Raw genomic sequence first — 53,745 nt, forward strand, 5'->3', positions numbered from 1 at the left:
TACTTCCGCCAGAATCCGCTGCAAGGCTATTGCGCCTTCGTGGTGGCGCCCAAGGTGGCAAAGTTCCGCAAGGTCTTCGCCGACAAGGCCAGGTAGGTTCAGGGCAAAGCAGGTTCAGGCATACATGTAGCGGCGCGAGCGCGGCAGCACCTCGGCCGGACGGCCCGCCTTTGTGCACAACACCTGGTAGATCGATACCCAGTCATTGTCGAAGGCGTAGGCGCAGCCGGCCAGGTAGACGCGCCAGATGCGGAACTGGCGCTCGTCAATCGTCGCATGGATGCGTTCTGCATTCGCCTCGAAACTGGCGGCCCAGATGTCGCATGTCCTGGCATAGTGCCGGCGCAGGTTTTCCACATCGAGCGCTTCCATCCCGCTCTCCTGCATGCTCTTCAATACCAGGCCGATATGCGGCAATTCGCCGTGCGGGAAAACGTATTTTTCAATGAATTCGCCGCCGCCATAGGCCGTCTCGCCACTGTCGGCATCGGTGCTGGTAATGCCATGGTTCAACGCCATGCCATCGTCGGCCAGCAGCAGGCGCATGGAGGCAAAGTATTCCTCAAGGTGGCGCAAGCCGACATGTTCGAACATGCCCACGCTGGTAATGCGGTCGAAGCTGCCGGAAACGTCGCGGTAATCCTGCAGGCGGATCTCGATGCGGTCGGAGAGTCCGGCGTTTCTGACCCGTTCGCTCGCCAGTGCATGCTGGTTTTCCGACAGGGTAATGCCGACGCAGCGGGCGCCGAATTTTTGTGCCGCCCGCATGACCAGCGCACCCCAGCCGCAGCCGATGTCCAGCAGGGTTTGCCCGGGCCGGAGCTGGATCTTGGTCAGGATATGGTCGATTTTCTTCAGTTGCGCCTGGGCCAGCGTCTCGTCGCCGTTTTCGAAATAGGCGCAGGAGTACACCATGTTTTCATCCAGCCAGAGCCGGTAAAAGTCGTTGGAGACGTCGTAGTGGTAGCGGATCGCCTCGGCATCCACTTTGCGGGTATGGTGGAAGTGGCGCGCGAAGCGGCCCAGCTTGCCGATGGGCTGCAGCGTGCGTCGCGCAAGGGCCGAGCCGACGTCGATGATCTGGCTGGCGCTGCCTTCGATGTCGAGCTTGCCTTCGACATAGGCAGTGCCCAGGTTGGAGAGTGACGGGCGCAACAGGTAAGCCAGTGACGAGGCTTGCGGCACCCTGATGGTGACTTGCGGCGATTGCGAGAAATCGAAGCGCCTGCCATTCCATAATTCCAGCCGCAGCGGCAGGGCGGCTTGATCGCGCACCTGGTTGACCCAGTGGTCGAGCCTGTTTTCCCAGAACATGGTGCCTCCTTGCTTGAGAAAACGGCCACTGCCTGCGCAATGCGCTTTACGGCTGCAGCCGCTGTATCCGCCACGCGCCGCCGGCATCGCGGGTATACAGCACCCGGTCATGCAGGCGCGAGCTGCGGCCCTGCCAGAATTCGATCGCTTCCGGGACCAGCCGGTAGCCGCCCCAGTGTGCCGGGCGGGCCGGATGGTCGCCGTACTGCTCTTTCACGTCGGCGAAGCGTTTTTCCAGAGTGCCGCGGCTGTCCACCGGACGGCTTTGCTCGGAGGCGATCGCTCCCAGGCGGCTTAACAGCGGCCGGCTGTCGTAATAAACATCGCTTTCTTCGGCTGCTACTTTTTCTACCCGGCCTTCAATTCGTACCTGGCGCTCCAGTTCGATCCAGTGGAACAGCAATGCTGCGTGCGGATTGGCTTCCAGTTCCTGTCCCTTGCGGCTGGCGTAATTGGTAAACCATACGAAGCCGCGGACGTCGAATTCCTTGATCAGCAGGATGCGCGAGGATGGCTTGCCATCGGCACCGACGGTCGCGACACTCATGGCATTGGCTTCCGGCACATGCGCCTTGAGCGCTTCATCGAACCACTTGCCGAACTGCTTGATCGGATCATGGTCAACATCGTATTCCGACAGGCTGGCGTGGCTGTAATCCTTGCGAAGTCCGGCAATCGACATCTTGTTTCCTTTTCATGTATTGGAAATTCCGCGGCGCGCGCGCATGGCGTCGCCCAACTGGTGCATTTGCGCTTCACTGAAGAGACGCTTTGCCATCGGGGCAATCACGCTTTCTTCCAGTGCCATATGCGCTTCATACAAGCTGGCAAAGCGCGCAACCCCGTCCGGGGATAATTGCGCGGATTGCCCACTTGCAATTGTACTCAGTTCACGGTCAAGCGCCAGCCACAGGCTTGCCATTTCCCGGTGCTCCTCCAGTATCCTCGGCAGGAGGGTCTGCAATTGACTGGCATCGTCGCCGCTGGCGCTCGTTTCCAATTGCGGCATCAGATCCTCTTCCTCGTCTTCATGATGAAGTGGTGCCGCATCGTTAAAATAACGCAGCACGGCATGGGCAGCTTGTTGCGCCTCAACATCTGCGCCATGCTGCGGCAAGTGCGCCAGCAATTTATCCAGCGTGACAAGCTGCTTGCGAATGCGCGTATGGCAATGCCGCAGTACTGCCAGCGGTTCATCGAAGCCGGGAGCCGTATCAAATAGGGAATTTCCCATCATTTCATCCTTGTCATTTTCAAGTTGGCATCAGTCCGCAAAAATTCATTGTAGAAGAAAATTTCGGCTTTCCGTCCGGTAAAATGGCGGAATGTCTGCTTTACTCCAATTATCTCCCTCTGCGCTCGCTGCAACTGGCGACGGCATTGATCATGAGCGCCGCTTCGGCGGCATCGCCCGTCTTTATGGCGCTGCAGCCCTCGAACGTTTCCGCACTTCGCACGTCTGCGTGATCGGCGTGGGCGGTGTCGGCTCCTGGATCGTCGAGGCGCTGGCGCGTTCTGCAATTGGCCGCATCACCATGATCGACCTGGATAACCTGGCCGAATCCAACGTCAACCGCCAGATCCACGCCTTGACCGATACGCTTGGCAAAGCCAAGGTAACGGCGCTCGCCGAGCGTATCGCGCAAATCAATCCCTACTGCCGTGTCACTGAAATCGAGGATTTCATCACCCCCGACAACCTCGATGAAATGATTGGCGCCGGCAACTACGATTACATCATCGACGCGATCGACAATGTCCGCGCCAAGACCGCGCTGATCGCCTATTGCCGCGAACACGGCCTCAAGCTGATCACCATCGGCGGCGCCGGCGGCCAGATCGATCCGACTAAAATCGAAGTGCGCGACCTTTGCCGCACCGAGCAGGAACCCTTGCTCTCCAAGGTGCGCAAGCGCTTGCGCCAGCAATATGGTTTCCCGCGCGGCACCAAGAACAAGTTCGGTATCGACGCGGTGTTTTCCACTGAGCCGCTGCGCTTTCCGGAAAGCGCGCAGGCTTGCGAAATCAGCGGGCAAGGTGAATCAGACGATGCGGACGATGCCGGCATTACTGGCCTGAATTGCGCCGGCTTCGGTTCTGCCATGGTGGTGACGGCATCCTTCGGTCTTGTGGCAGCTGCACAGGTGTTGAAGAATCTGGCGCAGGCCGCGACAGCCGCCAAGACAACTTAAGTCGCCGCATCAAGGCGGCGCGAGGACAGCACCCGGTATGCCAGGCGGCTGCCTTCCTGCAGCGATTGCACCAGGGCGACCTGGTTGACTTGCCAGGTGAATGGCTCGAAGGGCAGGTCCGGCGGCGCATCCGCATCGCGCGCCAGCGTAATGTGCGCCTTGAAATCTTTCTTATTATCAAAATTGATGTGGTGCCTCCCCAGCGCCTCTGACAGCGAGGCCTGCAGCACAGTGAGCGCTGCCGGCGCCATATGACTGCCGGCCCAGGCGATGCGGTTTTTCCTGAAATATCCCAACCGGTCGATCTGCAGTGCAAAGGCATTGCGCGGCAACTCTGCGAGCAGGTTTTCCAGGAGCGGCAAGTGCCTTGCGGGCTGGTTGCCGAGAAACGCCAGTGTTGCATGCAGGCTGCCTGGCTGGATATGCCGCCCATGCACGCGGGCTTGCAGTGCTTGCAATGCTTCCCGCACGCCTTCATCCGGCCATAGGGCATAGAACAGGCGCAGCGGCGTGTCGCGGCCGCTACCGGTCGCTGTCATGGACGGGTGAATATCAATCCTTGATGTGCGTAAAAAACAGGTAGCACGCCAGCAGGATGGCGATGACGACGCAGGCAAAGGAAAATGCAATGCCACTGCTGACGCAAAACAGGGCGGCGCAAAAATAGGCTGCGGTGCCTTCCATGGCCTGCGCCAGCATGCCGGAATAAATTTGCAGCAGCATCAGCATGGACACGGCGATGCCCAGCCATTTCAGCGTATAGGCAGGCAGCAGGGCGCGCTGGGCACGGTTATAGCGATAATTGGCGCTGCGCTGTTCAGGGGTGCCCATGTTCGCGTCGCGAAAGCGCCAAAAGGGTGTGGCCCAGCGCCAGCAGATAATCCCCAGGAGGCGGAGCAATTGCAGGCACTGAACGAAGCGGGATGGAGTATCTGTTTGCATCAGGGACGCCTCCTAGGACACCAGGATTCCAGGATGTTAGGCATCATGCGGCGGATCAGGTTCACCAGGAGCGATTGCCGATATTACGCCTGCCGAAAGTTTTCTTCCTCGGTGCGGTAATCTTCCGCGCATTCCTTGTTGCAAAACCGCCGGACATTATCGAGCGGCGCATTGCAATACCAGCAGGCGCCTTTGGGCTTCAACGCGGCCCGGCCCGACTCTTGCGCAGCGACAAGCGCTTGCACGGCTGGATGCGTTTCGTTCGCGATACCGTCGGCGTCATTCATGAAGCACCTGTCAGGAAGCAAAACCGGGTCAAGGCCATTCGCGCATGCATCGGGCAACACAACGCTGCTTTTGCGCACGTTTCTACCTTACCGCCATGCTCCGCGCAGATCAAGCCCACACCGGCGCTTACCGTGGCAAATTGGTCCCCGTTTGGTATTGAAATTTTCTATCCAAAAACCTTTGGTCATTAGTTTGCATCGCAGATTGCTCTCGGAATGGCATAATTTTACTTTGGGTAGTATTTTTAAATTTACTGATAGTGTTTATCGGCTGGCTTGCATATTGTTTCCAGGCACTATCCGAACAGGGAGTGGATTGCTTTATAGAAAAACTTTAAAGTGGACTCACTCGTAAGCCGCTGGAACGCCGCACCGACGGAAATTGACCGGGAGCTGACGACAAATGCCGCCTTAACCATAAAAAACACCAGAGGCGGCTGGTTATCACAACAAGAGGAGACATCATGACATCAGCATTCTCGCTTTCCCGCTTGCTCGCCGCCGCTGCCCTGGCAGTTTCCAGCTTCGCCGCCCAGGCCGCCTGCCTCGACAATGTCGTGCTGGTCCACGGCAATACGGCGTCGCCGTCGAGCTGGAACAATACGGTCAGCACCCTGAAGAGCCGCGGTTACCTCGATTCGCAACTGTACCGTCCGAACTGGGGTTCCAAGACCAATGCCGGCAGCAATAGCCATGACAGTACCAATACCGGCGTCGTCAAGAGTTCCCTGCAAGCGGCACTGGCGGCTTCTTGCACCGGCAAGATCGATGTCATCGGCCATTCCATGGGCGTGACGCTGGCCATGAAGGCGATCAACGAGCTGGGCTATTCGTCCAAGGTGAATAGCTTCATCGGCGTGGCCGGTGCCCAGCACGGCTTGAATTCGTGCGGCGTCTATCCCTTTAACGTGTTGTCCGCGACCTGCGGTTCGGCCGGCCTGTCGATCGACAGCCCACTGATTAATTCGGTCAAGAACAAGCGTTACGGCGCCAAGATGTATTCGATCAAGAGCTGGATGGATGAAATCGTTTGCATGGGCAGTTGCTATGTCTGGGGTGCGCATACCAGCAACATCGACATGCAGAATGCCAGCTACGACTACGCGCTGGGACACTTCGGCCTGCAAACTTTAACGACCACCAAACAAGCCGACCTGATCATGAATTGACGGGTGTGCGATGGGGCGGCTGGGCCGCCCGATGAAAAAAGCCCTGCGATTTTCGCAGGGCTTTTTTATTTCGTTTAATGCAGCTGCAGTCAGGCATTCGCCAGCGCAATCGTGCTCCAGTGCCCGCAGGGGACGGGCTTGCCAATGCCATAGCCTTGCCCGAAGTCCACCCGCAAATCTTTCAGTCGCGCCAGGATGGCGTCGTTTTCAACGAATTCGGCGATGGTGCGCAAGCCCATGGTGTGGCCGATATGGTTAATGGCTTCCACCATGGCCGCATCGGCCGCGTCAGTCAGCATGTCCTTGACGAAGCTGCCGTCGATTTTCAGGTAGTCCACCGGCAGCTGCTTGAGATAGGTAAAGGACGACATGCCGCTGCCGAAGTCATCGAGTGCAAACTTGCAGCCGACCGCGCGCAACCGGTTGATCAGAGTGGTTGCCTGCGTCAGGTTGGCGATTGCCACCGTTTCAGTGATTTCGAAGCAGACCTTGTGAGTCGGGATCTTGTACAGCTCGAGTTCGCGCAAAATGAAGTCAAGAAATTCCGGATCCGAAACCGACGCGCCGGACAGGTTGATGGCGCACATTTCCAGCGCCTCTCCAGCAACGGGATTCAATTGCTCGAAATTGGCGAAGGCGCTGGAAATGACCCAACGGTCGATGGCCGGCATCAGGCCGAAACGCTCGGCTGCCGGCAGGAAGGCGCCTGGCGGAACCAGCCGGCCCTCCTCGTCGCGCAGCCGAAGCAGCAACTCGAAATGCGCTCCCGCGCTGCCTGCGGCCGCATCCAGGGGCACGATTTTCTGGCAATACAATTGCAGGCGTTCTTCCTGCAGCGCCAGGCGCAGCCGGCTGACCCATTGCATTTCGCTCTGGCGGATGGTGATGTCGTGGTCTTCGCGGTGGCCGACGTGGACGCGGTTGCGGCCATTTTCCTTAGCGAGATAACAGGCGGTATCGGCAGCGGCCAGAATATCCGACTCGCTCATGTCGTTGCCGGTGAAACTGACCACGCCGATCGACAGGCTGACATTGAAGCTGTTGCCTTGCCAGATGAAGCGGAAGTCGCTGACGGTGTCGCGCAGGCTTTCGGCAATTGCCGCTGCCGGCTGGGGCGGGCAGTTTTCCAGCAGGATGCCGAATTCGTCGCCCCCCAGCCGTGCCAGCGTATCGCTGGCACGCAACTTGTTTTGCAGCAGGCCCGCGACAGTGCGCAGCAATTCATCGCCGGCGCAGTGGCCGGAAGTATCATTGACGATCTTGAACTGGTCCAGGTCGATGTAAATGAAGGCATGCTGGCGGTTATCCGCAGCGGCGCTCTTGACGGCCTGTTTCAGGCGGAATTCGAATTCGCGGCGGTTGACCAGGCCAGTCAGGTCGTCATGGGTGGCCTGGTACGACAGCTGCGCGGCGATCTGGCGCGAGCGGCTGACGTCATGGAAAGCCAGCACCACGCCACTGACATGGCCGTTGATGTCGCGGATGGGCGCCGCCGTTTCCTCGATGGCAAACTCCTTGCCATGCTTGCCGATCAGTACGGCATTGTCATGCGGGCTGACTGCAATGCCGGCGGCAAGCACTTGCTGCACCGGGTCGGGCAGGGGGGTGTGACTGCCTTCTTCAACAATGTGAAAAATTTCGGAGAGTAAATGCCCGTGGGCTTCGGCGCTGCTCCACCCGGTCAGCTGCTCGGCAACCGGATTGAGATAGTCCACCCTGCCGTCGACATCGGTCGTGATGACGCCATCGGCGATCGATTGCAGGGTGACCGTGGCGCGTTCCTTTTCCGCCATGAGCGCAGCGGTGCGTTTGACGATGCGCTGTTCCAGGATGTGGTTGGCGCGCTCAAGCAGCGCCTGGGCTTCATCGCGCTCGCGGCGCATGCGGATGACGGCGATGCCGTGCGCCAGGTCGCTGGCGACTTCGCTCAGCAGGGCGACTTCTTCGGTATCGAAGCGGTCGGATTCCGAGGAATAAAAACCGATTGCGCCGATGATTCTGCCCTCGACTACCAGCGGCAATCCCAGCACCGAATTGTAGTTGTAAATACGCGTTGCATCGCTCCAGGCCGCCATGAAGGTAAGGGAATTGCGGGCGTCGCGAACAATGGCAGGCTGCCCGCTGCGGATCGAGCGGCCGAATACGCCCTGGCCCTGGGGCCGGTCCGCCGACCAGGATACGTCGTCGATGCCGAGATTGTTTTCCAAAAAGCCGACCTTCGCCATCGGCTTGACCGTCATGCGTTCGTCATCGAGGGCGTAGCCGACCCAGGAATGCGTGTAGCCACCCGCCGTCACCATCGTGCGGCAGATTTCATCGAGCAGTGCCTGCTCATCGGTCGCACGAATGACAACGCGGCTGCAGGCGCTCAAGGTGCGCAGCACGCGCACGTAACGCGCACCGAATTCCTGCTTTGTCTCCTCGCCGATTCTGTTTATAAGACTCTTGTCCATTTTTCATGTTTCTATGCGGCGTGACCCAGAGTAGTACAAAACCGCAAGAATGAAAAGGGGCCGAAAGTCCGGTTGTGTGCGTGGTTGCAACAATGTTTTTTTTGCAAAAATCGCGCAATCCCGTCGTTTGCGCGATTGCCCTGTGTGGCACGTTGGGCGCATGGGATAATGATCTTTAACTTCCATTATTGACCCGTTTATTGTTATTTCATGCTTATGGGCTTCCGTCGTCAGGCAGGTGCTTGGATCTTCATGTGCGCAGTACTGCTTGCTACGCCATGGGCAAGGGCACAGCCATTGCCGGCGCCCGTCATCGAGGCACTGCAGCGTGCCGGCATACCGGGCCATGCAGTCGGCGCCTGGGTGCAGGAAGCAGGCGCTGACCGGGTGCTGGTCGCGGTTAACCCGGCTACGCCGTTCAATCCGGCTTCCACCATGAAATTGCTGACCACCGGCGCCGCCCTGGACCTGCTGGGTCCGGCGACCACGTGGAAGACCGAAGTGTATGCCACAGGTGTGCTGGCAGGCGACGTCCTGCAAGGCGACCTTGTGATCAAGGGCGGCGGCGACCCGCGCCTGGTGGTGGAAAATCTCTGGCAATTCCTGCGCGAGATACGCGCGCGCGGCATACGTGAAATCCGCGGCAACCTGGTGCTCGACCGCAGCCTGTTTGCGCCCGATAACCACGATCCGGCGCAATTCGACGGGGATCCGGGACGCCCCTACAACGCCGGCGCTGACGCGCTGCTGTTCAACTTTAAGTCCTTCACCGTGCGCTTCCTTCCCGACCCGGCACAAGGGCGGGTCGGGCTGGCCGTCGAGCCGCCGCTGGCGACATTCCAAGTGATCGGGCCGGCGCTGGGCGCGGGCGAATGCGGCGAATGGCGGCAAAAGCTGTTGATGACGCAGGATGCCCGCGTGCTCCAGTTCGGTGGCGCCTATCCCGCCGCCTGCGGCGAAAAAACCCTGCACGTGCTGGCCTGGAACATGAGTTCGGCGCGTTATTTCGAGATCGTGTTCCGGCGCCTGTGGGCTGATCTTGGCGGCGTCCTTGCGGGCGCCGTGACCGAGGGCGCCACGCCGGCCGATGCCTGGCTGGTGGCGCAGCGGGAATCGTCGAGCCTGGCAGAAGTGGTTCGCGACATTAACAAGTTCAGCAACAACGTGATGGCGCGCCAGCTCTTGCTGAACATGGCGGCGCGCTTTACCGGCCAACCGGCCACGGTTGCCGGCGGCGCTGAAGTGGTCAAGACCTGGGTCGTAGCGCGCCGGCTCGAGATGCCCGAACTGGTCATCGACAATGGCTCAGGCCTGTCGCGCGATGGCCGCATTGCCGCCGGCAGCATGGCGCGGCTGTTGCAGGCCGCCTTTCGTGCGCCAACCATGCCCGAATTCATGGCGTCGCTGCCGCTGGCCGGGCAGGATGGCACCATGCGCAAGCGCCTGAACGGCCATGCCGTGGCCGGCATGGCCCACATCAAAACCGGTTATCTGCGCGACGTGCGGGCGATTGCCGGGTATGTCCTGGCCGCGTCCGGCAAACGCTATGTGGTGGTATTCCTCATCAATCATGCCAATGCTGCCGGCGCTGCCGACGCCCAGGACCTGCTGCTCAAATGGGTCCATGAGCATGGCTGAAACGGGCGCGCCGATGTGCCGTTACAACACATTGCCTTCCAGATTGCTGCGCTCCGAGAAAACATTGATAATCTGCCAAGCGTGACACGGCCCTGACACGAAAGAAGGGCAGCTGCCAGAAGGCGGCGCACGCACTTCCGGAGACAGCATGACAGATGCGAGCACGCTAAGACTCGAAGAAATGCCGGCACCGCCCCCGGCCGGCAACCCCGCTGCGGCTGCACCGGGTCATGCGCAACCGGCGGCTGCCAGCAGGCAGCAAGCGGCAATCCCCGTGGCCACTACGGAAGCCCGGCGTTTTGAATTCACCGGCAGCGGCGGCGAGTACTTCCGCATCTGGGTCGTCAACCTTTTGCTGTCGGTCGTGACTCTTGGCGTGTATTCAGCCTGGGCCAAGGTGCGCCGCCTGCAATATTTTTACCGCAATACCTGCGTTGCCGGCGATATCTTCGATTACCACGGCAACCCCAAGGCGATCCTGAAAGGGCGCCTGCTTGCACTCGGCTTGCTGGTGGCATACAAGATCGCCTCCGAGCTGTCGACATTTGCCGGCTTGGCAGTTGTCCTGGTTTTAGTCGCCATCATGCCCTGGCTGCTGTCGCGGGCATTCCGCTTCAAGCTGGCCAATTCCAGCTACCGCGGCTTGCGTTTCCGCTTCCAGGGCACGGTCGCCCAGGCCTACCGCATGCTGATCCTGTTCCCGGTGATCCTTGCCTTCACCGGCCTGTTTGCCTGGAGCGTGTTCGCCTCATTCAACACCCGGCCGCGTATCGGCCTGCTGGTGATGGCAGTGGTGGCGTTGTTTGCCGTGTTGATGGCGACGGTGCCGCTCGCCCATTACCTGCTCAAGCGCTACCAGCATGACAATGCCTATTACGGCCAGTCGCCGTTTTTCTTCCATGCCGGCCCCGCGGCGTTTTTCAAGGTCTATGCCAAATCGATGGCAGTGGCCTCGCTTGGCGGCATTCCCGTGACCATTTTCGGCTTTCTGACGGGCGACCTGTTCGCGTATCTTTCGACCACGACATTCGGCTGGCTGTTCAAGATCCTGTACGGCATGGCCAGCGGCTACGCGTCGTATCTCGTGCTACGTTCCTACCTGGAAAGCCGCATCCAGAACCTGGTCTGGAACCACACGGAACTGGCAGATGTGTCCTTTGAAAGCACGGCCAGTGCGCGCAAACTGTTCTGGATCCATGCTTCCAACCTGGGGCTGATCATGCTGACGCTGGGCCTGTACAAACCGTTTGCGACCGTGCGCCTGGTGCGCTACCGCCTGGAGAACCTTGCAGTGGTGCCGCACGGCGACCTGGAAGAATTTTTCTCCGACCAGGCAGTGGACGGCGCCGGCGCCGCCGGCGAGGAGGCCGGCGAATTTTTCGATATCGATATCGCGCTATGATTGACGCCATTTACTTCGACGGTCAAAGCAGCCGCCGCCAGCCTGTGACGGTGGTCATGCACAAGCGCGTGGTGGCAATGCGCGGCGACGGCATCAAGCTGAGTCACCGGCTCTCCAGGTTGCGCGTGTCCGAGCGCCTCGACCATGCGCCGCGCATCCTTTATCTGCCAGATGGCAGCAGGCTCCACATCAGCGACCGCCGTGTCGACAAGCTGCTGGCCGCCAATGGCTACCGCGAACCTCGCGTCGTGCGATGGCAGCGAAACTGGATTCTGTCATTGCTGGCGCTGGTGAGCGTTTTGGCCTTGCTGCTGTCCGGCTACCAGTGGGGCTTGCCCTGGGCTGCCGACAAGGCGGCCAGGCATTTGCCGGCGTCGCTGGAGCAGCAAATCGGCGAGGGTCAACTCAAGCTGATCGACTCTCAATTCATGTCGCCCAGTAAGCTTGACCCGGTCGTGCAGGCGCGCCTGCAGCGGCTGTTTAGCCAGATGAAGCAGCCGCGCGGCGAGAAAACGCCCTATCGCCTCGAATTCCGGCACAGCCATATCGGGCCGAATGCCTTCGCCTTGCCCAATGGCGTCATCATCATGACCGATGAACTGGTGAACCTGGCCGAAAGCGACGAGGCCGTGCTGGGCGTGTTGGGCCATGAACTGGGGCACCTGCAGCATCGCCATTCCGTGCGCCGGCTGTTTCAGGCCCTTGGGGTCGGCGTGCTGGTGAACCTGTGGATCGGCGATGTCTCCAGCGTTTTGACATCGGTGCCGGTGCTTTTGCTCGACCAGAAATATTCCCGCGATTTCGAGCGTGAATCCGACCAGTACGCCATCGACATGATGCAGACCAACGGTTTGCCGTTGACGCCGATGGCGGTCCTGTTCGATAAAATGGGCAAGTCCGCTGCGCCGGACGATGGCGAGCATCGGCATGATGGCAAGCGCGCGGAGCGCCGGCGCGGCAGGGAGGAAGATGACGAGGCTGCCGAAGAGGAGGCTGAACCGCTGGAATACTTCAGTTCGCACCCCAGCGACGCCGAGCGTATTGCCCGCCTGCTGGCGGCGGACCGCAGCCGGAAATAGGGGAATGGCCAGCCGGCGCAAGACCAACCCGCGGCCGGCTGGCTCAGACGATCAGCGGCCGGTCCGATAATTCATTGGTACTGGCGCCCTGGCCGGGAAAGTGCCGGTGCAGCAGGTCATTGAGTTTTTCCAGGGCCGCCAGCACGCTTTGCGCATAGATGCCATTGGCAAAGCCCTCCGTCATGGTCTGGCACACGCTCTTCCAGTCTGCCGGTGTCAGCGCCCGGCCGCTGGCGCGGTCGGCAATGATTTCCACCTTGTGGTCCGCCAGGTTGATATACACCAGCACGCCGCAGTTTTCTTCGGTATCCCACACGCGGTAGAGCGAAAACAGTTCGCGCGCGCGGGCGCGTGAATGCGTGCCCTGGATCAGGTCGCCAAAGGGCAGGGCGGGCTCGATGATCAGCCGCACTTCTGCCCGGTGCTGCTTTTCTCCTGCGGCCACGCTTGCCTGGATGGCTTGCAGCGCCTGGGCGGGAAAAGCCTTGCGGGCGGCAGCGCTGCTTGTAAACAGGTGGCGGCAAAAACGCGAAATTTTATTCATCACCAGTCCCCCGAAGCGCCGCCGCCGTCGAAGCCGCCACCGCCGCCCGAAAAGCCGTCGCCGCCGCCGAATCCGCCACCGCCACCGCCAAGCCCGCCGCCGAAGCCACCCCGGCCGATATGGCTGCCGAGGATCACGCCGGCAGCCTCGCCCCAGCCATTGCGGCTGAAGCGCCGCCGTGCCGAGCGCGCGCGCGACATCATCACGAATACCATGAAGGCAAAAAACAGCAGCGGCATCCAGCCGATGCCATCATCCCCTGCGGTTGCGCTCTCGCCCGGGCGCGCTTGCGGCGCAGGAAATTTTTCCTGGGCCAGCAGGCTGGTGATGGCCGACACGCCCGCCGCCAGGCCGCCGTAGAAATCATTCTGGCGGAAATGCGGCGCAATCACGTCCTGCAGGATGCGCTTGGATTGCGCGTCCGTCAGCACGCCTTGCACGCCGCGTCCCGCCTCGATGCGCAGGCGGCGCAGCGACGAGGGGTTGTCCTTGGCCACCAGCAGGATGACGCCATCGTCAACGCCCTTGCGGCCGATCTTCCAGGCATCGGCCACGCGGATGCCGTATTGCTCGATGGCTTCCGGCTCGGTCTTGCTGACCAGGACAATGGCGATCTGGCTGCCGGTGCGCGTTTCATATTCCTGCAGCACGCTTTCCAGCGACTGGCGCTGCGCCGGCGTCAGCATGCCGGCGCTGTCGGTGACATGCGCCGTCAGCGCCGGCACCGGCACGAAGCCTTGCGCCCACGCCGCCTGTGCCAGGCAAAGGAGCAGCAGCGCTGCCAGATGGCGCAATTGCGTCATGCTCGTCGTCTCCGCGGGCTTGCCGCTTATTTGCCGAAATTGACCGCGGGCGCCGTCGAAATGGCCTTTTCATTTGCGACCGTGAAGGAGGGCTTGACTTCGTAATTGAACACCATCGCCGTCAGGTTGGTCGGAAAGCGGCGCGCCAGGATGTTGTAATCCTGGACCGCGACAATGTAACGCTGGCGGGCGACGGTAATGCGGTTTTCAGTGCCTTCCAGCTGCGACTGCAGGTCGCGGAACAAGCCGTCGGCCTTGAGTTGCGGATAGTTTTCCGCAACCGCCATCAGGCGCGACAGCGCCGACGACAGCTCGCCCTGCACTTGCTGGAACTTGTTGAAGGCTTCCGGGTTGTTCAGCACTTCCGGCGTGATCTGGAAGCTGGTCGCAGCTGCCCGGGCTCGCGTCACTGCCTCCAGGGTTTCCCTTTCATGCGAGGCGTAGCCCTTGACGGTATTGACCAGGTTGGGGATCAGGTCGGAGCGGCGCTGGTACTGGTTGACCACTTCGCCCCAGGCTGCCTTGACCGCTTCATCCTTGGACTGGAATTCGTTATAGCCGCAGGCCGACAGCAACGAAACCAGCAGCGCGATGGTGAAGTATTTCGTCCAGCGTTTCATATTGATTTCCCCTAAGAAAAAATGACCGTAATATATAGACTAAATTACCATGCTTTTCCCGGCTTGGGCGCACCTGCATCGGAATCGCTGAAAGGAAAGCATGACGCGTTACAATGCTTCTATTCGTTTCATTTCTACCGGATTGCCACCGTGACCGCCTTTACCGACAAACTTGCCGCCGCCTGGTCGGCCAATGATTCCCTGCTGTGCGTGGGGCTCGATCCCGACATGGAAAAGCTGCCCGAGCAGTTGCAATGGGAGCCGAATGCCATCTATACCTTTTGCAAGGGCATCATCGACGCCACCGCCGACCTTGCCTGCGCCTTCAAGCCACAGATCGCCTATTTCGCCGCCCTGCGCGCGGAGGAACAGCTCGAAGCCATCTGCAACTACCTGCGCGAGTATTATCCGCACATCCCCATCGTGCTCGACGCCAAGCGCGGCGACATCGGCGCCACTGCCGAGCAATATGCCCGCGAAGCGTTTGAGCGCTACCGCGCCGATGCCGTCACGGTCAATCCCTACATGGGTTTCGATTCGGTGGCGCCATACCTGGAATGGAAAGACCGCAGCGCCATCGTCCTGTGCCGCACGTCGAATCCCGGCGGCTCGGACCTGCAATTTCTCAACATCGACGGCCAGCCCCTGTACCAGCATGTGGCGCGCATGGTGGCGGAAAAATGGAACACGAATGGCCAGTGCGGCCTGGTGGTAGGCGCCACTTTCCCGAAAGAGCTTGAGCAGGTGCGCGCGATTGTCGGCGACATGCCGCTGCTGGTGCCGGGCATTGGCGCCCAGGGCGGCGATATTCCCGCCACCGTGACCGCTGGAAGAACGGCGGCCGGCGCCGGCATGATGATCAATTCCTCGCGCGCCATCCTGTATGCCAAACCGGCAGCAGGCGAGGAATACGCCCAGGCAGCCCGGCGCGTGGCGCTGGAAACGCGCGACGCCATCAATCGCGCGCGCGCCGCCTGACCTTGATATTACCGCAGGAACTTCAGCAAGCCCGTTAGCGCATGCGCTACCGTCTGGGTGCGCACGGCCTGGCGGTCGCCCTGGAAGACCAGCCGTTCGGTATGCGTGGCGCCATCCCTGGACCAGGCAAAGCAGACCGTGCCCACCGGCTTGCCCGGTACCGCGCCGCCCGGCCCGGCAATGCCGGTGGTGGCGATTGCCACATGGGCATTGCTGTTGGCCAGCGCCCCTTCGGCCATGGCGGCGGCAATTTCCTCGCTCACCGTGCCATGCAGGGCGATCGCCGCTGCCGAGACATCCAGCATGTCCGTCTTGGAGGCGTTGGAATAGGTGACGAAGCCGCAGTCGAACCATTCGGAGGAGCCGGCAATCTCCGTGATTGCCTGGGCCACGCCGCCGCCGGTGCAGGATTCGGCCGTGGTCAGCAGCAGGTTGCGGGCTTTCAGGGTGTCGCCCACCCGTGCCGCCAGATCGATGATGTCTTCCATGTGCTTGTCTCCTTGGCTGTTTTAATGGATGCCTCTGGTGCTTACAGCGAGCGCCATACCGCAAATACCAGCAGGGTATAGAACGCCGCCACGATATCGTCCCACATGACGCCGAAGCCGCCCTTGAGGCGGCGGTCGAAATAGCCGATCGGTGGTGGTTTCACCATATCAAAGAAACGGAACCAGAGGAAGGCCCAGACTTGCGTGGCCGTGTCGGCCGGCGTAATCAGCAACAGCACCAGCCAGAAAGCGATGATTTCATCCCAGACCATGCTGCCATGGTCGGCAATGCCCATGTCGCGCCCGGTACGCTCGCACGCCCAGATGCCGACCACGAAGCCGGCGGCAATGATGACGGCCCAGTTGAATGGCGTGAAGAAGCCGGGCCAGCGCGACGACAGCACGGCGAAGCTGAGCCAGGCCAGCAGGGTGCCCATGGTGCCGGGCATGACGGGCGACAGGCCGCTGCCGAAACCCTGCGCCAGCAGGTGCGCGGGATGCGCCAGCATGAAACCGGCGCGGGGCTTCTCGATATAGGGGCGCGGAACTGGGGGCGGAGTGGTCATGGGGAGGCGAAATGGTCGAAGGATGTCTGGGCGATTCTGGTCGGGCGGCCGGCGCCATCGGTCAGTCGCAGGCCAGGCGTGGCCTGGATGGCGCCGATGCGGGTAACCGGCGTGGCAGCGGCGCGCGCCGCGTCAAGCACGGCGTCGCGCCTGGCAGGGTCCGCGGTAAAGCATAATTCGTAATCGTCGCCGCCGGCCAGGCCATACTCGCGCTGCAGCACAGGCGGTTCGCTGGCCAGCATCGGCCCGGCTGGCAAGGCATCGACATCGATCACGGCGCCAACACCGGATTGTCGCAGGATGTGGCCGAGGTCGCCGGCCAAGCCGTCGGAAACATCGATTGCGGCGCTGGCGAGGCCGCGCAAAGCCAGCCCCAGGTCCAGGCGTGGTGTTGGCGCATGCAGGCGCGGCGCGGCCTCGTCAAGGCGTGCCGCATCCAGGATGCGTTCGCCGCGCAGGCCTGCCAGGGCCAGGCGCGCATCGCCCAGCGACCCCGAAACCCAGATGTCGTCGCCAGGCCTGGCGCCCGAGCGCCGCAGCGCCTGGTCTTGGGGAACTTCGCCAAATACCGTGATGCTGATGGTCAGCGGCCCTTTGGTGGTGTCGCCGCCGATCAGCTCGCAGCCATGCCGGTCGGCCAGCGCCAGCAAGCCCTGCGCAAAGGGCGCAAGCCATGCCTCATCCGGCGCCGGCAGGGCCAGCGCCAGGGTGAATGCGAGGGGTGTCGCGCCCATGGCCGCCAGGTCCGAGAGATTGACCGCAAGGCATTTGTGCCCCAACTGGAACGGATCGGCGCCGGCGAAGAAGTGCCTGCCTTCCACCAGCATGTCGGTGGAAATGGCCAGGTGCATGCCGGGCGACGGCGCCAGGAGGGCGCAGTCGTCGCCCACGCCCAGTGCGGCGGGGCTGCCGGGGCGCAGCGGTCGGGTGAAGTAACGGGCAATCAGGTCGAATTCGGAGAGCATGGAAGGATTGTACCGAAGGATGCTGCGCGCGTTGCGTCCCTGATAATTTTCCTTGAGGTAGCTCTGGCGGGAAGCTGGTTGTTAATTTGTAAATAATGGTTCGCCGATGGTTTGTCCATGAGCGTTGTCGGCCTGTCTGCTAAAATCGCTTTTTTAGCAAGCATGGAAAAGGCCGTTCGATGGATTCCGAAAAAAGCCGCAAGGAACAGGTACGCCAGCAATTGCGCGAGTCTGCGCTCTACTACCACCAGTTTCCCACCCCCGGCAAGATCAGCGTTACTCCCACCAAGCAACTGACCAACCAGCGCGACATGGCGATGGCGTATTCGCCGGGCGTGGCGGCCCCCTGCGAGGAAATCGTCGCGGACCCGAACAATGCCTTCAAGTACACTGCGCGCGGCAACCTCGTCGCCGTGATCACCAACGGCACCGCCGTGCTGGGCCTGGGCAATATCGGCCCGCTGGCGTCCAAGCCGGTCATGGAAGGCAAGGGCGTGTTGTTCAAGAAGTTTGCCGGCGTGGATGTGTTCGATATCGAAATCAACGAAAACGATCCCGACAAGCTGGTCGACATCATCGCGTCGCTGGAGCCGACCTTCGGCGGCATCAACCTGGAAGACATCAAGGCGCCGGAATGCTTCTATATCGAACGCAAGCTGCGCGAGCGCATGAAGATTCCGGTTTTCCACGATGACCAGCACGGCACGGCCATCATCGTCGGCGCCGCCATCCTGAATGGCCTGAAGGTGGTCGGCAAGGATATCCGGGAATGCAAGCTGGTGGTGTCCGGCGCAGGTGCCGCCGCGCTGGCCTGCCTGGACCTGATTGTCGACCTCGGTTTCCCGATCGAAAATATCTATGTCTCCGATCTCGCCGGTGTGGTCTATGAGGGCCGTACCGAGCTGATGGATCCGGACAAGGCGCGTTTTGCGCAAAAGACGTCCGCGCGCACCCTCGGGGACATCATTGCCGGCGCCGACATCTTCCTCGGCCTGTCGGCCGGCGGCGTGCTCAAGCCAGAAATGGTCAAGGCCATGGCGCCGCGCCCGCTGGTGCTGGCGCTGGCCAATCCGAACCCGGAAATCCTGCCCGAAGATGTGATGGCGGTGCGCGATGACGCCGTGATTGCCACCGGCCGCTCGGACTATCCGAACCAGGTCAACAATGTGCTGTGCTTCCCGTACATCTTCCGCGGCGCGCTGGATTGCGGCGCCACCACCATCAGCCGCCCGATGGAAATCGCGGTGGTACGCGCGATCGCCGACCTGGCGCAGGCCGAGCAATCCGACATCGTCGCCGCCGCCTATGGCGACAGCAACCTCGCGTTTGGTCCGCAATACCTGATTCCCAAGCCATTCGATCCGCGCCTGATGATCAAGATTGCGCCGGCCGTGGCCAAGGCTGCCGAAGAGTCGGGTGTTGCTCTGCGGCCGATCGCCGACATGGAGGCTTACGCTGACCGCCTGCAGCAATTCGTCTACCACAGCGGCACCTTCATGAAGCCGATTTTTGCCATGGCCAAGTCGGCGCCGGCCGAGAAGAAGCGCATCGTGTTTGCCGAAGGCGAAGACGAGCGCGTGCTGCGCGCGGTGCAGATCGTCGTCGACGAGAACCTGGCCAAGCCGATCCTCGTCGGCCGTCCGGCCATCCTGGCCAAGCGCATCGAGCGCTTCGGCCTGCGCCTGCGCCCCGGCGTCGATTTCGAGGTGATCAACACGGAATACGATGAACGCTATCGCGACTTCTGGCAGACCTTCCTTGCCATGTCGATGCGCAAGGGCATCACCGAGCCGTATGCCAAGCTGGAGATGCGCCGTCGTCACACCCTGATCGGTTCGATGATGATCCACAAGGGCTATGCCGACGGCATGATCTGCGGCACTTTCGGCAATATTCCGCTGCACCTGCATTATGTCGACCATATCCTGGGCAAGCGCGAAGGGGCGAATGTCTATGGCGCGATGAATATCCTCATCCTGCCGGACCGCCAGGTTGCGCTCGTCGATACCCACGTCAATGAAAATCCGACAGCGGAACAAATCGCCGAGCTGACCCTGATGGCGGCGGAAGAAATGCGCCGCTTTGGCTTGTATCCGCGCGTAGCGCTGCTGTCGCATTCCAACTTTGGCACCAGCAACAGCGAATCGGCGCTGAAGATGCGTGCTGCGCTGGCGATCCTGCAGGAAAAAGCGCCGGACCTGGAAGTGGATGGCGAAATGCATGGCGACACGGCGCTGGACTCGGCGCTGCTGAAAAAATCCATGCCGGATACGCGGCTCAAGGGCGCTGCCAACCTGCTGGTCCTGCCGAACCTGGATGCCGCCAACATCTCCTACAACCTGCTGAAGAACGCCGCGGGCAACGGTATCGCGATCGGCCCCGTGCTGCTGGGATGCGCCAAGCCGGTGCATATCCTGACGCCATCGGCCACGGTGCGGCGCATCGTCAACCTGACGGCATTGTGCGTGGTGGATGCGCTCTCGCAACGCTAGGCTTTTCGCTTGCAGGAACAAAAAACCGCCCGGTGCACGCCGGGCGGTTTTTTTCTGGGCAATTTTTAAGCTTGCTTGCGCATGCCCTTGAACAGGCGACCGGCCACGCTGACGACGCCGAGCACGATGGCGCCGGCAATGATGCCGGCAATGGCGCTCAGCAGTGTGGGCAGCAGCGCTGCCAGGATGCCGCCGACACCGCCGATGCCGGCGACGCTTGCGGCGGCGTCTTCAATGAAGTGATGCAGCGCGGGGATGCCATGGGTGAGGATGCCGCCACCCACCATGAACATTGCTGCGGTGCCGACGACTGACAGCGTTTTCATCAGCCAGGGGGCTGCTGCCAGCAAGCCCTTGCCGATGGCGCTGCGCACCCCGCCTTTCTTGCTCAGGTAAAGACCGGCGTCATCCAGTTTGACGATGCCGGCCACCAGGCCATAGACGCCAACGGTCATCAGCACGGCCACGCCGACCAGGACCGCCACGCGGGCGCCGAATGAGGCTGCCGCCACCGTGCCCAGTGCGATCACGATGATTTCGGCCGACAGGATGAAGTCGGTGCGCACCGCCCCCTTGATCTTTTCGTTTTCAAACGCGACCATGTCGACCTTGGGATCGTTCAGCGCATGCACCAGCGAGTCATGATGGGCCTGATCTTCAGCATTGCTGTGCAAAAACTTGTGCGCCAGCTTTTCCACGCCTTCGAAACAGAGGTAAGCGCCGCCCAGCATCAGCAGCGGTGTCACCAGCCACGGTGCCAGGGCACTGATGGCCAGGGCTGCCGGCACCAGGATCACCTTGTTTTTCATGGATCCCTTGGCAACTGCCCATACCACCGGCAATTCACGCTCGGCATGGACGCCAGAGACTTGCTGGGCATTCAGCGCCAGGTCGTCGCCCAGCACGCCACTGGTTTTTTTTGCCGCGACCTTGGTCATGGTGGCGACATCGTCGAGGATGGTCGAAATATCGTCGAGCAGGGCTAACAGACTGGATCCGGCCACAGGGGCGCTCCTTTGCAAAAAATTAAAAGATTGGCGATGCGCGATTAAAGCATACTCGGGCGTAGCGGGCTACTGCCGGCCGCCGGAGAAGCGCATCGCACTATAGCAAGGGGAGGTTTTCCGGTTTGGGAGAGGCTTTGCGCAGGGGAACCTTGGGCGCGGGGGTCGGATGAAGTTTCTCAGCAGGGTAGGCAGCAAATAAATTGCGCGCCGCCTCCGCATCGGCATGCAGCCAGGCGTCGTATTGGTCGGGTTCCAGGATCACGACCATGCGTTTTTCGTCGCCGGGCTTGTGAAAGCGCTGCAGCAGCGGATGGTGGTCGGCATTAATCGTCAGCATCGAGAAGGACACCAGCGGCCGGTCGTCGGGCCCGCCGTGCGGCCGCCATTCCCAGATACCGGCGATGCCCAGGTCCTGCCCCGCATCGCTGCCGATCTTCCAGCGCACCGCCTTGCCGCTCTCGTAATTCGGCTCGAATATGGCCTCGGCCGGCACGATGCAGAACTGGCGCTTTCGAAAGGCGCTGCGGAACGAGGGTTTTTCGGCCACGGTTTCGGTGCGGGCATTGTAGGTATGGCGTGCCAGCTTCAGATCGGCCCAGGCTGGCACCAGGCCAAAGCACGCCTCCACACATTCGCGCGTCTGGCTGCCATCGTCGGCAAGACGCACGATCGGCGCCATGGAGCCGGGAAAGGCTTCCTTGCCGGTGCCGTGGCGGGGCGGGGCTACGCCAAACTGGCTTTGCAGCCGTTCTGTTCGGGAGGGGAGGTAATTGGCGCACATGGTTTATTGTAGGCCGAATCGCCATGGGCCGGCATGCCGCGTGCAACGTTTATCCTCGCAAGAAGTCTGCCAGTCGTTTCAGGCAGGCCTCGTTCGCGCAAGCCGAATTGTGGGTCGTTCCTTGCAACACCTCGACGACCGGTTGCAGGCGGCGGAAAGAAATGATCAGCGCCTCGGAACTTGCGCGAGGGATGACTTCATCGTGTTCCGCCAGCAGGATCAGGGTGGGGGAATGCACGTGGTCGGCACGCGCTGCTGACATGAACTTGTCCTTCAGCAGCAGCGATACCGGGAATTGCGGAAAACTGTTTTTCGCGACGGTTTCGATACTGTCATACGGCGTAATCAACACCAGCCTGGCGATTTTTCGTACCGTTGCCAGGAAGACCGCCACGCCGCTGCCCAGGCTTTGGCCGATTACGGCCACATCGGGGTGGCGTTTCCCAACGAAATCGAACACCGTCACCGCGTCGTACAGCAAGGCGGCTTCGCTCGGATTGCCGCTGCTGCCGCCATAGCCCCGGTAATTTACGAGGTACACCGGCCGGTCCGGAAAAGCCTTGAGAAATAACGGAATCAGGCGCGACACATCCTGGGCATTGCCGCCGAAATAAATCAGGGCACTTCCCTGCGCTGGCCCGACCCGCAGGATTTGCAGAGTTTCGCCATCGCTGCGCAAACCGATGCGCTCCACACCGGGCATCGGGTCTGTCGCCGCCGGAGTCGGATAGTAGAGCAGGGAGCGTTGATTGGCATACAGGTAGCCGCAAGCACCGACATAGAGTAGCGCAACAAACGAGAAACAAGTGACGGCAAGCTTCAGCATGGTGTCCGGCGGAACAAGGCGCCGAGCGCCTTATTGGTAAAGACCAGGTGAATGTGACAGCAAGATGACGCAATAGTACCCGCGTCGCTTGACCACCTGCGGAGATAAATCAAGCGGCTGACTCACCGGCATGAACAACGTGCCAGATTTGTGTTGCAACGAACATTGCTACGCCGGGCTGCAATGATGGTCATGTATTTGCACCTGCTCAAAAAAAATGCCTGACGATGGATAGATGAGCAAGATGTCTTGTCAATGATAAAGGATTCAAATTTATAAATCCTAGGGATGGTATCCACGCAATTTTTTACATTCACAAAGGACGAAAAATGAAAAAGATAATTGCAGGTTTTTTGTTTGCCGCAGTAAACCTGGGGCTTGTGTCGGCGGCAATTGGTGCAACCAATGACGCGAGAGCCACCTATCAAGCAGAAAAACAGCACGCGTCCGATGCCTACAAGGCAGCGCACGGGCAATGTAAGGCGTTAAGTGGCAACACGAAGGACGTTTGCATCGAAGAAGCCAAGGCTGCCGAAAAAAAGAGCAAGGCAGATGCGGAAGCAAAATACAAAAATACCGACAAGGAACGGCTGAAGGCGCGGAAAGTCGCGGCAGACGCCGACTATGACGTCGCCAAGGCAAAATGCGGTGCCAAGTCCGGCAATGAAAAAGATGTCTGCATCAAGGAAGCAAAGGCCGCGCAGACCAAGACAAAATCTGACATCGAAATGAAGAAAGAAGTGGGCGAAGCCAGATCAGAGGCGGCCGAAGAAAAGAGCGATGCCAATTACAAAGTTGCGATTGAAAAATGCGATGCCTTGGCTGGCCCGTCCAAGGACGCTTGTGTCGCATCGGCCAAGTCGAAATATGGCAAATAGCTGCTGATAGGCAAGAGTGTCTATGAAAGATGTCTTTGCGGTTTATAACGCCTCAAAGGGGGAGTAATGAACTTGATCATTAGTCTTATTATTTACCTGGTCGTCTTCGGGCTTATCTGGTGGTTGATCAGCCTGTTGCCGCTGCCTGCCCCTGTAGGAACGATCGTCCGGATCCTGTTCGTTGTTCTATTGATCTGGATAATTCTGTCCGTGGTCGGCATCGTGCCAGGCGGACCATTACCGCAACTTCGCTTCTAGTTTGACGGCCCTGCATGCAAGCTTGCTTGCAGGGCCGCAGGCCTTACCTGGCTACCAGGGGCATGTTCTCGAATTTCACGCCGGCCCAGCCCGTCTTCATGAAATTGCGAATGTTCTGATGGTCAGTCGCGTCAGGATGTTTCAGGACATCGTCGCGATAGTAGCTGCCGAAGCAAGCCAGCGTCTGTGACTCGCTGAACTGGTTCAGCAAGGCAAATGCAAACAATTTGCAGGAGCCGGAATTCTGCCCGGCTTCATTGCGCAACGCGCCGTTGGTGAAGGCTGCCGGCGTAAATGCATAGGCATTGTCGACGATGGCCATGGTGTCGGCAAATGCGATCGCCTCAGGAGTGGCGTCGAGTTTTTTAAGGAAAGCGGAAATATCCATGCTTGATGTAATCTGTTGTTAGATAGATTGAAGAACCAGGTGCGCAGCCTGATTTAATGCGACCGTCATTCTATCCTAAGGCAGGGACATATCCTAAAGGCAGGGGTGGTGCAGGCCCGAGTTGGCGCGCGACTTCCTTGCGAACATCCAGCAGCCCCCGAGAACCACCGACCTTATTTCGCCAGGCTCGCACTGTCGGCAACAATACGGAAGATCTCCCATTTCGGCGTGCCGGAAACAATGAAGGGTTCCAGGTCCTTGCCCCATTGCTTATGGGCTTCATTGGTGGCCAGCTTGTCCCAGGAAGCGCTGAGCTCACCCAGGTCTTTCAACAAAATTTCTGCCTGCACCGTGGATTCTTTTGCGCCGACCGAGCCGGTGAGAATGCGCGCTTCTGTCCAGCCGATGGCACTGCCGATTTCCTTTTGCCATTTGACCATAAAATCAATCACGGTCTGCTTATGCCCGAAGCGGGCATCAATGCTCCAGCGTGCAAGAATCATGGCCGGCTCCTGGATGAATGGTCGATTGAATGGTGAATTCCCTACTTAACACTATAGAAAGCAGAGCTAACGGCTGCTTGCGGGAGCGCAAATGAGACGTTCTGGCGAGATGTTTCAAATAGAAACCAAATTATTTGCCTGCGGTGCCAGAAAATTGCGACAATCACTGTAAAAATATTCGACACACGCGACAAGAAGGAGCATTAGTGATCATTGCCACCCATTCAGGGAAATTCCACGCTGACGACGTCTGGGCGGTCATGGTGCTCGACCTGGTATTTCCAGGTTGTGAACTGCTGCGCACCCGCGATGCAGCGCGTATCGCCGCGGCAGATTTTGCAGTGGATGTCGGCGGCATCTGGGAGCCGAAGTCCGGGCGTTTCGACCACCACCAAAAAGGGTTTTCCGGTGCGCGGCAGTCGGGGGTGCTGTATGCAAGCGCCGGCCTGGTGTGGCGCGAGTACGGCGCGCGATGCGTTGCGCTACTGGCGCAGAAGTATGCCGGCCATGCGCTGGCGGACCGGGATGCCCAGGATATTGCCCACGCGATTGACAGCGACGTCGTGCAGTATCTCGACATGTCCGATACCGGTACGGCGCGCAATGCGCCGGGCGGATACGGGCTGTCGGCCGTGGTTTCCGGTTTCAACCTGAACTGGCTCGACGAGCAGCAGGCCGGCGGTGCCGAAGCTACCGAGCAATTACGGAAAGACAAATTCTTGCGTGCCATGGAATTCATGGCGGACGTGCTCGTCAACCAGGTGCGCTATCGTGTCGGCAGCATGCTGGCGGCAGCTCTGGTGCGTGCAGGCAAGCGTCTCGAAGGTGGCCGGCTGCTGTTTCTGGAAAACGCCGCGCTGCCATGGAGTTCGATCGTGCGCAAGGAAATGCCGGAAGTGTTATTTGTGGTCAGCCACAGCATCGCCGAGAACCGCTGCATGCTGCACACCGTTCCGGCAACTGCGGATACGTTCGAGGCGCGCCGCGATTTGCCGGCCGCCTGGGCTGGCCTGCAGGGCGCCGAACTGGCAGCGGCATGCGGCGTGGCCGATGCAATCTTTTGCCATAACGGCCGTTTCATCGCTGCGGCAACCTCGTTTGATGGCGCGCTGCAAATGGCGCGGCTGGCGCTGGCTGATGCTGGCTGATGCCGGCCAATCAATGCCAGTCGAACGGATCGACCCGGTAAAAGTTTTTCAGCTGACGGTATAGCTCCGGGTGCATGGTTGCCATGGCTTGCGGCTGCTCGAAAAATACTTCTGTGATGACCGCAAAAAATTCCGCCGGGTGCTCGGCGCCGTAATAGTCGAAGAGCGTGTCGAGCTCGGCATCGGCGTGCTGCCGTAACTGTTCATATTCCGCGCCAAGCGCTTCCGACCAGGGACGATAATGTTCGGCGCGGGCCAGGATCGGGGCGCCGGTCGCTGCGCCTTTTTCCTGGTCGAGCTGGTGGGCAAATTCGTGGAGCACCACATTGCGGCCGTCGCTGAAGAAACGCGCGTCATCGGCCGCGTCCTGCCATGACAGGATCACCTGGCCATCGCCCCAGGATTCGCCGGCCAGCTCGTCATGGTATTCGGACAGCACGCCAGCCTCGTCGATCTCCTGCTTTTTCACCATGAAGGCGCCTGGATAGATCAGGATGCGTTCCAGCTTCGGGTAGTAATCGGTCTTGCGGTTCAGAATCAGCAGGCAGGCTTGCGCCGCGATGGTAATGCGCATTTCGTCGTCGACGTCGAGTCCCGCGCAGCCGATAAAGTCCTTTTCAGCGAGGAAGACCTGGATGTGCCCGCGCAACTGGGCCTGTAGATCCGGCGGCAGCAGACGGTAGTAGGGCACGCGGCGGCGCAAAATGGCCAGCCAGGCCAGCGGGAAGGCTTGCTTGCGCCGTTGGTCGCGGCGGTAATCGATGTAATAAGGCTTGCCAATCAGCCAGCCGAGGTAAAGCAGGCACAGGCCCGCCACGATCAGCATCGACATGCGATTTACGCGACGCGGGGTACGACGGCGAGTTCCTTGCGCAAGTCGGCGAGCAAGCCATCCGATGCATCTTCGATGTAATCCAGCACGCGGTCAAAACCGCTGCCGCCGCCGTAGTAAGGATCGGGCACCACGTCCGAAGGCGAATTGCGGGCAAATTGCATGAACAGCGCCAGTTTGTGGCGATGCTGCGGCGGACAAGCCGATTGCAGCCTGGCAAGATTGTCGCGATCCATCGCCAGCACGTAATCGAAATCCTGAAAGTCTGCAGCGGCGACCTGGCGTGCACGTTGCGCGGAAAGATCGTAGCCGCGCCGTGCGGCAAACGCCTGTGACCGACCGTCAGGCGCATTGCCCGTATGGTAATCATGGGTGCCGGCAGAGTCGATGTGGATTGTGTCCCCAAGGCCAGCTGCTTCCACTTGGCAACGGAATACGCCTTCCGCCGTCGGTGAGCGGCAGATATTGCCCATGCAAACAAAGAGAACGGAAATTTTTCGGGATGACGACATTGCGCAATGGTGAGTAAGTCAAGGCGGCCGGTTGTTCATGTTGTCCAGAAAGAAACGACAACGTAAAACAAGCCAATTTCCACCAATCATAACAAGAGTTCACACCAAGCGTGCTCCTAGCCGAAATGCCAGTTTTCATTCCAAAAATTTGTCGTAACATTTAGTCAATTATAAAAATGGCACTAATAGCCACAGACTTCCCTTAACCATAAAAAATGGAGACACAATGAAATTTGCCTTAAAGATGCGGCAGGTATTTGCATTGGGCCTTTGCGCCGTGGCGCTGCAAGGCTGCAAGATCGATACGCTCATTTCCGGTACCGTCATTAACGGTGCGCCCAATCCGAATACGACGCTGGCCTGGTCTGAAGGCGGCGCGTTCACGGCAGACGGCAAGCTTTACATCATTGGCGGAGACCAGCCCTTTTCGTATGGGCCAGCCGGTGTCATCATCAATGGCACGTCATCGATCTATGAAGTGCGTAAAAATCCGAACGGCAGCTTCACCAACGTGGCAATTGTCGATGGCAATGTCGGCGGCCGGCCCTGTTATTTCGGCGGCCTGACGGCAGTGCGCCAGGTCCTGTATGCCACCTGCACCAATGTTTCTGAGCAAATGCCGGCTTCGGTCCTGTACCGCGTTGACACCAGCAAGGCACTGACTGACCGCACCCGCGTTGCAAGCACGCCCCTGATGACGCCGGCATTCCAGCCCAATGGCATTGCGGTCGACTGGCGCGGCGATTTGTACATCGCCAACAGTGCATCATTCCTGGCCACCGTGGTGTATGGCGTGCCCAATGTGCCTGCAATCGTCAAGGTCAAGATTGCCGACCCGGTGGCATTCCGCATCACTGAAACCGGCTGGCTTCCGGCACTGCTGGGTGGCTACGCACCGAATGGCGCTGCAATCTCCGGCAATAACCTGTATCTGCCGAGCTTGAATGTCATCTATCGCGTGCCGATACTCTTGAACGGCAGCGCCGGCATCCCGGCCATCGTTTATCAGGCGCCCAAGACCAACATGTTCGATGCCGTGACCGTGTTGCCGGGCAACCGCCTGGCCGTGCCGGAAATTACCAATCCGGATCCGACTATCGTGCAGGCCGTCTATCCGGGCACGCCGCCGGCAACCTCCCTGACGACCCAGTTGACCCAGATCGATGCTACTACCGGGAAGTTCATTGACAAGGCGCCGTTCCCTGCCCATGCGCGTCCGAGCAGCATCACGGTGTCACAAGGAACAATGTTGCCGTATGGTTCAGCAGTCGTCACCGATGCCATCGGCTCTGGCGGCCTGTACCTGATGCAGAAGTAAGCGCAAGCACAGGGGAGCAAAAAGCCCGCCGCGCAAGGGGCGGCTTTTTGCATTCCCGCTAACGCTCTGTGACCGACGCGGGTGCCATGGCCAAATCTGATGCCGCACCATGAATGCCGGGGCGTGATGTTGTGGAAATAAAACATGTTGCGCCAACAGTGCGTTCCTGCCTGAATATCACTTAACATGGCTGCATAAATAATTGCAAAACAATGCATGCCAAGGCTGGGGAGAGACATGAATCGCAAACAGGCACTCATCGTCGATGATTCGAAAACCGCGCAGTACCTGCTCAAGCGGATGCTGCAGCAATACGACCTCACTATCGATGTCGCCGGCTCGGCAGAAGAAGCCCTGGCTTACCTCAGCTATAACCATCCGGCAGTTATTTTCCTTGACCAGCAAATGACCGGCATGACCGGTTTCGAAGCGCTCAAGACGATCAAGGCCAATCCCCATACCGCGCTTATCCCGGTCATCATGTATTCGTCGCAGAATGACGACCTGTTCGTCAGTCAGGCCATCGCGCTAGGGGCGCAAGGGGTGTTGTCCAAGGGCGCCATGCATCCGGCAAACCTGCAACAGGTGCTCGAGCGTTTGAATATCCGCTTGCATCCGCCAGGCGCTGCGCAAGCTGCATCTGCGCCGGCCATGCCGGACACGCCCACGGCCGAAGCAGTCCATGAAGTTGCACCGGCCGCAAGGAGCATGGCGGCGATCGAGGCAGCCGATCTCGACAAGGTGCGCGCCCAGGTGGGCCGCCTGTTCGAGCTGCATATTGCCGATATCAAAACGCATCTGAACAACAGCACGCAATTCATCCTCAAGCGCCTGTCCACCAGCATCGACCGGGCACCACAGCGCGACGCAGGCATTTCTGCCAGTTCACTTGCAGGCATGAAGGCAACTATTGCTTCCGCGCTTGCGGCGGAGCGCCAAAAGGGATTGCGAACCAACCGCCTGTTGCTGATGGCGACTATCGGCGTGATGCTGGGAGTAGGCTATCTGTTATTGCAGATGCAGGCCGATGCTGAAAGCGCCTCGCAAAAAGTCCTCGCGGCCCTGGAAGCGAAAAATGCCGACCGGTCCATGATGACGGTGGCAGCGCTCACGGCCGCGCCCGGCGACAAAAGTGCCGAGAAACCTGCGGCCATTCGTCCTGCGTTGCTGCAGGCGATCAGCTGGGCACAACATGCGGATTTTCACTTCGATTATGGCGAGCCGCCACTGAGCGGTGCCCGGCTCTCGAACCTGCACCAGCTGGTGCAACTCCTGGCGGACGGCGGGTATCGCGGCGCCCTGGTGGTCAATCTCAATTTTGGCAATTTTTGCCTGGAGCAGGATGAGACAAATGCACTGCGGCTGGCGCGCAGCGATGTCAAGGTGAGTAATTGCAAGATGCAGAGAGATCAGAGCGGCCAGTTTCCTGTGAATGACTATCTGACCTTGCAATACCAGTCCTTCGAAAAAAACCTGGCCCCCTGCAGGATGGCCGTATCAATATCCGGCTGGTCAGCAACGGCATGAACACACCGACCGTTGCCTACCCGCAGACGACACCGCAACTGACTGCCGGCGAATGGAATCGAATGGCTTCAAGGAACAATCGCATTTCAGTGTTTATTCCGGAATAACGTCAAGTTTAAAGTAGGAAACGTCTGGCCAGCCTCGGCCCTGATCTTGCATGTAGGTGTGAATTTGCAGGAGAAGATCATGGCTTTCCGGTATTGTTCACGGCGATGGTTTTCTGGCGGGGTGATCGCTGCCCTGGCGTGCAGTATTCTGGCATGCGGCAGCGGTGGTGGCTCGGCGGCTGCACCTGTCTCCGACCAGTCACCGGCTGCGCCGCAGCAACCGGCTGTGCCAAAAGCCGCGGCGGCGGCCTCTGTGCAGGTCGTGCTTGAAGTGCCGACTTCCCTGGCGACAGCGCCTTTCGATACCGAGCGCAAGCTGACGGTCCCGCCCGCTTTTGGCATGCGCTTGTGGGCCAGACTCGCCGGTGCGCGTTTCCTGGCGCTTGCCCCCAACGGCGACATCCTCGTGTCGCATCCCGGTTCGGGGAAAGTGTACCTGCTGCGCGAGCGTACAGGTGATGTTCCCCAGTCGTTTGAGTTTGCCGGCGGCATGCAAAAACCGCACGACATGGTATTCCATACAATCGGATCTACCACCTATTTGTACATTGCCGAATCACAGCAGGTGACGCGTTCCGAATACCGGCCTGGGGATACGCAAACGCGTGCGCGAGATGTCATCGTGGCCGGCTTGCCCGATGCGTCCAACACCGAGTTGCAGGGGAGTTATTTCCATGAATTGAAAAACATTGCCTTTTCGCCTGACAATCGCTTGTATGTATCCATCGCTTCATCCTGTAATGTTTGCATCGAAGATACGCAAAGCACGCCCCAGCGCGGCGCGATTTATGAATATGCCGCGGATGGCAGCAACGGCCGCTTGTACGCACGGGGCTTGCGCAATGCAGAAGGGCTCGCTTTCCTTCCGGGCACAAGCACATTGTGGGCGGCAGTAAACAATCGCGATGAAATACCCTATCCATTCGATAATGATTTCGATGGCGACGGGATGAGCGACCTTGGCAAGATACTGCCTGGCTATGTCGATGACAATCCGCCCGAGCCTTTCACGCAGGTACGCGACGGCGGACATTACGGCTGGCCATTCTGTAACAGCCAACCCAACCCAGCGATGAGCAACCTGGAAGCCGTCAGGGATGACACGCTCAACCGCGACGGCAGGTGGATGGATTGCGCCACTGCCGATCGTGTCTCGAAGGGATTGCGCGCGCATTCTGCGCCGCTCGGCATGAGCTTTTTGCATGGTAGTGCGGTGGTGGAATCCTATCGCAGCGGCGCTGTCATTGCCCTGCACGGATGCTGGAATTGCACCAGTTTGCGGGCTGGCTACAAGGTTGTGTATTTCCCGTTTGACGCGAAAGGCAATGCCGGTAACGAAATTGACCTGGTCAGTGGCTTTGTCACTGATCCTGATGCGCGCACGGTATGGGGACGTCCGGTCGATGTCATTGCCGATGCAAAAGGCAACTTGCTGGTATCGGATGATTATGCCGGGGCAATCTATCAACTTTATCCGAAGTAAGGGCGCGCATCCATAGTGAACGGCGCACCTGAATGAGGCCCCTCGGACTGAGCGCTGTAACAGGGGACCGGCGAATGTGCTGGTCCCCTTTTTATTTATTTATTTCGCGGCTTGATTTGCAAATTGTTTTTTACGGAGGTTACGCCCGACACCTTGCTGGCGATTTCCACGGCTTTGCGTGCCTGTTCTTCATTGTCGACAAAACCGGCGAGAGATACTACGCCGCGGTAAGTATCGACATTGATGGCCGCTGCTTCACCCATACCCGCATTTTTGGCAATCTCGGTTTTGACGCGCGACGTCAGGGCTGCATCGTCGATCACTTCACCGGTACCCCGGGAGGTTTTGGTTGGCGTGCAAGCGGCCAGACCCATGGCAAATACGATGGAAAGACAGGCGAGGAATTTTTTCATGATGAACCCTTTCTTTTCGGTATTGATTCAAGGCGAACAGGAATATCAAGGTGTGGAATGTGCAATTTCAAGAGATGGCATTTACCATGCCCATTTTTATAGACCACTGATATCCGGACAAATTGCCAAAAAAGAAGCGCTCGGGATTTATGAATATCAAGTAAAGAGCGGTAAGAATTGTCCCGATGCAAAGAAATTTTTGCATTCAACGAAATCGTTCGGAATTCGTAACGCCGGCACGAAAGGTGGGCAGATTACCGGCCCTGCAGCAAAAACCCCGCTTAGGCGGGGTTTTTATTTAATGTTTACAACAGCCGCGCCAGCAGCGCCTTGTCATATTGTGCATCGAGCGCGATGCGCACCCGATGGCCACTGCCTGGCGCAACCGTGATGGGCGTGCCGTCGATTGCCTGCATCTGCTCCAGCGCGACGACCTGGTTGCCGCGCGGGTGGATCACTTCCAGGCGGTCGCCGACGGCAAAGCGGTTTTTTACATCGACTTCAGCCCAGCCATCGGTGACTGATTGCACATCGCCGACATAGTGGCTGCGATGCAGTTCCGAGAAGCCGTTCATGTAATTCTGGTGGTCCTGCGTGTGGTGGCGCTGATAAAAGCCGTCGGTATAGCCGCGGTTGGCCAGGCCCTGCAACTCGCCCAGCAAGTCCATGTTGAAAGGCTTGCCGGCCACGGCATCGTCAATGGCGCGGCGATACACCTGTGCCGTGCGCGCGACGTAATAGAGCGACTTGGTGCGGCCTTCGATCTTGAGCGAATCGACGCCGATCTTCACCAGCCGTTCGATATGCTCGACCGCGCGCAGATCTTTCGAATTCATGATGTAGGTGCCGTGCTCGTCTTCCAGGATCGGCATCATCTGTCCCGGGCGGCCGGCTTCCTCAAGCAGGTAAGGGCGGTCTGCCAGCGGATGGCGCGGCATGTCGCCCAGCGCGGAAAAGGATTGATTGGCTTCTTCCAGCGCCTGCTGGTAATTGAGCTGGACGGTTTCGACGGGAATGCGCGCAAGGTCGCCACTGGCATCCTCGGCCGCCTCGACCGTCTTGTAATCCCAGCGGCAGGAATTGGTGCAGGTGCCCTGGTTGGCATCGCGATGGTTGAAGTAGCCCGACAGCAGGCAGCGGCCGGAATAGGCGATGCACAGCGCGCCATGCACGAATACTTCCAGCTCCATCTCCGGGCAGGTCTGGCGGATTTCCTCGATCTCGTCGAGCGACAGTTCGCGCGACAGGATCACGCGCGTCAGGCCCATGCGGTGCCAGAACTTCACATCTGCCCAGTTCACTGCGTTGGCCTGGACCGACAAGTGGACCGGCATGTCCGGCCACTTGTCGCGCACCATCATGATCAGGCCGGGGTCGGCCATGATGAGGGCGTCGGGCTTCATGGCGATTACGGGCTCCATGTCGCGCAGGTAGGTCTTCAGCTTGGCATTGTGCGCAAAGATGTTGCTCGCCACAAAAAAGTTCTTGCCGCGCGCATGGGCTTGCGCAATGCCTGCTGCCAGCGCCTCGTGCGTCGAAAATTCATTGTTGCGGGCGCGCAGGCTGTAACGCGGCTGGCCGGCATAGACTGCGTCGGCGCCGAAGTCGAAAGCAGCGTGCATCTTGTCGAGGGAACCGGCGGGCAGGAGGAGTTCTGGAGCGCGAAGCATGGCAGGAGGCGTTTCTGAAAACAGTGAAGAGTCGAATTATATCGCCCTGCTAGCCCTTGGTTGCCTTCAACATGCAATTGGACAGCTTGTCAAAATGCTGCAGCGCGGCCTGGGTCAGGTCGACTTGCTTGCGTCGGGCATCTTCCGTATCCGTCAGCATGATCCAGCCTTTTTCGCGCATCGATTTGAGGCGGCCATGAATCGTGGCGGGCGAGCCGAATTCTTCCTTTGCCATCATGTCACGCACGCAAAGGCGCTCTTTCTCTTGTGCGGTACGGGCGACCAGTGCGAGAAGGCGCTCTTCCAGCGGATCCAGGGCCGGCAGGGTGGGCAGGTCGCGAATGGCATCGGCCAGTTGCAAAAAACGCAAATAGAGATCGGCGGGACGGGTGGTTTTTTTCATTACAGGCAAGAACAGTGATAATGTCACCATCCAGGAAAATTCCCGGGCGGTTTACGCGCTGTAAATCGTTCAAGAATTGAATCAATTTTACGTCAAAACGCACTCATGATGCACTCGCTGCGACTGAACGCTGCGATGGTTGCCGGTTCAGCCATCCTCTTTCTTCTCGTTTTTCTTGCAAACGAATGGCTATTCAACAGTGCCCGGTTTGAATTCGTCCGGGGGGTGAACTGGATCTATCTGCCCGCCGGCATGCGCCTGCTCTGCACCTTGTTATTCGGCGGCATGGGCGCCATCGGCATATTGATCGCCTCCTGGATCACCGCCGTCTTTTATTTTTTTCCCGATGATCCACTGCGGGCCTTCGCCGGCGGCATCGCCTCCGCGGTGGCCCCTTACCTGGTCTACAAGCTGGCGCAGCACCGCTACGGCCTGCATGCTTCCCTGCTCAACCTGAATGCGATGCGCTTGCTGATGTTGAGCGTCGCCTATTCGATTGCCAATCCTGCCTTGCATCATTTCTGGTTGCTGTTGCGCGGCCAGGCTTCCTTGGCCGGCTTCCTGGTCATGGTGCTCGGCGACCTCCTCGGGACGCTGGCCGTGCTTTATGCAATGAAGCTGGCGCTAGCCTTTCTCCCGTCTGCAGGGAGATTCCGGCGAAGTCCGCCACCGTCAGCTTGATCGGCCTAGCGGCGCCCGCGAGAAATTTGCGACGGGCCACCAGGTCGATCAGCCACTGGTTTTTCATGTAGGCACGCAGCCATTGGCGGCGATCGTTGCGGTCGTCGGCATGGAAATGGATGCGCAGCGATTCATCGGAAATGAAGCCGATGAATTCGTCATTGTCGACATGGAATGAAAACCAGAGACCTTGGGTTGGGTCGATAGCATTCATACGGCATTTACTTTTGTTGTCATTGGATTTACGAAACTGCCGGACCGTTCTGATTCTTATAACAAATTACCGCTATAAATTGTAGAGCAATATGCGTGCGTTGTGTGACACTGATTTCTTCTGTGTGCCGTAACATCCTAATCTGATACATTGCATCTTTTTGTAAATGGAGCAGTGTATGCATCCCAGTTATCGGGAAGGCGCCCGCGAAGGCTTTCGCGTCGCGTTTCCGCAGTCGATCGGATTGATACCCTGGGCGCTGGTCACTGGCGTGGCCATGGTCACTGCAGGCTTCACGCCGTTGCAGGCGATGGGCATGAACGTGCTTGTCTTTGCCGGGGTTGCCCAGCTTGGCACCTTGCCCCTGATTGTCGCCGGCGCGCCGTTATGGCTGATCGTTACCACCGCGCTGGTGCTGAACCTGCGTTTTCTGATTTTCAGCGCGGCGATTGCGCGCGGTTTTCGCGATATCGGCGCCGGGACACGCTGGCTGTCGAGTTACCTGCTGATCGATGGCGTATTCGCCGCCTGCTTTGAAAAAATGCTTACCTGCGAAGACCGGCGCTGGCGACTTGGTTACTACCTGGCGCCGTCCGTCTGGTCATGGCTGCTCTGGCAAATTTTTGCGCTGACAGGCGTGCTCGCTGCCGGCTCCATCCCCCGCACCTGGTCGATTGAATTCATGGCAACGATCGCGCTGATCGTGATTTTGCTGCCGATGACGAAATTCCGTCCCATGCTGGTGGCGGCTGCAACGGGCGGAACGATGGCGGTGCTGCTGCACGGCATGCCGCTGCGGCTGGGCGTGATCGTGGCGATTGTCGCCGGCATTGGCGCCGGCTTCCTGGCCGAACACCTGCTGCCAAAGCGGGAGGCGGCATGAATTACGACGACTCCCTGTGGTGGACCTTCCTGCTGATCGGCCTGGCCACGACCCTGCCGCGCGCCAGTTTCATCCTGCTGGGCGCGCGCGTGGCACTGCCGCCCTACATTCAGCAGGCATTGCGTTACGCGCCGGCAGCGGCACTGGCAGCAATCGTTGTGCCGGATGTGGTACTGGTCGCGGGCAGCCTGCAGCCATTCAATCCCAAGCTGGCCGCTGCTGCGGCGGCGGTCGCGGTCGCGCTGCTGTGGCGTAATCCGTGGTTGCCGTTTATTGCGGGGATGGGAGTGCTGCTAGGTCTGAAATTCGGGCTGGGATGGTAGCGAACCTGCCCGCGCGGCTTTGCGTCACGGCGCACGTGACGTATGCTAGCCTGCCTTCGGCCAGCGGCTTTGCGAGGATCTTGTAGGTGTCGATATCGATGCCATGGCGGGCGGGCAGGGCGATCCTGCTACGGCGGCCAGGCAGTGAGCCAATGTACGACCAGCAGTCGATAACGTGAACCTGGCGCCACTTTCCCTCTTGCTCGATGATGCCGATCGGCCCGCCATGCGGCCATACTGCGGCTTGCAGTGCTGTCAGCGCCAGGCGCAGGCGTTGCGCGTGCGCCTGCCCGGTTTCGCGGCCGATGCAGGCGCCCCGGCAACGGCCGATTTGGTGTGCAAAGCAGGCGCGGCCGTGGGTGGTCGATTCCAGCCCCAGCATCGCCGGGCATAGCTGTTCGCGCCGCACCAGCGCGTGCAGGGCTTGCTCCGCATCGCTGCGCGAGGCAAACAAGCCGTACAGGCCATCTGCCTGGCACGCATCGCATTCGTCCGCATCCACCACGCGCAGGCGGTGGCTGTCCTGCGGCAGGTATAGCGTGAACGAGGCACCGCTAAATTTAAGCAAGACATTGAAGGCAGGTTGATGGCGCTTGATCAGTTGCGACTCCAGCAGCAGGGCGCCGATCTCGCCCGCCGTCTGCATGAAATCAACCCGCCGGGTGGCTGCGAGCATCGTCATTTCTTCGGCTGCGCGCAGGTGCGCCTGCACGCGTGACCGGATATTGACGCTCTTGCCGATATAGATTGCGTCGCCCCGCTGGTTGCGGAAGAAATACACCCCAGGCCTGGCAGGCAAGGCTGCCAGGCTGGCGCCATCGATGTGCGCGGGGAAGTCGAAATTTTCTGGTGGCGGTGGCGGCAGGATCAAGCCGACCGATGTGACTCTTGGGCGCATGACAACAACTTCTGTCCGACTGTAATTATCAATCGCAAGTGATTGTGACAACGTTCGGCGCAACCGGGATTGCGCCGAACGTTCAACCTCACCTAGATTGTTTTTTGCAGGAAAAGTTTCATATCGCCCGAGATCGCTATGCCTGCCAAGCCGAGTCAGGCACGGCGTTGCAGTGTAAAGAATCGCACCATTTCCTTTGCGGCGTTCGGCCCCTGGGGATCGGTGTACGAACCCTGCCTGCTGCCGCCTGACCAGGCATGGCCGGCCCCGTGAACCACCCAGTGTTCGGCAACCGGATTGCCCTTGTCATCGACCTGGATCGACCTGGTAAAGCTGCGGCCATTGGGCACTTGCCCTTTTTCCACCTTGATGCCCGGTTCTGTCGTTCCGACAGGCGCAGTGGTGCCGTCCGCCGCGCATTGGGCAAGCGCCTGTTCACCGTTGGAAGGGTTGACCGTATGGTCGCGGTCGCCATGAAAAACAATCACCGGCATGCCTTTCCCGGAAGCTGGTGCGGACTTGCGGCGGCCTGGCGATGCGCCGCGCATGGCCGCAAATGCGGAGGGCAGATCATGCGCAGCGCCTGCCGGCAAGCCGGAGTGGATGCCGACGGCCGCATACAATTCCGGATAGCTGTCCGCCATGATTGCCGCCATTGCGCCGCCGGCAGATAGTCCGGCGATATACACGCGCCTGCCATCGACCTTGTAATCCGCCAGGATTTTTCGGGTGATATCGGCAATGATCGAAGGTTCGCCGCGGTCGCGTTGCTGCTCGCCGGCCTTGAACCAGTTCCAGCAGTTCGACATGTTGGCGCCCTGGACCTGGCCGGGATAGACGACCAGGCAATTATTTTCTTCGGCGACCTGGTTCATGCGGGTGCCGGCAGCAAAGTCATCGGGATTCTGCTTGCAGCCATGCAGCATGACGATGAGCGGCACCTCTTCCTGCCCGGTATAGCCGCTGGGGATGTACAGCTTGTAGCTGCGGGTGCCTGCACTATTGCTGCAGGAACCAGCCAGGAACTGTCCGGGCGCCCGGTCGAAGACCACGTCCTCGACCGGCTGTGCTGCGGATTTTCCGGCCCATTTTCCGCCTGCCAGATTGCGCAGTCGCGACAGGATATCGGCGCCCTGTGGCACCGCACCGGATTTTTCTTCTGGCGCGGGATTGATGTCGTGCAGCGGCGTGCCAGGAGCCCGCATCGGCGGCGCGTTCCAGTCGAAATGCGGCATGCCGCCGGACAGGCCAGCGCCTTGCAGGGCGCGCTGGATGGCGGCGGTGGCCGCCATGGGGCCCTGCGACTGCAATAGTTGGGTTGCTTCGCGCATTGTCGCGAACATGGTGTCGTTTAATCTCATGACTTTCTTTCAAATCTGAAGCGGTTAATGAATCCGTCCGGCCAGGGCGGCCTTGACGGCTGGGCTGGCGTGCAAGGCACCCAGCACCGTGATGGAATCGATCGTGGCCAACGCCAGGTCAGGTGTGACATCAGAGGCAATGGTGGCCAGTCCCAATACTTGTATTTGCAACTTGTGTCCTGCATCGCGCGCGCTTTCCAGGTCGGCGCGGGAATAGTGTTGAAGGCCCAGCACCAGGCTCTTGCGTGCCACGGTTTGCCTGACCACTTCTGCATGCGTGTGCAACTGGTTGCGGATGGCGGTGCGGATCAAGTCAGTGCGGTTGGAGTAAAAACCCTCCTGTACCAGCAGGTCGATTTGCCCGAGATCGATCAGGCCGAGATTGATGGTGATTTTTTCACTGTCTACCGTCTTGAGATTTTTTTCTTGAGCAATCATTTGTGTTGTCCTTGTCATCATCGACGGCTAAATACCATCTACCAACCATCCTCACACCATCTGCATGGATGGTATGACTGGGGTCCGGTAAGTTAGTTCCCAGGGGTTTGTAAAGGCAATGCGCAAATGCATGTGGCAAGACGGCTGGCACGTGTCGCCGGCATATCTGGCCTTGTTGGTCAGCGCTCTTGGAATTTCAGCAAGATAGATGCCATTTACTGGCGGGGAGAGACGCAAAATGCGTGAGAACTAAGCCGATGAGGGTGGGTCGAATTCAAAACCTTGCCACTTGTGCAAGAGCGACAGTGGTTTTCAACGGAAGGAATTCGCATGAATGCATTTACCAGCAAACTATCGCCGTCCATTACCGGCATGATCCGCCTGGACCATACCCATGTTCTGGCCAATTTTCATAAATACGATCCCAACGCCAGTGCGAATTCCCGGCAGGCGCTGGTGGACATGGTGTGCCTGGCGCTTGAAATCCACACACAACTCGAGGAAGAGATTTTTTACCCGGCCATGCAGGAAGTGGCGAGCGGCAATGAGGTATTAAACAAGAGCGTGCCGGAACACGACGAGGTCCGCAACCTGATTGGGCAGTTGCGGAGCATGGCGCCGGACGACGCGTCCTACACCAGCACATTCATGCAATTGATGCGCAGCGTCATTCACCATGTCGCCGACGAAGAAACCGTGCTGCTGCCGGAAGCCGAACGGCTGCTTGCCGACCGATTGAGTGAACTCGGTGCAGCGATGACCAAGCGCCGGCTGCAACTCGCGGCGCCGCATGCCGGGGAGCTGGCGCTGGACACGGTGCGCACGATGCCGGCGAGCTCGATGCTGCTGGCGGCCGGAGCGTTGCTCGCAGGGGGCTATCTGGTCAAAAGGTCGCGCGGACGGCATGTCCGCCCCACTCTCTAGGGAACGGCTGCCTTAATCAGACAGTTCTGCCATCGATATCCGCAAGGGTTTCACGGCCACGCTGGGTAAGTTCCAGCGTGCCAGCGGCATTGCGCGCAACATGCCCCTTCTTTTCCAGGAAAAGCAGCACACCGGGGTCGAGTTTGGCTGCGGGATTGCCGGCAACGAGATGCAAGCCATCCACGCAATTTTTCACGAATAAGGTTTGCCGGCCTTTTTCAGTCAAGGCCAGCTTGCCTGACTTTTCATGGGCAATGAACTTCAGGCCGGACAGTCTCTTGGTGTTTCTTGCCACGCAAGCGCTCGGCCTGGCGCCTTTGGGCAAGGCCAGAATTTCCGTCAGGGCCGCGTATTCGTCGATACTTAACACATCATTCATTCAATTTCCTGCTCGTCTAGAACCGTTCATATTCCTGCACATAACGCCATTGTCCCACCTTTAGGCCGGCCATAGGCAAACGCCCCAGGCGAATGCGCCGCACAGCGACCGGCTTCAAGCCGATACTGGCGCAGGCGAAGGCAATCAGGCCTGGCGGCGGCGCCTTGACGGCAAAGCGCAGGCGCGATTCGTTTTGCCAGCTGACCTTCATGGGCGGCAGCACTTTTCCCTGGAAAGTCAGGCTGCGGTTCAGCCGTGCCAGGCTGTCGGGCGGCGGATTGCCGGTGACGTCAACAATGATTTCATGCTCGATGCGCAGGGCATCTTCGGTCAGTTTGCGCTTCACGCGCCAATCCTGGGTCAATACCAGCAAGCCGCTGGCATCGGCTTCCAGCGGCGCGGGCAGCGCCAAGTCGGCCTGGTGGCGCCTGAGCAAACGTATCCCGGAACGGTCATCCTCACTGCGGTTTTCCGGGATGATCAGTTGCATTGCAACTTCGGGGGCGATGCCAGGCGGCTTATGCAGCACTATCGTGACGGGTTGCACGGGCGCCGCAACGGCGCCCGGCAACAATTGCAATTGCGCCTGCGGTGCAACCCGAAAACCGGGTTCTTCAATGACACTACCGTCGACCGTGACCCACCCACCCTCGATGTAGTTGGCGGCTTCGGTTCGAGAGCAATGGAAATTTTCGGCAACCCGTTTGGCAAGGCGAACGGTGTCTTCTGTCATGGCTTTGCCTGGTGAAGGAGAAAGCCAGCATTGTAGCCCGGGTCGGGCAAAGGAATACTGCAGCTGGCAGCGGCCGTGGCCGCTGCCAGGCCATCGATTACTTGCGCAACTCAGGCGTTTCGGCCAGTGCCTGCTGCATTTTCAACAAGGCATCCTGGCTGGCGCGCTTTGCGCTCAGAGAAAAATCCGCCTTGAATTCATCAAACTCGGCATTGCCGGCGCCAGAGACTTTTTTGGAGACGATGGTGTTGCCTGCGGCGTCGGTCACATTGCAGGTCAGGTCAACGCTGAATTTGGTTGGCGGCCAGGTAAATGGGCTGGGCGACGACGAGTCCGTCAGCAGTTGCGGCGTAATGACGTAGGCAACGTTGTTCTTGCTGATAGCGTCGGCATCGTTGGGCGCCTTAAGCTTGGTCACATTGCCGAAAACATTGGTGAGCATTTTATAAAAAGCCGTCTCGATGTCACGGTAAGGCTGGTAAGTCACTTTGTCGCCGCCACCGCCGGGCGTCGTGACCTCGCGGGTGCGCAAATCTTCGGCAATGTAGTACGCAACATTTTTCTTGATCGGCTGGGTGGAAGGCGCAGCTTCGATTTTCGCAACGTCCGGGCTGATGGTGATGGGGTGGGCGCATCCGACGAGTGCGGCAACCGCAACAATGGAAGAAAGAAGAGTGGCAATTCGCATAGGGTTTTCCTGTAGTTGATTTTAGTTGGTGTTATTTCAGTGCTTCGATGAAGGCTTTATCGGCATACAGCTGGCTTAGCAGCTTTTGCACGGCCACTGGATACTCCTGAACGGCCTTGGGAATGGCAACTGCGCCGGCGAAAGAAGAGGGGAATTCATGCTTGACCGATTTGACTTGATCGTATTTCACCTGGCCACCGCGCGTCATGATGAAGCGCGCTTCAATTTCTGCCCAGCCGAGGGAAATGCCGGTGGCGTCGATATCGTTCTTCAGTACCGTGCCGGAAATTTCAACGCTGCTATCGGCCGATAGTTTTTTCGCCATCGACAGCTCTTGCCTGAGCGCTTCAGCCAGATAGCTGGCGTAGGAACTACTGTAAGGAGACTCCAGCGTCGACCCGCGAAGGCTGATGGGATTGGCATAAGCCTTGTCCGAACTGCCGGTAAATGCGCCAACCTTCGCCGTGAAGTTGCCAGTGTCGCGCAATGACTGGACGTTATCCAGCGACGCCGTGTATTGCGGCGCCACCATGGCACAGCCAGTACTGAATATGGCCGTGGCAAGCACCGCCGACATAGTAGCGAAACGAAACATCAATGCCCCCTGGGTAAAAATTTTTTGTTGTAAGGAAATTATTAGCGACGAATTTATCATTAGTTCAACGCTCTTTGGAATCCCATATTCATGGGATTGTTGTTTTATTGTCTTCCCCTGCCTACGTCCGTTCGGATTGAACTAACGCAATAGATTCCGGTCTACAACCACGCCATATATTTCCACGTGGAAATGATCTTTACCTTGTTAATTGCTGTCCAATCCCGGCCATGGATTGGAGGAAAGCCAAAATGCCAACACTTCCCCAAATGACGCGATTAAGCGTGCCCCTGTTCCTGACCGTAACGCTGGCTGCATGCGGAGGCGGATCAGCAGATTCGACCGCTGACGAGACTGGCACAAATCTTCCGACCCAAACCCTGGCGAGCATGCGCACCTCGGAAAACAGCAACAATGGTCGCTGGATTCGTCCAACGCGCACGACTACCACGTTAGCGCCGACGACTTCGACCACGTCGACCAGCGCGCCTGCGACAACGACGTCGTCGCAGGCATTTACGACCACGACCAGTGCTGCCACCACGACGACCCGGCTGGCGACCACGACGACCCTGGCGCCGCTGCCGACCACGTCAACCCTGGCTGCGACCACCACTACCACCCGAGCGGCGACGACAACCACCACTGCTACCACGACCACGACGACCATCCCGGTCGCCGGCAGCACGGTCACTGCCGTGACTGTCCAGAATCCGGGCACCACTGCACAGAGCAACGTGCCTGTGACCTTCGGCCACGTATTCGCCGTCGGCCATGTCGGATCCGGCGAGACCCTGACCGGCAAACTGGCCGATGGCAGCGCCTTGCCGCTGCAAGTCGATGTCAAGGCGCGCCACGCCGATGGCTCGGTGCGCCACGCCATCATATCGGCCGTATTGCCGCAGCTGGCGGGTTCCCAGACCCAGACCATCAGCCTTGCCAAAACCGCATCGTCTGGGGCGTCGCCAGCGACATCGCCGACCACCCTGACCAATGCCGGTTTTACCGCCGGCGTGACTGTCACCATCGGCGGCACGACCTACAGCGCATCGGCCAGCGATCTGCTCAAGAGCGGTACTGTCACGACCTGGCTGTCGGGTCCACTGGTCAATGAATGGCTGGTTTCGGCGCCTTTGAAGACGGCAGGCGGCGTAGCGCATCCGCACCTGAGCGCGCGCTTCGCGATTCGCTCCTACGCCGGCCAGAACAAGGCCAAGGTCGATGTGATTGTCGAGAATGGCTGGGCTTACGAGCCGGGTCCGCAAGACTTTACCTATGATGTGCAAGTGCAGGTCGGCGGCCAGGCTGTGTATTCGCAAAATGCGCTGACGCATTACCACCACGCCCGCTGGCGCAAGTCGTTCTGGTGGGGAACTGCCCCGCAGACGCACGTCAAGCACAACACCGCTTATCTGATCGGCTCGCGCGCCGTGCCCAACTATGACCAGAGCGTGACTGTGTCCCAGGCTGCCCTGGCAAATCTGAAAAGCAGTTTTGATGCGGCGCCGAACGGGCCGATGGGTAACGGCATTGCCACGGCCTATATGCCTACCACTGGAGGGCGACTTGAAATTGGCCTCAATCCAGGTTGGGGCGCCATGACGATCTTGAGCATGGACAAGCGCGCCAAGGACGTGACCCTGGCCATGGGCGACCTGTCGGGCAGTTGGCCGACGCATTATCGCGACAAGGTCACCGGCCGTCCCATCAGCCTGGTGGATTATCCGAATATGACGCTGTATCCGGCTTCGGCAGATTCTTACAACGCGACGGCCAACCGGCAGGAAGCCATGCCGAATTGCGCAACGGTGTGCAACAACCCGAACGTGGTGGATGCGTCGCATCAGCCTGCGTTCAATTATCTTCCTTACCTGTTGACCGGGGAACATTATTATATGGAAGAGTTGCAGTTTTATTCGATGTGGAATGTCGGCGTCGGCAATCCTGTTTATCGTAATTTCGGCAATGGCCTGGTGCATTCGGACCAGGTCAGGGGACAGGCCTGGAGCTTGCGCAACATTGCAGATGCAGCGTATATCCTGCCGGATGCCGATCCCATGAAAGCCCATTTTGCGAGCATTTTGAATGCCAACATTGCCTGGTATAACAGCACTTACACCAACAACGCGGGGGCGAATCCTTTTGGCGTCCTGACCAACGGTTATGCGTATTCCTACAATAGCGAAACGGGCATCGCACCCTGGCAGGATGACTTCTTCACCTCCGTGATTGGTCGTGCGGCAGAACGTGGATTTGCAGGTGCGCCGGCCTTGCTGGCCTGGAAAGCAAAGTTTCCGGCAGGGCGCATGACCGACCCCGGATACTGCTGGATCATGGGCCCCATTTACGCCTTTAATCTGCGGCCGACCAATGCCAGCCCGCTTTATACGACTTTTGGCCAGGCGTACAAGGCCAGCACCAGCGCGGCGCTGCAGGCAACAGCTTGCGGCAGTGCTGCCATGGCAAGTGTTTTGCAAACCGACACTGCAACGCCGATGGTGGCTGGCGCCATGGTTGGCTATCCGACCTCACCGACAGGTTTTCCCGCCAACATGCAGCCTGCACTCGCGTATGCAAAGGATTCCGGGATTGCGAACGCCGCCAATGCCTGGAACATCTTCAGCCAGCGCCAGATGAAGCCGGATTATTCGGTGGAACCGCAATTCGCCATCGTGCCGCGATAGTCCGGCAATCAGCGTGCAGAAATACTGCATGCCGCCTTAGCGCCTGACCTGGATTGCATCCTGCAATTCCAGGTAGCGCGGCAGCCTGGGGCCGCCCAGCGCTACCGCGCGCGCGACGGCAGCAGAAGCTTCCCTGTGCATGCCCTCATCGAGCAGGGCCTGCGCCAGGTTGTTCCAGCCATCTGCATGGTCCGGATGAAATGACGTTAGCCGCCGATACGCTTGTACGGCGGCTTTTTTTTGGCCAAGCACATAGGCGGCGTTGCCGTTCCCGAGCAGGAGGCTTGCATGGTCCGGCCATCGTCCCAGGGCGGCAGCATAGGCAGACTGCGCCGCCGCCGGTGCATTGCGTTCCAGTGCCGCGGCCGCGGCCGCGATGGAATCGGCATCCGCAGTGGCCGGCAGGCGCGCGGGCGGCAGCAGCAGCATGGCCCAGTGGTCCGCGCGCGCCCAGGTCCGCTCAAAGGTGAACAGTGACATCTCCATATTCTGGGTGCGGCCGGAATGCAGCACCAGCATGTTGCGGTTGCGGTCGAAGCCGATGACCACGGCGTAATGCCACACAGGTGCAAAGGAAAATGACAGATTTTGCAGGACGATGACCGGATTGCCTGCAGCGACTTCCTGGAGCAAGGCATCGATGCCCGGCCTGATGCGGTAGCTCAGCATGCCATGGCGGCGACCGGCCGCAAGCATTTCCAGTTGCAGCGATCCCTGGCGGGCCGGCACGTAGACCTGGTCGACCAGCGACTCCGGCCGCAGAGGCGTGCCGGCAGCGCTGGCCGCCATGGCGAGCGCCGCCGGTCCGCATTGATAGTCTTCCTGGGGATAAAACGGTACGTTGGCAATTGCGGCGGTGGCAGGCAGCGTAGCGGGCCAGCGTTCCTGCAGCCCGCTCACCTGGGGCGTGGCACACCCGCCCAGCATCAATGCAAGGCAGGCCGCGGCCGCTGCAAGCGCAGGGGCACGGCAGCCTGCGTTTCGCTGCATCATCGAATCGAGCGGGTGAACGGAAATACTTTCGTCAGCCCGAGGATATCGGTCACCAGCAATACAATAAACACCGTAAACAAAATGCCCAGGATGTCGCCGCCCGCCGGGGCGTTGTCGATGCGCGCGGCCAGTTGTTGCACTTCCTGGTCCGACAGGGTGGCGATGCGTTCGATCGCTGCCTGCGGGTCGACGCCTTGAGCTTCGAGCGACTTGCGTACGTCGTCGCGTGAAAGGAAGCTGGCGACCCGGTCGCGTTCGCCGCTGGATCCCGAAGATGCCATGGCCTCTTCGGTCGTCACGATCGCAGCGAAGGCCTGCATTGGCATACTGAGGCTCGTGAGGCAGACGATCAACAGCGATGCGATATACGTCTTGAAATGGCTCATTGAATTCTCCCGGTTTTAGTAGGTGTCTGCCAGCAAGTGCAGCTCGGAAAATGACAGGCAAGTGCCCACTTTTACTGGATTGGGCGCAAGATGATTTGAGGTCGATCAATTCGGGAACGGCCCGCACCGCTGCGGTGTGGCATATTCCCCAAAGTCGCGTCTGCCTTTTCCGTCAAGTCTGTTTCTGCGCAAAAGTGCAGGCCATTTCCCCGCCCTATACTTTTGTATTTACAGGGATATATTCCGTTGTCGCCGCCGTGCCTTTTCGCATCGGCAAGGCGCATGCGCGACGCATGGAGGGTCCAAGATGGAAAATGGCGGGGTGACATTCAACCTGGCGCAGTCGGTGCATCACCACAGCCTGCTTCTGCCCCAGGCCATTGCGGTAGCCGCGGAAGGGCGCAGCCTGAGTTACGGCGAGCTTGCGGGACGGGCGGCGGCGCTTGCCGCGCAGCTGCAGAAGAGCCCGGCCTGGCATACGGCAGACGGCACGCCGCCACGTGTGGGCATTCTCGCCTCGCGCAGCGCCGACGCCTGCGTTGCGGTGCTCGGGGCAATGTGGGCGGGCGCCACGTACGTGCCGCTTGGCCTGAAACTGCCGCAAGAGCGCCTGCTTACCATCCTTTCGCTGTGCAATCTTGCAGCCATCGTCGCCGACGAGGAGGGCGCCAGGCTGTTGAATAAAGAAGTGCTGCAAGCCGCGCCGCCGCTTGTCTGCATCCTGAAGCCGGAGCAGGAAGGTTGCCCCACCGGCGCGCAACAGCGCCCAGCCCCCATGCAGGCCAGCGATACGGCTTACATCATCTTCACATCAGGTACCACCGGCGTGCCCAAGGGCGTGATGATTTCGGCCGGCGCGGCGCGCCACTATATCCGCACAATGACGGCATTGCTTGCGCTGCAGCCGTGCGACCGGATTCTTGAAACCTTTGAGCTGACGTTCGACGTCTCGGTACAAAACATGTTCTGCACCTGGGAAGCCGGCGCGTCGTTGCATGTGCTGCCAGCGGCGCGGGTGATGAACGCGGTCAGGTTCGCGCGCGACAGCAGCCTGACGGTGTGGCTTTCCGTGCCATCGCTGGTGGCCATGCTGCGGCAGGTGAAGGCGCTCGGGCCGGGCGTATTGCCCGCGCTGCGCATGACCGTCTTCGGCGGCGAGCAGTTGCCCAAAGGCGTCGTGGATACATGGCGAGCCGCTGCACCCGCCAGCGCCATCTATAACCACTATGGTCCCACCGAAGTGACGGTGTGCAGCCTGGTCCAGCTGATCGACGAGCCGATTCCCCTGATGCCGGGACGCGATGTGGTGGGCATCGGCACGGCGCTGCCCGGCACCGAAGCCGCAGTGCTGGATGCCGACGGCAATCCGGTTGCGGATCATTGCACAGGCGAGCTGGCGCTGGCCGGCGTGCAACTGGCGACAGGCTACCTGGATGCGCCGGAACTGACCGCGGCACGGTTCCCGACCTTGCAAGGCAAGCGCTGGTATCTCACGGGCGACCTTGCCATGCGCGATGGTTCCGGCATTTTTCATTGCATCGGCCGCATGGATAACCAGATCAAGGTCCTGGGACATCGGGTGGAGCTCGAGGAAATCGACTCGCACTTGCGCATCGTCGCCGATGCCGACATGGCGGGCACGGTTGCCTGGCCATCGGTGGATGGGGCGGCGCAAGGCCTGATCGCCTTCGTCTGCGCACGGATCATCGACGAAGCGCAAACCATCCACGCGCTGAAGGCGCGCCTGCCGCACTACATGATCCCAAGCCGGATCATACCCCTGGAAACCATGCCCTTGAATGCCAACGGCAAGGTCGACCGCAAGGCATTAAAGCTCCTCCTTGAAACAAGGGTGCATGATGTCCGATCCCGTCCTGATTGACGAGTCGATTGGCAAAGTCGATGGCCAGCGCGCGCCTGTCCGCCAGCTGCGCGACATTTGGGCCATCGACCAGCGCCAGCCTGTGGTGCGCCTGGCACAGTCGCCGGTCGGCAAGCTGGTGTTGGTGGCACTTTTTTCTGCCTTTGCCAAGCTGGCAGGCATACCCGTTTCCCTTTCCGTGGTCGCGGCGGCATTCGCCTTCCTGCCGCGATACCGCAACGGTATCGTAGTTGCGGGCGCCATGCTGGCGATGGCCTGGCATCCCAACGTGGCGCTCGAGGGCATCAACGAAATCCTGTTCCAGCAAGGGGTTCCTTCCAGGCTCGCCCCGCTGCTGAAAGCGCTTGCGCTGGTCGCGTACTTTGCCTGCGCCCTGGGCGTGCTGGTGCTGGTACGGCGGGACAAGACGCTCTTTGTTGCGCGCCGGCCGGTAACGAGCCTGCTGGGGGCGCTAGCGCTGCTGTGCCTACTCGGCAGCTCGCCATTCATCACGGGCCTGCCGCGCGTGGCCTTGTGGGCATTCGTGATCGTCTTTGCCGCATTCATGTGGTTTTTTGCCTACGCGGTCGTGGACCAGCGTTCGCGTGAACGCAGTCCGCTGCTTTTCCAGATGGGGATACTGCATCCCTTCTGGGGTTCTTCTTCGACGCCATTCGGCAAGGGGGCGTCGTTCCTGCGCAAGCATCAGGCCAGGACGCCCGAAGAACTTGCCGTCACCCAGGTCAAGGGTGTGAAACTGCTGATATGGGCGCTGCTGCTCGGGCTGATCGGCAATGCCATCGATGCGATATTCGGCGTTCATCTCGGCATCCCCAGGGCAGAACTTGCTTACGCGACGTTCATGGCAGGCAAGCCTTACCCGGTCCTGGTGAATTGGGGCAGCCTGATCTGGGGAACTATCACCAGCGCCATCACCATCGCCGTATGGGGACACAAGATCGTTGCGCTTGCGCGCCTGGCTGGCTACCGTCTGCCGCGCAACACATGGCGGCCGCTGGAAGCGCGCACCCTCGCGGAATTCTGGAATCGCTACTATTACTATTTCAAGGAAATGCTGGTCGAGTTCTTCTTTTTTCCCACCTTCCTCAAGACCTTCCGCAAGCATCCGCGCCTTCGGGTGTTTTTTGCGACCTTCATGGCAGCCGGCGTCGGCAATGCGCTGTATCACTTCATCAGGGATATCAAATATGTCGCGCTGCAGGGACCGCTTATGGCTGGCGAAAGCTTTGTCAGCTACCTGTTTTATTGCGTCGTGCTGGCGCTGGGCATCGGGATTTCCCAGGCCAGGCAAACTGCCGGGCGCAAGCCATCGACGACATTCCTCGGCACCTTGTGGTCGGTGCTGTGTGTCTGGGGATTTTTCGTTTGCCTGCATGTCTTCGGTGACGAAGCGCGGACGTTTCCGCTACGTGATCGCCTAGCTTTTTTTGCCAGCCTCTTTGGATACTCATGATGGACGACTCCGCCAAACTAAAATTGCGCCAGTTTTTGATGGAAAGCCTGATCGATGCCGGCGATCGCCATGACTTTGCCGACGACAGCTCCCTCTTCGTTAGCGGACGGCTCGATTCCCTGTCGATGACGAAGCTGGTGATGTTCCTGGAAGACGTATTCGACATCGATTTCGGCGACGTTGACTTCGATGTCGAGATGATCGATTCATTCAACGATATTCAGGCGTTTGTCCGCAGTGAAAGGGCCCGGCTGTCCTGAAAGGATAATGCGCACGAATAAAAAATGCTGTCGGGAAATTTTACAGTGGCCCCGGGCGTGATTTCTAAGTCATTGATAATTAATAATATTATTTCCTGGAATAATTCTTGCTAATTGGTAATTAATGCAAGTTGCATGGGCTATTCACGGGGAGAATAATATGGGATTCAAAAAGATTGCACTGATGTTGGTCGCAGCAGCCGGTTTCGCGATGGGCACTGCCCAGGCGACTGTGTATAGCTCGCAAGCTGCTTTCGAGGCCGTCAATCCGGGTCTGGCGACGGTGAGTTTTGAAGGCATCTCCGCGAACATTACCCATTTCGCCTCGCCGTACACGGTCGGTGGCGTTTCGTTTTCCAGTTCCAACAATGCCGTACTCGACCAGAGCTTCTGGACCTCGCCGTTCGATCATTTCATCGTTGACACCTTCGCTGCGCCGCTGACGCTGAGCTTTGCCGACGCCAGTCAATTGGGCCTGCGTGTTTCTTCGGGCTACCAGGGCACATCCGGCGCGCTGAACTTCGCCTTGCTGGATGACGGTAACACCGTATATTCGGGCAGCGCGACCATCGCCGGCCTGGACGTATTCAGCTTCATCGGTTTCGATGGTTTCGGCTTGTTCGATACCCTGGTGATTTCCACCACTAACAGCGGCCAGTTCATCGGTGTTGGCGAAGTCCAGTACGGTGCTGCCGTGCCGGAACCTGCATCGCTGGCGCTGCTGGGCCTGGGCCTGTTCGGCTTTGCCGCAGCACGCCGTCGCAAGCAGTAGTCTGCTGCGCGCACATCGAAAACCCGCTTCGGCGGGTTTTTTTATGGCCGCGCCTTCGGTGCCGGGTGATGCGGTGTGGGGTTCCGGGAATGCCTATATACTTCAAGGCATGTGTGTTGCAAAGGTTCCCTATGACTGCCCGCTTGAAAATCGATTTTGTCTCGGATGTGTCGTGCCCCTGGTGCATCATCGGGTTGCGTTCTCTGCAGCAGGCGCTTGATAGCGTCGGCAAGGAAGTGGCGGCTGAACTGCATTTCCAGCCATTCGAGCTGAACCCGGCAATGGGCGCGGAAGGGCAGGACCTGAACGAACATCTGGCCGAGAAATACGGCATGCCGCCCGAGCAACTGGCGCAAAACCGTGAAGCGATCCGTGCCCGCGGGGAGGCTGTCGGCTTTACCTTCAACATGGACAAGCGCAGCCGCATCTACAATACGTTCGATGCGCACCGGCTGTTGCACTGGGCCGGGCAGGAAGGCAAGCAGCTGGCGCTCAAGCGTGCGCTGTTCCAAGCCTATTTCACGCAGGGCGAAAATCCCGGCGCCGCCGACGTGCTGGTCCGCCTGGCCGGCGAGGTGGGGCTCGATACCGTTCGGGCACATGAGATCCTGGCGTCCGACGACTATGCCGCAGAAGTGCGGCAGCAGGAAGCTTTTTACCAGCGTCAGGGCATCCATTCGGTGCCCTCCATCATCATCAATGACCGGCACTTGATTCAGGGTGGACAGCCGGCCGAAGTATTTGCGCAGGCATTGCGGCAGATTGCCGCGGCCGGCTGATCGATCAGGCCGCCGGCTTTTTGCCCATCGCTTCGCCCAGGCGAATGGTGCGCGCGGCAGTCCATTCGGGGTTGAATGTCATGGATCCCTGCGGGAACAGCATCACCACGGTGGAGCCGAGCAGGAAGCGTCCCATTTCCTCGCCTTTTTTCAGGACGATCTGCCGCTCGTCGTAACGCCATTCGCGCACCCTGGCCGAACGTGGCGGGTTGACCAGGCCATGCCAGACGGTCGCCATGCTGCCGACGATGGTGGCGCCAACCAGCACCAGTACGAACGGTCCGTGCGCCGATTCGAACACGCACACCACGCGCTCATTGCGTGCGAAGAGCCCCGGCACGCCGCGTGCCGTCGTCGGGTTCACCGAGAACAGCGCCCCCGGCACATAGATCATGCGCGTGAGCGTGCCGTCGCAGGGCATGTGGATGCGGTGGTAATCGCGCGGGCTGAGATACAGAGTGGCAAAGCTGCCATGATCGAACTGCGCCGCCAGGGCGCTGTCGCCGCCGACCAGTGCGGTGGTCGAATAGCGATGGCCCTTGGCCTGGAAAATCTGGTCCTGTTCGATGGCGCCGAACTGGCTGATGGCGCCGTCGACGGGGCAGATGAAATCGGCATCGGCCAGCGGGCGGGCATCCGGACGCAGCGCGCGCGTAAAGAAGTCGTTGAAGCTCGCGTAGCTTGCCAGGTCGGGGTTGAGTGCCTCGCTCATGTTGACGTTGTAGCGGCGCACGAACCAGCGAATCAGCTGGGGCGTGAAGCGCGGGTCCTGGGCACCAGCGACCCGTCCGGCGAATGTCGTCAGCGCCTGCTTGGGCAGGAGATATTGGTGTAATACGGAAAAGCGCTTGGGCACGGCCAACCTCACGGCAAAGAATTGGGGGTGATTATAGCGTTCCAGGCGCTGGCCGAGATACAGCCAAATGGGGCTGGATGGCCAGTTTTGTCCATTCGGAGAGCCGGTTTCCGGTAATTGGCTCTGCTGAATCAGGCTCCCGGTACCATGATCACCACGCGGCGCTGCTGCGCGCCTTATTGTTCCGCAAGTCTGCCGCCAAGCGCAAGCAGGAGGTCCGCGCCGTTTCCGCGCCAGGCGCTGCCATGCATGCAGGCCAGCGTCGTGGGGGATTCACGCGCAAGATTGTCGAGCAAGGCCCCTGCATGTGTCGAGTACGAGAAATAATCCATGTTTTTGCGAAAGGCTTCGCTGGGCTCCAGGATGTCGCCCTCGGTCAGGGCGACTTCGCCAGTGCCGCCCTGGGTGAAGAGATCTCCGCAAAACATCGTCCGCGTCGTGGTATCCATCAAATATCCGGTTTCCCAGCCGTGCGGCAAATGCGGCGCATCGAGCCATTTGAGTGCATGCTTTCCCAGCGAGATTTCCTCGCCATCGGCCATGGCCCGGGCGGGCCGGTCGGCGACATCGTTGACTGACACGAGCGCTGCGATACGGCCGCACAGCGGTATCGATTGCGGCGCGGCTGCCAGCCATTCATTCAGCGAGCCGCACTCGTCCGCTTCGAAATGCGATAGCGCGACGAATTGCAAGCGACTGATGGGCATCACGCTTTCCACCGCTTCGCGCACCAGCGGGAACATTTTTCGCGGACCCGTATGAAACAGCAATGGCTGGTCATCCAGAACAAGATATTGATTGAACGAGAATCCGCCCGGGATCTGCGCCAGGCCGGTATTGATGCGATAGATGCCGTCGGCGATTTCGTGAACATTTGTCCCGGAAGATGCATTGGTGATCGCCATGTCAGCCTCCTGCGCGCGAGACGGTATCTGTCTTCCTGCCTTTTAATGCAACAACGAAGACGAATCCAGGTTCGTGTCCTGGAATAAAGAATCCCTCGGCAGGAAAGCGGCCCGGCCTGCGGCAGTGTCATTGTATTCCTGGAACTTGATAATCTTTCCGTCTTGAATGGTAAACACATGTACCCACGGGCTGTCATAACTTTGCCCCGTGGCTTTGACAATCCACTTGCTATTTCCTGTCACAACGACTTTATCTCCTTCGGCAATAACGTCCTGCGGTTCGAATAACTCAGCTTCTTGCGCACTGTCCATTTCCATGAAAAATTCTGCGACTTCCTGCTTGCCGTGATGGTTGCCCGAGAAAGGCACAAACTCCACAGGCGAACCAATCCATTCAATGTCGTCGGAAAATAATTGAAGCAATTCCTGAATATCGCCTGCCTGGAATAATTCGTATCCACGCAAGACCATTTGCTTGTTTTGTTGGCTGTCCATGATTTTCACCTTCAGTCTGCTGTACCGGTTTCAATGCCTGAACTTCAAGATAGGTCGCCATTGCGGAGAACAGTTGAGACGTGTCAAATCGAACAAGAGGCATGCGGTGATATTCACTGGACGCATGCCTGCCATCATCAATCTAAACTGGAATATTTTTCCTGGGAGTACATACTT

The 53,745-nt window shown here is 59.5% G+C and carries 60 protein-coding genes (1 of these 60 only partly in view); 26 read left to right on the plus strand and 34 right to left on the minus strand.

What is annotated here, in order from left to right; translation table 11 throughout:
- A protein-coding gene (msrA, locus tag EKL02_RS05385) for a peptide-methionine (S)-S-oxide reductase MsrA (protein ID WP_128901090.1) crosses the window boundary here: on the plus strand, positions 1-96 show its 3' portion. Its footprint begins 432 nt before the window's first position; 96 of the gene's 528 nt are visible here — the last part of the coding sequence; the start codon falls outside the window, past its left edge; the stop codon is at positions 94-96.
- 18 nt (positions 97-114) lie between these two features.
- Here the strand turns inward: msrA and EKL02_RS05390 are convergent, their stop codons facing one another.
- From EKL02_RS05390 to EKL02_RS18485, 3 genes are read right to left on the minus strand one after another with little or no spacing between them, the layout of a single operon-like run.
- Positions 115-1,314, minus strand: coding sequence for a cyclopropane-fatty-acyl-phospholipid synthase family protein (locus EKL02_RS05390; protein ID WP_128901091.1), 1,200 nt, complete (start codon positions 1,312-1,314; stop codon positions 115-117).
- A 46-nt stretch (positions 1,315-1,360) separates the two neighbouring features.
- Entirely contained in the window at positions 1,361-1,996 is a 636-nt protein-coding gene (pdxH, locus tag EKL02_RS18480) for a pyridoxamine 5'-phosphate oxidase (protein WP_241687789.1), read from the minus strand.
- 12 nt (positions 1,997-2,008) lie between these two features.
- The gene (locus tag EKL02_RS18485) at positions 2,009-2,548 is read right to left on the minus strand and encodes a hemerythrin domain-containing protein (protein ID WP_241687790.1); all 540 of its coding nucleotides are present in this window, start codon (positions 2,546-2,548) and stop codon (positions 2,009-2,011) included.
- Between the two features lie 91 nt (positions 2,549-2,639).
- On the opposite strand from EKL02_RS18485, the gene tcdA reads away from it, so the two are divergent.
- On the plus strand, positions 2,640-3,506 hold the full coding sequence (gene tcdA / locus EKL02_RS05400; protein WP_128901092.1) for a tRNA cyclic N6-threonylcarbamoyladenosine(37) synthase TcdA: 867 nt from the start codon (positions 2,640-2,642) through the stop codon (positions 3,504-3,506).
- Here tcdA and thpR read toward each other — a convergent pair.
- A complete protein-coding gene (gene thpR, locus EKL02_RS05405) occupies positions 3,503-4,045 on the minus strand; it encodes an RNA 2',3'-cyclic phosphodiesterase (RefSeq protein ID WP_128901093.1) in 543 nt (180 codons plus the stop codon). The two genes, tcdA and thpR, sit on opposite strands and share 4 nt — an antisense overlap.
- Positions 4,046-4,058: 13 nt before the next feature.
- Positions 4,059-4,337: a hypothetical protein gene (locus tag EKL02_RS05410; protein WP_128901094.1), complete on the minus strand. Its 279-nt coding sequence runs from the start codon at positions 4,335-4,337 to the stop codon at positions 4,059-4,061.
- 92 nt (positions 4,338-4,429) lie between these two features.
- Here EKL02_RS05410 and EKL02_RS18125 point away from each other — a divergent pair, with 92 nt between their 5' ends.
- Both EKL02_RS18125 and EKL02_RS05420 read left to right on the plus strand, forming a co-directional pair.
- Entirely contained in the window at positions 4,430-4,927 is a 498-nt protein-coding gene (locus EKL02_RS18125; protein ID WP_164931954.1) for a hypothetical protein, read from the plus strand.
- Between the two features lie 272 nt (positions 4,928-5,199).
- Positions 5,200-5,904, plus strand: coding sequence for an alpha/beta fold hydrolase (locus EKL02_RS05420; protein WP_128901095.1), 705 nt, complete (start codon positions 5,200-5,202; stop codon positions 5,902-5,904).
- 89 nt (positions 5,905-5,993) lie between these two features.
- Here EKL02_RS05420 and EKL02_RS05425 read toward each other — a convergent pair whose 3' ends face one another.
- Positions 5,994-8,357, minus strand: coding sequence for an EAL domain-containing protein (locus EKL02_RS05425; protein WP_128901096.1), 2,364 nt, complete (start codon positions 8,355-8,357; stop codon positions 5,994-5,996).
- 252 nt (positions 8,358-8,609) lie between these two features.
- Here EKL02_RS05425 and dacB point away from each other — a divergent pair, with 252 nt between their 5' ends.
- The 3 genes from dacB to EKL02_RS05440 all read left to right on the plus strand — a co-directional run bounded on the left by dacB (position 8,610) and on the right by EKL02_RS05440 (position 12,476).
- A complete protein-coding gene (dacB, locus tag EKL02_RS05430) occupies positions 8,610-9,995 on the plus strand; it encodes a D-alanyl-D-alanine carboxypeptidase/D-alanyl-D-alanine-endopeptidase (RefSeq protein ID WP_241687791.1) in 1,386 nt (461 codons plus the stop codon).
- A 148-nt stretch (positions 9,996-10,143) separates the two neighbouring features.
- On the plus strand, positions 10,144-11,397 hold the full coding sequence (locus tag EKL02_RS05435) for a YjgN family protein (RefSeq protein WP_128901098.1): 1,254 nt from the start codon (positions 10,144-10,146) through the stop codon (positions 11,395-11,397).
- Positions 11,394-12,476, plus strand: a complete 1,083-nt coding sequence (locus tag EKL02_RS05440; RefSeq protein ID WP_128901099.1) for a M48 family metallopeptidase — start codon at positions 11,394-11,396, stop codon at positions 12,474-12,476. The genes EKL02_RS05435 and EKL02_RS05440 overlap by 4 nt, the downstream gene beginning before the upstream one ends.
- A gap of 43 nt (positions 12,477-12,519) precedes the next feature.
- On the opposite strand, the gene EKL02_RS05445 is transcribed toward EKL02_RS05440, so the two are convergent.
- From EKL02_RS05445 to EKL02_RS05455, 3 genes are read right to left on the minus strand one after another with little or no spacing between them, the layout of a single operon-like run.
- The gene (locus EKL02_RS05445) at positions 12,520-13,020 is read right to left on the minus strand and encodes a TPM domain-containing protein (protein ID WP_128901100.1); all 501 of its coding nucleotides are present in this window, start codon (positions 13,018-13,020) and stop codon (positions 12,520-12,522) included.
- The gene (locus EKL02_RS05450) at positions 13,020-13,823 is read right to left on the minus strand and encodes a TPM domain-containing protein (RefSeq protein WP_128901101.1); all 804 of its coding nucleotides are present in this window, start codon (positions 13,821-13,823) and stop codon (positions 13,020-13,022) included. Before EKL02_RS05450 ends, EKL02_RS05445 begins: the two co-directional genes overlap by 1 nt.
- 26 nt (positions 13,824-13,849) lie before the next feature.
- Positions 13,850-14,443: a LemA family protein gene (locus tag EKL02_RS05455; RefSeq protein WP_128901102.1), complete on the minus strand. Its 594-nt coding sequence runs from the start codon at positions 14,441-14,443 to the stop codon at positions 13,850-13,852.
- Positions 14,444-14,593: 150 nt separating this feature from the next.
- On the opposite strand from EKL02_RS05455, the gene pyrF reads away from it, so the two are divergent.
- Positions 14,594-15,421, plus strand: coding sequence for an orotidine-5'-phosphate decarboxylase (pyrF, locus tag EKL02_RS05460; protein ID WP_241687792.1), 828 nt, complete (start codon positions 14,594-14,596; stop codon positions 15,419-15,421).
- An 8-nt stretch (positions 15,422-15,429) separates the two neighbouring features.
- Here pyrF and EKL02_RS05465 read toward each other — a convergent pair whose 3' ends face one another.
- The 3 genes from EKL02_RS05465 to thiL are packed head-to-tail and all read right to left on the minus strand — an operon-like array spanning position 15,430 to position 17,440.
- Positions 15,430-15,909, minus strand: a complete 480-nt coding sequence (locus tag EKL02_RS05465) for a CinA family protein (RefSeq protein ID WP_128901104.1) — start codon at positions 15,907-15,909, stop codon at positions 15,430-15,432.
- Between the two features lie 41 nt (positions 15,910-15,950).
- Positions 15,951-16,475, minus strand: coding sequence for a phosphatidylglycerophosphatase A (locus tag EKL02_RS05470; protein ID WP_241687793.1), 525 nt, complete (start codon positions 16,473-16,475; stop codon positions 15,951-15,953).
- The gene (gene thiL, locus EKL02_RS05475; protein WP_128901105.1) at positions 16,472-17,440 is read right to left on the minus strand and encodes a thiamine-phosphate kinase; all 969 of its coding nucleotides are present in this window, start codon (positions 17,438-17,440) and stop codon (positions 16,472-16,474) included. The genes EKL02_RS05470 and thiL overlap by 4 nt, the downstream gene beginning before the upstream one ends.
- Positions 17,441-17,619: 179 nt before the next feature.
- Between thiL and EKL02_RS05480 the strand changes: the two genes are divergently transcribed.
- A complete protein-coding gene (locus EKL02_RS05480) occupies positions 17,620-19,932 on the plus strand; it encodes an NADP-dependent malic enzyme (protein ID WP_128901106.1) in 2,313 nt (770 codons plus the stop codon).
- A 65-nt stretch (positions 19,933-19,997) separates the two neighbouring features.
- Here EKL02_RS05480 and EKL02_RS05485 read toward each other — a convergent pair whose 3' ends face one another.
- From EKL02_RS05485 to EKL02_RS05495, 3 genes are all read right to left on the minus strand, one after another.
- Positions 19,998-20,936: a DUF808 domain-containing protein gene (locus EKL02_RS05485; protein WP_128901107.1), complete on the minus strand. Its 939-nt coding sequence runs from the start codon at positions 20,934-20,936 to the stop codon at positions 19,998-20,000.
- 100 nt (positions 20,937-21,036) lie between these two features.
- A complete protein-coding gene (locus EKL02_RS05490) occupies positions 21,037-21,720 on the minus strand; it encodes an SOS response-associated peptidase family protein (RefSeq protein ID WP_128901108.1) in 684 nt (227 codons plus the stop codon).
- Between the two features lie 49 nt (positions 21,721-21,769).
- Complete coding sequence (locus tag EKL02_RS05495; protein ID WP_128901109.1) at positions 21,770-22,546, minus strand: alpha/beta fold hydrolase; 777 nt, start codon at positions 22,544-22,546, stop codon at positions 21,770-21,772.
- A 329-nt stretch (positions 22,547-22,875) separates the two neighbouring features.
- Between EKL02_RS05495 and EKL02_RS05500 the strand changes: the two genes are divergently transcribed.
- Positions 22,876-23,424 (plus strand): hypothetical protein, encoded by a 549-nt coding sequence (locus EKL02_RS05500; RefSeq protein WP_128901110.1) that lies wholly within the window; start codon positions 22,876-22,878, stop codon positions 23,422-23,424.
- A 66-nt stretch (positions 23,425-23,490) separates the two neighbouring features.
- Positions 23,491-23,682, plus strand: a complete 192-nt coding sequence (locus tag EKL02_RS05505; RefSeq protein ID WP_128901111.1) for a Thivi_2564 family membrane protein — start codon at positions 23,491-23,493, stop codon at positions 23,680-23,682.
- 43 nt (positions 23,683-23,725) lie between these two features.
- Here EKL02_RS05505 and EKL02_RS05510 read toward each other — a convergent pair whose 3' ends face one another.
- Together EKL02_RS05510 and EKL02_RS05515 are read right to left on the minus strand one after the other, a co-directional pair.
- Positions 23,726-24,070, minus strand: a complete 345-nt coding sequence (locus EKL02_RS05510) for a HopJ type III effector protein (RefSeq protein ID WP_128901112.1) — start codon at positions 24,068-24,070, stop codon at positions 23,726-23,728.
- Between the two features lie 173 nt (positions 24,071-24,243).
- A complete protein-coding gene (locus EKL02_RS05515) occupies positions 24,244-24,573 on the minus strand; it encodes a hypothetical protein (protein WP_128901113.1) in 330 nt (109 codons plus the stop codon).
- A 206-nt stretch (positions 24,574-24,779) separates the two neighbouring features.
- Between EKL02_RS05515 and EKL02_RS05520 the strand changes: the two genes are divergently transcribed.
- The gene (locus EKL02_RS05520; RefSeq protein WP_128901114.1) at positions 24,780-25,721 is read left to right on the plus strand and encodes an MYG1 family protein; all 942 of its coding nucleotides are present in this window, start codon (positions 24,780-24,782) and stop codon (positions 25,719-25,721) included.
- 10 nt (positions 25,722-25,731) lie between these two features.
- On the opposite strand, the gene EKL02_RS05525 is transcribed toward EKL02_RS05520, so the two are convergent.
- Together EKL02_RS05525 and EKL02_RS05530 are read right to left on the minus strand one after the other, a co-directional pair.
- Positions 25,732-26,553 (minus strand): M90 family metallopeptidase, encoded by an 822-nt coding sequence (locus tag EKL02_RS05525; RefSeq protein ID WP_128901115.1) that lies wholly within the window; start codon positions 26,551-26,553, stop codon positions 25,732-25,734.
- A 5-nt stretch (positions 26,554-26,558) separates the two neighbouring features.
- Entirely contained in the window at positions 26,559-27,065 is a 507-nt protein-coding gene (locus tag EKL02_RS05530) for a low molecular weight protein-tyrosine-phosphatase (protein WP_128901116.1), read from the minus strand.
- Positions 27,066-27,291: 226 nt separating this feature from the next.
- On the opposite strand from EKL02_RS05530, the gene EKL02_RS05535 reads away from it, so the two are divergent.
- From EKL02_RS05535 to EKL02_RS05545, 3 genes are all read left to right on the plus strand, one after another.
- On the plus strand, positions 27,292-28,383 hold the full coding sequence (locus EKL02_RS05535) for a hypothetical protein (protein WP_128901117.1): 1,092 nt from the start codon (positions 27,292-27,294) through the stop codon (positions 28,381-28,383).
- Positions 28,384-28,620: 237 nt separating this feature from the next.
- Positions 28,621-29,910, plus strand: a complete 1,290-nt coding sequence (locus EKL02_RS05540) for a response regulator (protein WP_164931955.1) — start codon at positions 28,621-28,623, stop codon at positions 29,908-29,910.
- Between the two features lie 186 nt (positions 29,911-30,096).
- Entirely contained in the window at positions 30,097-31,500 is a 1,404-nt protein-coding gene (locus tag EKL02_RS05545) for a sugar dehydrogenase (RefSeq protein ID WP_128901119.1), read from the plus strand.
- Positions 31,501-31,595: 95 nt separating this feature from the next.
- Here the strand turns inward: EKL02_RS05545 and EKL02_RS05550 are convergent, their stop codons facing one another.
- A complete protein-coding gene (locus EKL02_RS05550) occupies positions 31,596-31,913 on the minus strand; it encodes a BON domain-containing protein (protein ID WP_128901120.1) in 318 nt (105 codons plus the stop codon).
- Between EKL02_RS05550 and EKL02_RS05555 the strand changes: the two genes are divergently transcribed.
- Positions 31,912-32,304 (plus strand): hypothetical protein, encoded by a 393-nt coding sequence (locus EKL02_RS05555; protein ID WP_128901121.1) that lies wholly within the window; start codon positions 31,912-31,914, stop codon positions 32,302-32,304. The two genes, EKL02_RS05550 and EKL02_RS05555, sit on opposite strands and share 2 nt — an antisense overlap.
- Here EKL02_RS05555 and yegQ read toward each other — a convergent pair.
- Together yegQ and EKL02_RS05565 are read right to left on the minus strand one after the other, a co-directional pair.
- Positions 32,219-33,583: a tRNA 5-hydroxyuridine modification protein YegQ gene (gene yegQ / locus EKL02_RS05560; RefSeq protein WP_128901122.1), complete on the minus strand. Its 1,365-nt coding sequence runs from the start codon at positions 33,581-33,583 to the stop codon at positions 32,219-32,221. The genes EKL02_RS05555 and yegQ overlap by 86 nt on opposite strands.
- A 49-nt stretch (positions 33,584-33,632) precedes the next feature.
- Positions 33,633-33,986, minus strand: coding sequence for a winged helix-turn-helix domain-containing protein (locus EKL02_RS05565; RefSeq protein WP_128901123.1), 354 nt, complete (start codon positions 33,984-33,986; stop codon positions 33,633-33,635).
- A gap of 105 nt (positions 33,987-34,091) precedes the next feature.
- On the opposite strand from EKL02_RS05565, the gene EKL02_RS05570 reads away from it, so the two are divergent.
- From EKL02_RS05570 to EKL02_RS05585, 3 genes are all read left to right on the plus strand, one after another.
- Positions 34,092-34,667, plus strand: coding sequence for a hypothetical protein (locus EKL02_RS05570; protein ID WP_241687794.1), 576 nt, complete (start codon positions 34,092-34,094; stop codon positions 34,665-34,667).
- A 392-nt stretch (positions 34,668-35,059) separates the two neighbouring features.
- Positions 35,060-35,764, plus strand: a complete 705-nt coding sequence (locus EKL02_RS05580) for an AzlC family ABC transporter permease (RefSeq protein ID WP_128901125.1) — start codon at positions 35,060-35,062, stop codon at positions 35,762-35,764.
- The gene (locus EKL02_RS05585; RefSeq protein ID WP_128901126.1) at positions 35,761-36,087 is read left to right on the plus strand and encodes an AzlD domain-containing protein; all 327 of its coding nucleotides are present in this window, start codon (positions 35,761-35,763) and stop codon (positions 36,085-36,087) included. Before EKL02_RS05580 ends, EKL02_RS05585 begins: the two co-directional genes overlap by 4 nt.
- Here the strand turns inward: EKL02_RS05585 and EKL02_RS05590 are convergent.
- The 3 genes from EKL02_RS05590 to EKL02_RS05600 all read right to left on the minus strand — a co-directional run bounded on the left by EKL02_RS05590 (position 36,035) and on the right by EKL02_RS05600 (position 38,784).
- Positions 36,035-36,985, minus strand: a complete 951-nt coding sequence (locus EKL02_RS05590) for a GIY-YIG nuclease family protein (RefSeq protein ID WP_128901127.1) — start codon at positions 36,983-36,985, stop codon at positions 36,035-36,037. The genes EKL02_RS05585 and EKL02_RS05590 overlap by 53 nt on opposite strands.
- A gap of 155 nt (positions 36,986-37,140) precedes the next feature.
- Positions 37,141-38,346 carry a PHB depolymerase family esterase gene (locus EKL02_RS05595; protein WP_128901128.1) on the minus strand — a complete coding sequence of 402 codons (1,206 nt, stop codon included), beginning with the start codon at positions 38,344-38,346 and terminating at the stop codon, positions 37,141-37,143.
- A gap of 24 nt (positions 38,347-38,370) precedes the next feature.
- On the minus strand, positions 38,371-38,784 hold the full coding sequence (locus tag EKL02_RS05600) for a CopG family transcriptional regulator (protein WP_128901129.1): 414 nt from the start codon (positions 38,782-38,784) through the stop codon (positions 38,371-38,373).
- Positions 38,785-39,114: 330 nt separating this feature from the next.
- On the opposite strand from EKL02_RS05600, the gene EKL02_RS05605 reads away from it, so the two are divergent.
- Complete coding sequence (locus EKL02_RS05605) at positions 39,115-39,708, plus strand: hemerythrin domain-containing protein (protein ID WP_128901130.1); 594 nt, start codon at positions 39,115-39,117, stop codon at positions 39,706-39,708.
- A 16-nt stretch (positions 39,709-39,724) separates the two neighbouring features.
- Here the strand turns inward: EKL02_RS05605 and EKL02_RS05610 are convergent, their stop codons facing one another.
- The 4 genes from EKL02_RS05610 to EKL02_RS05625 all read right to left on the minus strand — a co-directional run bounded on the left by EKL02_RS05610 (position 39,725) and on the right by EKL02_RS05625 (position 42,103).
- Positions 39,725-40,087: a hypothetical protein gene (locus EKL02_RS05610; protein WP_128901131.1), complete on the minus strand. Its 363-nt coding sequence runs from the start codon at positions 40,085-40,087 to the stop codon at positions 39,725-39,727.
- A 16-nt stretch (positions 40,088-40,103) separates the two neighbouring features.
- Positions 40,104-40,820, minus strand: a complete 717-nt coding sequence (locus EKL02_RS05615; protein ID WP_128901132.1) for an rRNA pseudouridine synthase — start codon at positions 40,818-40,820, stop codon at positions 40,104-40,106.
- A 97-nt stretch (positions 40,821-40,917) separates the two neighbouring features.
- Complete coding sequence (locus EKL02_RS05620; RefSeq protein WP_128901133.1) at positions 40,918-41,508, minus strand: hypothetical protein; 591 nt, start codon at positions 41,506-41,508, stop codon at positions 40,918-40,920.
- A gap of 31 nt (positions 41,509-41,539) precedes the next feature.
- Positions 41,540-42,103, minus strand: a complete 564-nt coding sequence (locus EKL02_RS05625; protein WP_241687795.1) for a hypothetical protein — start codon at positions 42,101-42,103, stop codon at positions 41,540-41,542.
- A gap of 251 nt (positions 42,104-42,354) precedes the next feature.
- Here EKL02_RS05625 and EKL02_RS05630 point away from each other — a divergent pair, with 251 nt between their 5' ends.
- Positions 42,355-44,787, plus strand: a complete 2,433-nt coding sequence (locus EKL02_RS05630) for a hypothetical protein (RefSeq protein WP_241687796.1) — start codon at positions 42,355-42,357, stop codon at positions 44,785-44,787.
- Between the two features lie 36 nt (positions 44,788-44,823).
- Here EKL02_RS05630 and EKL02_RS05635 read toward each other — a convergent pair whose 3' ends face one another.
- The gene (locus EKL02_RS05635) at positions 44,824-45,780 is read right to left on the minus strand and encodes a PA2778 family cysteine peptidase (protein ID WP_206732453.1); all 957 of its coding nucleotides are present in this window, start codon (positions 45,778-45,780) and stop codon (positions 44,824-44,826) included.
- Positions 45,777-46,166 (minus strand): PA2779 family protein, encoded by a 390-nt coding sequence (locus EKL02_RS05640; RefSeq protein WP_128901134.1) that lies wholly within the window; start codon positions 46,164-46,166, stop codon positions 45,777-45,779. Before EKL02_RS05640 ends, EKL02_RS05635 begins: the two co-directional genes overlap by 4 nt.
- Positions 46,167-46,473: 307 nt before the next feature.
- Between EKL02_RS05640 and EKL02_RS05645 the strand changes: the two genes are divergently transcribed.
- The 5 genes from EKL02_RS05645 (at position 46,474) to EKL02_RS05665 (ending at position 51,312) form a co-directional block, all read left to right on the plus strand.
- On the plus strand, positions 46,474-48,048 hold the full coding sequence (locus EKL02_RS05645) for an amino acid adenylation domain-containing protein (protein ID WP_128901135.1): 1,575 nt from the start codon (positions 46,474-46,476) through the stop codon (positions 48,046-48,048).
- Positions 48,026-49,501, plus strand: coding sequence for a hypothetical protein (locus tag EKL02_RS05650; RefSeq protein WP_128901136.1), 1,476 nt, complete (start codon positions 48,026-48,028; stop codon positions 49,499-49,501). Before EKL02_RS05645 ends, EKL02_RS05650 begins: the two co-directional genes overlap by 23 nt.
- Entirely contained in the window at positions 49,498-49,761 is a 264-nt protein-coding gene (locus EKL02_RS05655) for an acyl carrier protein (RefSeq protein WP_128901137.1), read from the plus strand. The genes EKL02_RS05650 and EKL02_RS05655 overlap by 4 nt, the downstream gene beginning before the upstream one ends.
- 160 nt (positions 49,762-49,921) lie before the next feature.
- Positions 49,922-50,533: a PEP-CTERM sorting domain-containing protein gene (locus tag EKL02_RS05660; RefSeq protein ID WP_241687797.1), complete on the plus strand. Its 612-nt coding sequence runs from the start codon at positions 49,922-49,924 to the stop codon at positions 50,531-50,533.
- 131 nt (positions 50,534-50,664) lie between these two features.
- Complete coding sequence (locus EKL02_RS05665; protein ID WP_128901139.1) at positions 50,665-51,312, plus strand: DsbA family oxidoreductase; 648 nt, start codon at positions 50,665-50,667, stop codon at positions 51,310-51,312.
- A gap of 4 nt (positions 51,313-51,316) precedes the next feature.
- Here EKL02_RS05665 and asd read toward each other — a convergent pair whose 3' ends face one another.
- From asd to EKL02_RS05680, 3 genes are all read right to left on the minus strand, one after another.
- Complete coding sequence (gene asd, locus EKL02_RS05670; RefSeq protein WP_128901140.1) at positions 51,317-52,168, minus strand: archaetidylserine decarboxylase; 852 nt, start codon at positions 52,166-52,168, stop codon at positions 51,317-51,319.
- Positions 52,169-52,344: 176 nt separating this feature from the next.
- Entirely contained in the window at positions 52,345-53,073 is a 729-nt protein-coding gene (locus EKL02_RS05675; RefSeq protein WP_128901141.1) for an MBL fold metallo-hydrolase, read from the minus strand.
- 42 nt (positions 53,074-53,115) lie between these two features.
- Complete coding sequence (locus tag EKL02_RS05680) at positions 53,116-53,568, minus strand: nuclear transport factor 2 family protein (RefSeq protein WP_128901142.1); 453 nt, start codon at positions 53,566-53,568, stop codon at positions 53,116-53,118.
- Positions 53,569-53,745 lie beyond the last annotated feature (177 nt).

The organism is Janthinobacterium sp. 17J80-10, from assembly GCF_004114795.1.
Classification (GTDB): domain Bacteria; phylum Pseudomonadota; class Gammaproteobacteria; order Burkholderiales; family Burkholderiaceae_D; genus Paucimonas.

What these genes read in the sequence shown, in the direction of transcription:
- EKL02_RS05515 (WP_128901113.1), bottom strand. Translation starts at nt 24,573, where the DNA reads ATGATTCTTGCACGCTGGAGCATTGATGCCCGCTTCGGGCATAAGCAG.
- tcdA (WP_128901092.1), top strand. Translation starts at nt 2,640, where the DNA reads ATGTCTGCTTTACTCCAATTATCTCCCTCTGCGCTCGCTGCAACTGGC.
- EKL02_RS05610 (WP_128901131.1), bottom strand. Translation starts at nt 40,087, where the DNA reads ATGAATGATGTGTTAAGTATCGACGAATACGCGGCCCTGACGGAAATT.
- EKL02_RS18125 (WP_164931954.1), top strand. Translation starts at nt 4,430, where the DNA reads ATGGAGTATCTGTTTGCATCAGGGACGCCTCCTAGGACACCAGGATTC.
- EKL02_RS05505 (WP_128901111.1), top strand. Translation starts at nt 23,491, where the DNA reads ATGAACTTGATCATTAGTCTTATTATTTACCTGGTCGTCTTCGGGCTT.
- EKL02_RS05650 (WP_128901136.1), top strand. Translation starts at nt 48,026, where the DNA reads ATGTCCGATCCCGTCCTGATTGACGAGTCGATTGGCAAAGTCGATGGC.
- EKL02_RS05615 (WP_128901132.1), bottom strand. Translation starts at nt 40,820, where the DNA reads ATGACAGAAGACACCGTTCGCCTTGCCAAACGGGTTGCCGAAAATTTC.
- thpR (WP_128901093.1), bottom strand. Translation starts at nt 4,045, where the DNA reads ATGACAGCGACCGGTAGCGGCCGCGACACGCCGCTGCGCCTGTTCTAT.
- thiL (WP_128901105.1), bottom strand. Translation starts at nt 17,440, where the DNA reads ATGCTCTCCGAATTCGACCTGATTGCCCGTTACTTCACCCGACCGCTG.
- EKL02_RS05555 (WP_128901121.1), top strand. Translation starts at nt 31,912, where the DNA reads ATGATGAACCCTTTCTTTTCGGTATTGATTCAAGGCGAACAGGAATAT.
- EKL02_RS05600 (WP_128901129.1), bottom strand. Translation starts at nt 38,784, where the DNA reads ATGATTGCTCAAGAAAAAAATCTCAAGACGGTAGACAGTGAAAAAATC.
- EKL02_RS05605 (WP_128901130.1), top strand. Translation starts at nt 39,115, where the DNA reads ATGAATGCATTTACCAGCAAACTATCGCCGTCCATTACCGGCATGATC.
- yegQ (WP_128901122.1), bottom strand. Translation starts at nt 33,583, where the DNA reads ATGCTTCGCGCTCCAGAACTCCTCCTGCCCGCCGGTTCCCTCGACAAG.
- EKL02_RS05450 (WP_128901101.1), bottom strand. Translation starts at nt 13,823, where the DNA reads ATGACGCAATTGCGCCATCTGGCAGCGCTGCTGCTCCTTTGCCTGGCA.
- EKL02_RS05540 (WP_164931955.1), top strand. Translation starts at nt 28,621, where the DNA reads ATGAATCGCAAACAGGCACTCATCGTCGATGATTCGAAAACCGCGCAG.
- EKL02_RS05640 (WP_128901134.1), bottom strand. Translation starts at nt 46,166, where the DNA reads ATGAGCCATTTCAAGACGTATATCGCATCGCTGTTGATCGTCTGCCTC.
- EKL02_RS05535 (WP_128901117.1), top strand. Translation starts at nt 27,292, where the DNA reads ATGAAATTTGCCTTAAAGATGCGGCAGGTATTTGCATTGGGCCTTTGC.
- EKL02_RS05455 (WP_128901102.1), bottom strand. Translation starts at nt 14,443, where the DNA reads ATGAAACGCTGGACGAAATACTTCACCATCGCGCTGCTGGTTTCGTTG.
- EKL02_RS05645 (WP_128901135.1), top strand. Translation starts at nt 46,474, where the DNA reads ATGGAAAATGGCGGGGTGACATTCAACCTGGCGCAGTCGGTGCATCAC.
- EKL02_RS05420 (WP_128901095.1), top strand. Translation starts at nt 5,200, where the DNA reads ATGACATCAGCATTCTCGCTTTCCCGCTTGCTCGCCGCCGCTGCCCTG.
- EKL02_RS05635 (WP_206732453.1), bottom strand. Translation starts at nt 45,780, where the DNA reads ATGATGCAGCGAAACGCAGGCTGCCGTGCCCCTGCGCTTGCAGCGGCC.
- EKL02_RS05565 (WP_128901123.1), bottom strand. Translation starts at nt 33,986, where the DNA reads ATGAAAAAAACCACCCGTCCCGCCGATCTCTATTTGCGTTTTTTGCAA.
- EKL02_RS05465 (WP_128901104.1), bottom strand. Translation starts at nt 15,909, where the DNA reads ATGGAAGACATCATCGATCTGGCGGCACGGGTGGGCGACACCCTGAAA.
- EKL02_RS05525 (WP_128901115.1), bottom strand. Translation starts at nt 26,553, where the DNA reads ATGTCGATGCTGATCGTGGCGGGCCTGTGCCTGCTTTACCTCGGCTGG.
- EKL02_RS05585 (WP_128901126.1), top strand. Translation starts at nt 35,761, where the DNA reads ATGAATTACGACGACTCCCTGTGGTGGACCTTCCTGCTGATCGGCCTG.
- EKL02_RS05660 (WP_241687797.1), top strand. Translation starts at nt 49,922, where the DNA reads ATGGGATTCAAAAAGATTGCACTGATGTTGGTCGCAGCAGCCGGTTTC.
- EKL02_RS05590 (WP_128901127.1), bottom strand. Translation starts at nt 36,985, where the DNA reads ATGCGCCCAAGAGTCACATCGGTCGGCTTGATCCTGCCGCCACCGCCA.
- EKL02_RS05510 (WP_128901112.1), bottom strand. Translation starts at nt 24,070, where the DNA reads ATGGATATTTCCGCTTTCCTTAAAAAACTCGACGCCACTCCTGAGGCG.
- dacB (WP_241687791.1), top strand. Translation starts at nt 8,610, where the DNA reads ATGTGCGCAGTACTGCTTGCTACGCCATGGGCAAGGGCACAGCCATTG.
- EKL02_RS05655 (WP_128901137.1), top strand. Translation starts at nt 49,498, where the DNA reads ATGATGGACGACTCCGCCAAACTAAAATTGCGCCAGTTTTTGATGGAA.
- EKL02_RS05435 (WP_128901098.1), top strand. Translation starts at nt 10,144, where the DNA reads ATGACAGATGCGAGCACGCTAAGACTCGAAGAAATGCCGGCACCGCCC.
- EKL02_RS05580 (WP_128901125.1), top strand. Translation starts at nt 35,060, where the DNA reads ATGCATCCCAGTTATCGGGAAGGCGCCCGCGAAGGCTTTCGCGTCGCG.
- EKL02_RS05470 (WP_241687793.1), bottom strand. Translation starts at nt 16,475, where the DNA reads ATGACCACTCCGCCCCCAGTTCCGCGCCCCTATATCGAGAAGCCCCGC.
- EKL02_RS05550 (WP_128901120.1), bottom strand. Translation starts at nt 31,913, where the DNA reads ATGAAAAAATTCCTCGCCTGTCTTTCCATCGTATTTGCCATGGGTCTG.
- EKL02_RS05440 (WP_128901099.1), top strand. Translation starts at nt 11,394, where the DNA reads ATGATTGACGCCATTTACTTCGACGGTCAAAGCAGCCGCCGCCAGCCT.
- EKL02_RS05390 (WP_128901091.1), bottom strand. Translation starts at nt 1,314, where the DNA reads ATGTTCTGGGAAAACAGGCTCGACCACTGGGTCAACCAGGTGCGCGAT.
- EKL02_RS05545 (WP_128901119.1), top strand. Translation starts at nt 30,097, where the DNA reads ATGGCTTTCCGGTATTGTTCACGGCGATGGTTTTCTGGCGGGGTGATC.
- EKL02_RS05675 (WP_128901141.1), bottom strand. Translation starts at nt 53,073, where the DNA reads ATGGCGATCACCAATGCATCTTCCGGGACAAATGTTCACGAAATCGCC.
- EKL02_RS05595 (WP_128901128.1), bottom strand. Translation starts at nt 38,346, where the DNA reads ATGAGATTAAACGACACCATGTTCGCGACAATGCGCGAAGCAACCCAA.
- EKL02_RS05410 (WP_128901094.1), bottom strand. Translation starts at nt 4,337, where the DNA reads ATGGGCACCCCTGAACAGCGCAGCGCCAATTATCGCTATAACCGTGCC.
- EKL02_RS05625 (WP_241687795.1), bottom strand. Translation starts at nt 42,103, where the DNA reads ATGTTTCGTTTCGCTACTATGTCGGCGGTGCTTGCCACGGCCATATTC.
- pdxH (WP_241687789.1), bottom strand. Translation starts at nt 1,996, where the DNA reads ATGTCGATTGCCGGACTTCGCAAGGATTACAGCCACGCCAGCCTGTCG.
- EKL02_RS05620 (WP_128901133.1), bottom strand. Translation starts at nt 41,508, where the DNA reads ATGCGAATTGCCACTCTTCTTTCTTCCATTGTTGCGGTTGCCGCACTC.
- EKL02_RS05445 (WP_128901100.1), bottom strand. Translation starts at nt 13,020, where the DNA reads ATGAATAAAATTTCGCGTTTTTGCCGCCACCTGTTTACAAGCAGCGCT.
- EKL02_RS05480 (WP_128901106.1), top strand. Translation starts at nt 17,620, where the DNA reads ATGGATTCCGAAAAAAGCCGCAAGGAACAGGTACGCCAGCAATTGCGC.
- EKL02_RS18485 (WP_241687790.1), bottom strand. Translation starts at nt 2,548, where the DNA reads ATGGGAAATTCCCTATTTGATACGGCTCCCGGCTTCGATGAACCGCTG.
- EKL02_RS05495 (WP_128901109.1), bottom strand. Translation starts at nt 22,546, where the DNA reads ATGCTGAAGCTTGCCGTCACTTGTTTCTCGTTTGTTGCGCTACTCTAT.
- EKL02_RS05680 (WP_128901142.1), bottom strand. Translation starts at nt 53,568, where the DNA reads ATGGACAGCCAACAAAACAAGCAAATGGTCTTGCGTGGATACGAATTA.
- EKL02_RS05570 (WP_241687794.1), top strand. Translation starts at nt 34,092, where the DNA reads ATGATGCACTCGCTGCGACTGAACGCTGCGATGGTTGCCGGTTCAGCC.
- EKL02_RS05425 (WP_128901096.1), bottom strand. Translation starts at nt 8,357, where the DNA reads ATGGACAAGAGTCTTATAAACAGAATCGGCGAGGAGACAAAGCAGGAA.
- EKL02_RS05530 (WP_128901116.1), bottom strand. Translation starts at nt 27,065, where the DNA reads ATGTCGTCATCCCGAAAAATTTCCGTTCTCTTTGTTTGCATGGGCAAT.
- EKL02_RS05500 (WP_128901110.1), top strand. Translation starts at nt 22,876, where the DNA reads ATGAAAAAGATAATTGCAGGTTTTTTGTTTGCCGCAGTAAACCTGGGG.
- EKL02_RS05630 (WP_241687796.1), top strand. Translation starts at nt 42,355, where the DNA reads ATGCCAACACTTCCCCAAATGACGCGATTAAGCGTGCCCCTGTTCCTG.
- EKL02_RS05490 (WP_128901108.1), bottom strand. Translation starts at nt 21,720, where the DNA reads ATGTGCGCCAATTACCTCCCCTCCCGAACAGAACGGCTGCAAAGCCAG.
- EKL02_RS05665 (WP_128901139.1), top strand. Translation starts at nt 50,665, where the DNA reads ATGACTGCCCGCTTGAAAATCGATTTTGTCTCGGATGTGTCGTGCCCC.